Annotated in this window: 49 protein-coding genes (2 of these 49 cut by a window edge); 29 read left to right on the forward strand and 20 right to left on the reverse strand. The window is 66.6% G+C overall.

Going from position 1 to position 57671, the window contains the following annotated elements; all coding sequences use genetic code 11:
• Both CQ039_RS01620 and CQ039_RS01625 read left to right on the forward strand, forming a co-directional pair.
• Positions 1-385, forward strand: partial view of an acyl-CoA dehydrogenase gene (locus tag CQ039_RS01620; RefSeq protein ID WP_105562137.1) — the end only. It extends 1418 nt beyond the left edge of the window; 385 of the gene's 1803 nt are visible here — the last part of the coding sequence; the start codon falls outside the window, past its left edge; it ends in the stop codon at positions 383-385.
• A 115-nt stretch (positions 386-500) separates the two neighbouring features.
• The gene (locus CQ039_RS01625) at positions 501-1514 is read left to right on the forward strand and encodes an alpha/beta hydrolase (RefSeq protein ID WP_105562138.1); all 1014 of its coding nucleotides are present in this window, start codon (positions 501-503) and stop codon (positions 1512-1514) included.
• A gap of 12 nt (positions 1515-1526) precedes the next feature.
• Here CQ039_RS01625 and CQ039_RS01630 read toward each other — a convergent pair whose 3' ends face one another.
• The 4 genes from CQ039_RS01630 to CQ039_RS01645 all read right to left on the reverse strand — a co-directional run bounded on the left by CQ039_RS01630 (position 1527) and on the right by CQ039_RS01645 (position 8444).
• A complete protein-coding gene (locus CQ039_RS01630; protein WP_105562139.1) occupies positions 1527-3152 on the reverse strand; it encodes an AMP-binding protein in 1626 nt (541 codons plus the stop codon).
• A 109-nt stretch (positions 3153-3261) separates the two neighbouring features.
• Positions 3262-6654, reverse strand: coding sequence for a glycosyl hydrolase (locus tag CQ039_RS01635; protein WP_105562140.1), 3393 nt, complete (start codon positions 6652-6654; stop codon positions 3262-3264).
• A gap of 77 nt (positions 6655-6731) precedes the next feature.
• Positions 6732-7058 carry a hypothetical protein gene (locus CQ039_RS01640; RefSeq protein WP_105562141.1) on the reverse strand — a complete coding sequence of 109 codons (327 nt, stop codon included), beginning with the start codon at positions 7056-7058 and terminating at the stop codon, positions 6732-6734.
• 78 nt (positions 7059-7136) lie between these two features.
• Positions 7137-8444, reverse strand: coding sequence for a serine hydrolase (locus CQ039_RS01645; RefSeq protein ID WP_105562142.1), 1308 nt, complete (start codon positions 8442-8444; stop codon positions 7137-7139).
• Positions 8445-8603: 159 nt separating this feature from the next.
• Between CQ039_RS01645 and CQ039_RS01650 the strand changes: the two genes are divergently transcribed.
• The 3 genes from CQ039_RS01650 (at position 8604) to CQ039_RS01655 (ending at position 11549) form a co-directional block, all read left to right on the forward strand.
• On the forward strand, positions 8604-9503 hold the full coding sequence (locus CQ039_RS01650; protein WP_233190105.1) for an enoyl-CoA hydratase-related protein: 900 nt from the start codon (positions 8604-8606) through the stop codon (positions 9501-9503).
• A 194-nt stretch (positions 9504-9697) separates the two neighbouring features.
• A complete protein-coding gene (locus CQ039_RS16880) occupies positions 9698-9826 on the forward strand; it encodes a hypothetical protein (protein WP_255413081.1) in 129 nt (42 codons plus the stop codon).
• 112 nt (positions 9827-9938) lie between these two features.
• Positions 9939-11549: a tannase/feruloyl esterase family alpha/beta hydrolase gene (locus CQ039_RS01655; protein WP_105562144.1), complete on the forward strand. Its 1611-nt coding sequence runs from the start codon at positions 9939-9941 to the stop codon at positions 11547-11549.
• 174 nt (positions 11550-11723) lie between these two features.
• Here CQ039_RS01655 and lldD read toward each other — a convergent pair whose 3' ends face one another.
• Together lldD and CQ039_RS01665 are read right to left on the reverse strand one after the other, a co-directional pair.
• A complete protein-coding gene (gene lldD, locus CQ039_RS01660; RefSeq protein ID WP_105562145.1) occupies positions 11724-12869 on the reverse strand; it encodes an FMN-dependent L-lactate dehydrogenase LldD in 1146 nt (381 codons plus the stop codon).
• A 9-nt stretch (positions 12870-12878) separates the two neighbouring features.
• Complete coding sequence (locus tag CQ039_RS01665; protein ID WP_105562146.1) at positions 12879-13655, reverse strand: SDR family NAD(P)-dependent oxidoreductase; 777 nt, start codon at positions 13653-13655, stop codon at positions 12879-12881.
• Positions 13656-14175: 520 nt separating this feature from the next.
• On the opposite strand from CQ039_RS01665, the gene rhmD reads away from it, so the two are divergent.
• From rhmD to CQ039_RS01710, 9 genes are all read left to right on the forward strand, one after another.
• The gene (rhmD, locus tag CQ039_RS01670) at positions 14176-15369 is read left to right on the forward strand and encodes an L-rhamnonate dehydratase (RefSeq protein WP_105562147.1); all 1194 of its coding nucleotides are present in this window, start codon (positions 14176-14178) and stop codon (positions 15367-15369) included.
• 32 nt (positions 15370-15401) lie between these two features.
• The gene (locus CQ039_RS01675) at positions 15402-16265 is read left to right on the forward strand and encodes a fumarylacetoacetate hydrolase family protein (protein ID WP_105562148.1); all 864 of its coding nucleotides are present in this window, start codon (positions 15402-15404) and stop codon (positions 16263-16265) included.
• A complete protein-coding gene (locus tag CQ039_RS01680; RefSeq protein ID WP_105562149.1) occupies positions 16262-17011 on the forward strand; it encodes an SDR family NAD(P)-dependent oxidoreductase in 750 nt (249 codons plus the stop codon). Before CQ039_RS01675 ends, CQ039_RS01680 begins: the two co-directional genes overlap by 4 nt.
• An 11-nt stretch (positions 17012-17022) precedes the next feature.
• On the forward strand, positions 17023-17940 hold the full coding sequence (locus tag CQ039_RS01685; protein ID WP_105562150.1) for an amidohydrolase: 918 nt from the start codon (positions 17023-17025) through the stop codon (positions 17938-17940).
• A gap of 63 nt (positions 17941-18003) precedes the next feature.
• A complete protein-coding gene (locus CQ039_RS01690; RefSeq protein WP_105562151.1) occupies positions 18004-19272 on the forward strand; it encodes a sugar MFS transporter in 1269 nt (422 codons plus the stop codon).
• A gap of 84 nt (positions 19273-19356) precedes the next feature.
• On the forward strand, positions 19357-20604 hold the full coding sequence (locus CQ039_RS01695) for a sugar MFS transporter (protein ID WP_233190106.1): 1248 nt from the start codon (positions 19357-19359) through the stop codon (positions 20602-20604).
• Positions 20605-20890: 286 nt separating this feature from the next.
• The gene (locus CQ039_RS01700; RefSeq protein ID WP_105562153.1) at positions 20891-22216 is read left to right on the forward strand and encodes a family 1 glycosylhydrolase; all 1326 of its coding nucleotides are present in this window, start codon (positions 20891-20893) and stop codon (positions 22214-22216) included.
• Between the two features lie 175 nt (positions 22217-22391).
• Positions 22392-23660, forward strand: coding sequence for a serine hydrolase (locus CQ039_RS01705; RefSeq protein ID WP_158255971.1), 1269 nt, complete (start codon positions 22392-22394; stop codon positions 23658-23660).
• Between the two features lie 152 nt (positions 23661-23812).
• On the forward strand, positions 23813-24739 hold the full coding sequence (locus CQ039_RS01710; RefSeq protein ID WP_105562155.1) for a hypothetical protein: 927 nt from the start codon (positions 23813-23815) through the stop codon (positions 24737-24739).
• Positions 24740-25443: 704 nt separating this feature from the next.
• On the opposite strand, the gene CQ039_RS16755 is transcribed toward CQ039_RS01710, so the two are convergent.
• Positions 25444-26817, reverse strand: a complete 1374-nt coding sequence (locus CQ039_RS16755; protein ID WP_233190107.1) for an SMP-30/gluconolactonase/LRE family protein — start codon at positions 26815-26817, stop codon at positions 25444-25446.
• Positions 26818-26943: 126 nt separating this feature from the next.
• Here CQ039_RS16755 and CQ039_RS01730 point away from each other — a divergent pair, with 126 nt between their 5' ends.
• The 4 genes from CQ039_RS01730 to CQ039_RS01745 are packed head-to-tail and all read left to right on the forward strand — an operon-like array spanning position 26944 to position 28451.
• Positions 26944-27570 (forward strand): JAB domain-containing protein, encoded by a 627-nt coding sequence (locus CQ039_RS01730; protein ID WP_105562159.1) that lies wholly within the window; start codon positions 26944-26946, stop codon positions 27568-27570.
• Positions 27567-27851 (forward strand): hypothetical protein, encoded by a 285-nt coding sequence (locus tag CQ039_RS01735; RefSeq protein WP_105562160.1) that lies wholly within the window; start codon positions 27567-27569, stop codon positions 27849-27851. Before CQ039_RS01730 ends, CQ039_RS01735 begins: the two co-directional genes overlap by 4 nt.
• Positions 27844-28035, forward strand: a complete 192-nt coding sequence (locus tag CQ039_RS01740; protein ID WP_105562161.1) for a hypothetical protein — start codon at positions 27844-27846, stop codon at positions 28033-28035. Before CQ039_RS01735 ends, CQ039_RS01740 begins: the two co-directional genes overlap by 8 nt.
• Positions 28032-28451 carry an AlpA family transcriptional regulator gene (locus CQ039_RS01745; RefSeq protein WP_105562162.1) on the forward strand — a complete coding sequence of 140 codons (420 nt, stop codon included), beginning with the start codon at positions 28032-28034 and terminating at the stop codon, positions 28449-28451. The genes CQ039_RS01740 and CQ039_RS01745 overlap by 4 nt, the downstream gene beginning before the upstream one ends.
• A gap of 349 nt (positions 28452-28800) precedes the next feature.
• Here CQ039_RS01745 and CQ039_RS01750 read toward each other — a convergent pair whose 3' ends face one another.
• Complete coding sequence (locus tag CQ039_RS01750; RefSeq protein ID WP_105562163.1) at positions 28801-29199, reverse strand: hypothetical protein; 399 nt, start codon at positions 29197-29199, stop codon at positions 28801-28803.
• Positions 29200-29580: 381 nt separating this feature from the next.
• Between CQ039_RS01750 and CQ039_RS01755 the strand changes: the two genes are divergently transcribed.
• On the forward strand, positions 29581-30750 hold the full coding sequence (locus CQ039_RS01755; protein ID WP_105562164.1) for an acetyl-CoA acetyltransferase: 1170 nt from the start codon (positions 29581-29583) through the stop codon (positions 30748-30750).
• Here CQ039_RS01755 and CQ039_RS01760 read toward each other — a convergent pair.
• The gene (locus tag CQ039_RS01760) at positions 30747-31532 is read right to left on the reverse strand and encodes an SDR family NAD(P)-dependent oxidoreductase (RefSeq protein ID WP_199183536.1); all 786 of its coding nucleotides are present in this window, start codon (positions 31530-31532) and stop codon (positions 30747-30749) included. The two genes, CQ039_RS01755 and CQ039_RS01760, sit on opposite strands and share 4 nt — an antisense overlap.
• A 197-nt stretch (positions 31533-31729) precedes the next feature.
• On the opposite strand from CQ039_RS01760, the gene CQ039_RS01765 reads away from it, so the two are divergent.
• From CQ039_RS01765 to CQ039_RS01790, 6 genes are all read left to right on the forward strand, one after another.
• Positions 31730-33133, forward strand: a complete 1404-nt coding sequence (locus CQ039_RS01765; RefSeq protein ID WP_105562166.1) for a GntP family permease — start codon at positions 31730-31732, stop codon at positions 33131-33133.
• A 101-nt stretch (positions 33134-33234) separates the two neighbouring features.
• Positions 33235-33339 (forward strand): CoA-transferase, encoded by a 105-nt coding sequence (locus CQ039_RS16945; protein WP_369831538.1) that lies wholly within the window; start codon positions 33235-33237, stop codon positions 33337-33339.
• Between the two features lie 447 nt (positions 33340-33786).
• The gene (locus CQ039_RS01775) at positions 33787-36447 is read left to right on the forward strand and encodes a TonB-dependent siderophore receptor (protein WP_105562167.1); all 2661 of its coding nucleotides are present in this window, start codon (positions 33787-33789) and stop codon (positions 36445-36447) included.
• 263 nt (positions 36448-36710) lie between these two features.
• Positions 36711-39005 (forward strand): glycoside hydrolase family 3 protein, encoded by a 2295-nt coding sequence (locus tag CQ039_RS01780; protein ID WP_105562168.1) that lies wholly within the window; start codon positions 36711-36713, stop codon positions 39003-39005.
• 22 nt (positions 39006-39027) lie between these two features.
• Positions 39028-40653: a tannase/feruloyl esterase family alpha/beta hydrolase gene (locus tag CQ039_RS01785; RefSeq protein WP_158255972.1), complete on the forward strand. Its 1626-nt coding sequence runs from the start codon at positions 39028-39030 to the stop codon at positions 40651-40653.
• Between the two features lie 182 nt (positions 40654-40835).
• On the forward strand, positions 40836-41768 hold the full coding sequence (locus CQ039_RS01790) for an alpha/beta hydrolase (protein ID WP_105562170.1): 933 nt from the start codon (positions 40836-40838) through the stop codon (positions 41766-41768).
• A 414-nt stretch (positions 41769-42182) separates the two neighbouring features.
• Here CQ039_RS01790 and CQ039_RS01795 read toward each other — a convergent pair whose 3' ends face one another.
• Complete coding sequence (locus tag CQ039_RS01795) at positions 42183-43718, reverse strand: carboxylesterase/lipase family protein (RefSeq protein WP_158255973.1); 1536 nt, start codon at positions 43716-43718, stop codon at positions 42183-42185.
• Between the two features lie 581 nt (positions 43719-44299).
• Between CQ039_RS01795 and CQ039_RS01800 the strand changes: the two genes are divergently transcribed.
• The gene (locus tag CQ039_RS01800; RefSeq protein WP_105562172.1) at positions 44300-45631 is read left to right on the forward strand and encodes a family 1 glycosylhydrolase; all 1332 of its coding nucleotides are present in this window, start codon (positions 44300-44302) and stop codon (positions 45629-45631) included.
• On the opposite strand, the gene CQ039_RS16495 is transcribed toward CQ039_RS01800, so the two are convergent.
• The 4 genes from CQ039_RS16495 to CQ039_RS01815 all read right to left on the reverse strand — a co-directional run bounded on the left by CQ039_RS16495 (position 45526) and on the right by CQ039_RS01815 (position 48794).
• Positions 45526-46146 (reverse strand): hypothetical protein, encoded by a 621-nt coding sequence (locus tag CQ039_RS16495; protein WP_146112121.1) that lies wholly within the window; start codon positions 46144-46146, stop codon positions 45526-45528. The genes CQ039_RS01800 and CQ039_RS16495 overlap by 106 nt on opposite strands.
• A gap of 167 nt (positions 46147-46313) precedes the next feature.
• On the reverse strand, positions 46314-46691 hold the full coding sequence (locus CQ039_RS01805; RefSeq protein WP_105562173.1) for a DUF5615 family PIN-like protein: 378 nt from the start codon (positions 46689-46691) through the stop codon (positions 46314-46316).
• Positions 46688-47317, reverse strand: coding sequence for a DUF433 domain-containing protein (locus CQ039_RS01810; protein ID WP_158255974.1), 630 nt, complete (start codon positions 47315-47317; stop codon positions 46688-46690). The genes CQ039_RS01805 and CQ039_RS01810 overlap by 4 nt, the downstream gene beginning before the upstream one ends.
• Positions 47318-47390: 73 nt before the next feature.
• Positions 47391-48794, reverse strand: a complete 1404-nt coding sequence (locus CQ039_RS01815; protein ID WP_105562175.1) for a site-specific integrase — start codon at positions 48792-48794, stop codon at positions 47391-47393.
• A gap of 376 nt (positions 48795-49170) precedes the next feature.
• Here CQ039_RS01815 and CQ039_RS01820 point away from each other — a divergent pair, with 376 nt between their 5' ends.
• Positions 49171-49782, forward strand: coding sequence for a GntR family transcriptional regulator (locus CQ039_RS01820; RefSeq protein ID WP_199183537.1), 612 nt, complete (start codon positions 49171-49173; stop codon positions 49780-49782).
• 61 nt (positions 49783-49843) lie between these two features.
• On the opposite strand, the gene bioB is transcribed toward CQ039_RS01820, so the two are convergent.
• Positions 49844-50905 carry a biotin synthase BioB gene (gene bioB / locus CQ039_RS01825; RefSeq protein ID WP_369831534.1) on the reverse strand — a complete coding sequence of 354 codons (1062 nt, stop codon included), beginning with the start codon at positions 50903-50905 and terminating at the stop codon, positions 49844-49846.
• Between the two features lie 171 nt (positions 50906-51076).
• Here bioB and CQ039_RS01830 point away from each other — a divergent pair, with 171 nt between their 5' ends.
• On the forward strand, positions 51077-51289 hold the full coding sequence (locus tag CQ039_RS01830) for a hypothetical protein (RefSeq protein ID WP_105562197.1): 213 nt from the start codon (positions 51077-51079) through the stop codon (positions 51287-51289).
• Positions 51290-51332: 43 nt separating this feature from the next.
• Here CQ039_RS01830 and CQ039_RS01835 read toward each other — a convergent pair whose 3' ends face one another.
• From CQ039_RS01835 to CQ039_RS01850, 4 genes are all read right to left on the reverse strand, one after another.
• Positions 51333-52148, reverse strand: a complete 816-nt coding sequence (locus CQ039_RS01835; protein WP_105562177.1) for a hypothetical protein — start codon at positions 52146-52148, stop codon at positions 51333-51335.
• 58 nt (positions 52149-52206) lie between these two features.
• The gene (locus CQ039_RS01840) at positions 52207-54819 is read right to left on the reverse strand and encodes a TonB-dependent receptor (protein ID WP_105562178.1); all 2613 of its coding nucleotides are present in this window, start codon (positions 54817-54819) and stop codon (positions 52207-52209) included.
• Positions 54820-55192: 373 nt separating this feature from the next.
• Entirely contained in the window at positions 55193-55399 is a 207-nt protein-coding gene (locus CQ039_RS01845; protein WP_105562179.1) for a DUF2842 domain-containing protein, read from the reverse strand.
• On the reverse strand, positions 55399-55653 hold the full coding sequence (locus CQ039_RS01850) for a transglycosylase (protein WP_105562180.1): 255 nt from the start codon (positions 55651-55653) through the stop codon (positions 55399-55401). The genes CQ039_RS01845 and CQ039_RS01850 overlap by 1 nt, the downstream gene beginning before the upstream one ends.
• 131 nt (positions 55654-55784) lie before the next feature.
• On the opposite strand from CQ039_RS01850, the gene CQ039_RS01855 reads away from it, so the two are divergent.
• Positions 55785-56852 (forward strand): COX15/CtaA family protein, encoded by a 1068-nt coding sequence (locus CQ039_RS01855; protein ID WP_105562181.1) that lies wholly within the window; start codon positions 55785-55787, stop codon positions 56850-56852.
• On the opposite strand, the gene CQ039_RS01860 is transcribed toward CQ039_RS01855, so the two are convergent.
• Positions 56821-57671, reverse strand: partial view of an alkaline phosphatase PhoX gene (locus CQ039_RS01860; protein WP_105562182.1) — the 3' portion only. Its footprint extends 559 nt past the window's final position; the window shows 851 of its 1410 coding nt (coding positions 560-1410); its start codon lies off the right edge, out of view; its stop codon occupies positions 56821-56823. The two genes, CQ039_RS01855 and CQ039_RS01860, sit on opposite strands and share 32 nt — an antisense overlap.

The raw sequence follows: 57671 nt of genomic DNA on the forward strand, positions 1-57671 counted from the left end.
GGCTGGGCTAAGGCGCCTCCAGCGTCTGATCGACGCGACGGCTCAGGCGGCCGCCGACGGCGAGTTTCACCTCCTCGGCCGCGCCCTTGGCCGGGCAAATGCGCGGCTCGGACAGGCCGCCGCGTCGGCGTGGAAGGCTCGGGACCCCGATCGCGCCCTCGCCAACGCCTCGGCCTATCTGGAGGCGGCGGGCCATGTCGTCATTGCCTGGACCTGGCTCGAGATGGGCCTGGCCTGCGCCGACAAGGTCGGGGACTTCTATGAGGGCAAACGCCAGGCGGCCCGCTACTTCTTCCGGTGGGAATTGCCCAAGGTCGACCTCCTGTTCGATCTCGTCGAAAGCGGCGATGACGCCGCCTTCGCCATGCGCGACGCCTGGTTCTAGTCTGGGCGCATCCCGCATTCATGCACCAGGCTGGATAGGTCGGCGCCGTCGCCGCGATGTCCAGTCGAACCACTTCAAGACAGCGGCTCCCCTGTCATTTGCCAAGGACCAAGTCATGATCGATCCCCTGTTCTCGCCTCGATCCGGATCCCGTCGCGCGCTGCTCGTCAGCGCTGTCGCGGCGGGTCTGGTGCTGGGACCCGTATCGTCTGCCGTCGCATCGGCGAGGCCGGCGGCCGTCGTCGCCCAGAGCGCGGCGCCCGAGAACACGCCGGTCCAGAACGCCGTCACGACAGGCGCGCCAGCGCCCCTCTATCCGAACATGAGGCCCACGACCGCGGAAATCGCTTTCGGCGCGCCCGGCGATGCGCAGATTCGAAACGTCACGGTCCCGACCTTGACGCCGTACCTGCCCGCGCCCGGAACAGCGACCGGCGCGGCCGTCATCGTCGCCCCGGGCGGCGGATTCATGCTGTTGGCCATCGAGAACGAAGGGGAGGCCGTCGCGCGCGCCCTGGCCGCGCGCGGCGTCACCGCCTTCGTGTTGAAGTACCGCACAGACGTGATGTCGGAGGATCGCGCCGCGTTCGCCGCCGAGGCGGTCGCCCGTATCACGGCCTATGTCCGAGCCAAGAAGGTCGATAGCCGCCAGACCCCGTTCCAGTCGCCCTTCAAGGGCCAGGCCTTCGCCGAGGCGGACCAGGCTCAAGCCCTGAAGCTCGTGCGCGAGCGAGCGAACGAGTGGGGCGTGGACCCGAAGCGCGTCGGCATCCTCGGCTTCTCGGCGGGAGCGATCGCCATCACGGATCTCGTCAGCGGTTCGACGGGGGCCCGCCCCGACTTCGTGGGTCTCGTCTACGGCAACTACGACCGCCCGATCCCGACGGGCGCCCCGCCTGCCTTCATCGCCATGGCCGCCGACGATCCCTTGCAGGGCGTTCGCCCGGCCCAGGACACCTACGCGGCCTGGACGGCCGCCGGAGCCCCCGCCGAGCTCCATCTCTATGAGCGCGGGGGGCATGGCTTCGGTATGCGTCAGCAAGGCGCGTCCAGCGACGGCTGGTTCGACGCCTTTATCCGCTGGATGGGCTCTCGCGGTCTGTTGGCCGAACGCACGACCTCCGACTAGCGCACGATCCCCCTAGTCCTCGCGCGATTGCTGGCGCAGCAGAAAGCGTTGGACCTTTCCACTGGGGGTCTTGGGCAGGTCCTGAACGAACGCGATCTCGCGCGGATAGGCGTGGGCGGACAAGCGGGTTTTGACAAGGCTGCGGAGCGTTTCGGCCAGCGCATCGCTGGCGGTCCGGCCGGGCTTCAGGACGATGAAGGCCTTGACGATCTCGGTTCGCTGCGGATCGGGAACGCCGATGACCGCGCAGTCCAGAACGTCCGGATGCTCCGCCAGGGCGCTTTCGACATCGAAGGGGCCGATGCGATATCCGGAGGAGGTGATCACGTCGTCGGACCGGCCGACGAATGTGACGCGGCCTTCTGCGTCCATCTCGACGGTGTCGCCGGTCCGGTAGAAGCCGTTTGAGATCGCTTCTGTCGGGTGATTCCAATAGCCAGGGAAAAACATCAGGGGAGACGCGGCCACGTCCACGGCCAAGTCGCCCGGTGTGTCCGCCGGAGCCGGATTCCCCGTCTCGTCCAGGACCACGACCCGGTAGCCCGGCATGGCGAAACCGGCCGAGCCGGGCCGAACCGGGTGGGCGAGCCCATGATGATTGTTGACCACCATCCCGGTCTCGGTCTGGCCGTAGTGGTCGAAGATGGGGACGTCGAGATGGCGGCCGAACCACTCGATCACGGCGGGCGTCAAAGGCTCGCCCGCGCTGGAGACGACCCTGAGCTGGCCCCGGATGGCAGCGGCGGCGTCTTCGGCCGTCATCATGAGACGGAAGGCCGTAGGAGAACCGGCCAGGTTGGTGACGCCGGTGCGGCGGATGAAGTCATAGGCGCGTTCGGCCGTGAAAGGACCGTCAAGGAAGCGGGTGGCGCATCCGAGAAGCAGGGGTCCCGCGACGGCATAATAGAGTCCATAGGCCCAGCCGGGATCGGCGATGTTCCAGAACCGGTCGTCAGGACGAAGATCGACGGCCTCGCGCATATAGACGTCGAAGGCGGCCAGGGCTCTCAAGGGCACCATCACGGCTTTCGGCAAGCCTGTGGTGCCCGAGGTCGCCATCATCATCAGGCCGTCAGAGCCCCGGCGCAGGACTGGATCGAAAGCATCGGGCTGTCGGGCAAGAGCCTCCTTAAAGTCGAGGTCGCCGTCGGCCGTTTCGGCTTCAGAGCCTCCATTGACAACCACGACAGTCGCGCCTTGGGGCAGGGTCTCGACCTTGGCCCGATTTGTCAGGTCGGTGACCACGACCCGCGCCTGTGACAGATCAAGCCGGTGGGTGATGGCCTTGGGCCCAAAGGCTGTGAACAGCGGTTGATAGACAGCACCGGCGCGCCAGGTTCCCAGAATGGTGACGAGCAGTTCCGGCGCGCGCGGCAACAGTCCGGCCACGACGTCTCCGGGCTTCACCCCGAGATCGACGAGCAGATTGGCGAACCGGGCGGCCGACGCGCGCAGCTCCGCGAACGTCATTGCGCCGCTGGCCCCTTCGGCGTTCTCCCAATGCAGGGCCGGCGCCGCTTGCGGATGCCTGTCGCAGCATTCGACACAGGCGTTGACGCCCTGCTCCAGATCGCCGGCGAAGCGCTGGGCGACCGCCGTGAGTTCGAAGGTCGCGTGAGCGTGACGATAATCAGTCATTGGGTCTCCATTCAGGGGCTTGTTCGAACGCCCGGCGCTTGTCGCCGGCGTTCGAAGGCTGCGCCCGGGACGCCCCGGCGTTCACCCGTGGGCCATGCCGGGCAGCGGATCATGGGCGGGAGGCGCGGATGGGCCCTTTTTCCGAACGCAGGATCTGGACCGGTCCAAGCAGACCGGACGGTCGCAGCGGCGCGGCGGCGTCGTACGTCGGCGCAGTGGTGAAGGCGATTTTTTCGGCCCCGGCCTGGGCGTCGCCGATGAGTCGATTGACCCACAGATTGGCGACCCGGATTTCCAGGCTGTTTTCGCCCGCCCGCACCGCGTCCGACAGCGGGACTCGATAGGGCGGCTTCCAGACGACGCCCAGGTCGCGGCCATTGACGAGGACCTGGGCGACGTCCCCGATGGCGCCAAGGTCGAGACTGAGCGGGGAGGGCGCATCCGTCAGGTTGAATGTCGTCCTGTAGGTGGCGGTCCCGGAAAAATACCGGACGCCTGCGTCCTTCGAGGTCGAGAGGTCGGACAGCCTCTCCATGGCGAGACGATCCGGCGCGCCGCGCCCGGCCTGGAACTGGGCCTCCCACGGCCCCGCGATCGTGAGCAGCGGGGTTGTGACGGGCGCTGGGGCCGCGTCCAGGCGCCTTCGGCTGTCGCGTTCCGCAAAGACGACGAAGACGGCGTCGTCGGCCGCAAGATCGAGCCGTACGACGGTGTGTGCGCCGTCGCGTCGGAAAGGGAGCGGCTGGATTTCGCCCGTGTCCGCTCGCCAGAGGCTGGGACGCCGTCCGGTGACACGGAACCGCGCCTCGACGGATGCGGGTTCAGCGCGCCGATGGGACAGGAAATAGAGGTCGCCGTCTTCCAGGGTGCGGTGCTGATGCAGGATGGCGCCGGGCTCCGCGTCGCAGTCGAAATCCGGTGCGATGCGAAGGGCCGCCAATGCGCCTTCGATGGAGCGGCTGCGAACGACCTTGCCTCGGCCGACCGACGTCACCTCCGGATGCGCCCACAGACGGCGGGCGATGGCCTGATACCGGCCGGCGTCGTCTGCGAGGCTGGGAGAGCCTTCGGGCGGCGGCCCGATAATCACTGCGCCGGCGTCAACGAGGGTCTCCAGCGCCTCAAGCGTCGGCAAGGTCATGCTTCGTGCGCCTTCGCCGAGATAGAGGGCGCGATAGTCCGCGCCCGCGGGCGTGAAGAGTCGTCCTCGAACCACACGGAGTTCGCGGACGATCTCGCCATTGACGAAATCGAACCCGTACCGATCGGGCGCATCGGCGACGGGGCCGTCGCCGAACCGGATGACCAGAGGCGTGTCCTCCCCATGGAAATAGGCGACGTCCGACACAGGCCGTCCCTGCTGGAGCAGGAAGCTGCTGCGCGCCAGATAATCCATCCAGGGCCTGGCCATTTCGGCCCAGGTCTCATGACGGTTGAAATGCTGCCCCACGATCATGAGCGTCAGCCCCGGGGCCCGCTCCAGCGGCTGGTGAACAGAGGTGTGGATCACCGGACGGTTGACGCCCATCGCGAAAGCCAGGTCCATCACCGGCTTCAGGTCCGCCGGCGCGAAGGCCCAGGGGGCGAGCACCGAGGTGAGCGACTCGGCGGCGACCAGGGTCTTGCCATAGACCCGGGCGACCGAGGCGGCGCCCTTGAGATCAGCGAGGAAGTTGGGCTGCGGGCCGCGTTCGCGGTTGTAGACCCACAGGGCGCCCATCGGAATATCCGCGTGGCGACGCATCGCCAGATCGTCCCCCAGCGAGGGACGGCCGTTCTCCAGCGCTTCGCCGTACAGCTTCAGGCCCTTCTCATGGGCGAACCTTGAGACCTCGGCGTAGTGCTGCTCGACGAGCAGGTCGGCGATGGTGCGGCGGTAGTCGTACAGGAAGGCGTCGCTATCGGCGCGTGATCCCACGACGACCCCGGCTGCGGTCAGCATCCAGGGGCGAGGATCATATCCCCTGAGCCGACGGAAGTGGCTGGCGAACTCCGGCGTCCAGTTGGAGGCGCCGGTCTCGATGCTGTCGGTCACCAGCGTCGCCAGGCTGCGGCCGATCGCTTCCGGTCCCAGGGCGTCGGCGTAGAGGGCGACATAGTGCTCCAGATGGCGTCGCACGGCGGCGGCGTCGAGCTTGTCGGCCTCAAGACCCACGCCTTCCGCCGGCGCGGGGTTGTTGATCGCCCCGGTGAGCGACCAGCCGAACCGGATGATGCGCCACTGTCCGGGCGGCGCCGTCCAGTCGAGCCGCCCCTCGGCGTCCAGACGATCGCTGAGGTCGAGGATCGAGGCGATCGGGACGCCGGACGGCGCGTCGTCCCCCGAGGGCGATCCCAGGGCCCCATAATCCCGGGCGAGCGCATAGCCGGCCTTCGCCTCGAACTGGTGGACGCGCGCTTCCGGCGAAAGGGTGAGCTGTCTGAGCTTGATTTCCGGCTTGGGCGCGCCCCGCCCGGCGATGAGGAAGGCCCCGGCCGCGCCGGGCGCGCGGAAATGGTGGGAAGGGCGGCGGTCGCGGATCGGCGGGAAGAGCACGCGGAAATGCGCGGCGGTCACCGGCGCGAAGCTGACCGTGGAGGGGGTGAGGGACAGGACGATGTCGACGATGTCCGTCCAGACCTGGCCGTCTTCGCTCGACTGGAGTTTGGGCGTCACCCAGGAGGGCTCGTAGAGAGTGGCGGCGTCCTCGACGAAGACGGTCGCCGAGCGGACCGTCCGGGGCGTTTTGTACGCGATTAGAACGCCGTTGGGCTGATCGTCCACCAAGGTGGGAAAGACAGCACCGGCGTGGAGGTCGGCGTCCGACAGAAGGGCCGGGTCGATCGGGGTTCCGTTCATAGTCCGGACCGAGGGCGCGTCGGGGGCGGGGGAGGGGGCGTTCGCCGGACAGGCGAGGACCATGACGTCCCGATAGAGTTCCGCGTGGGTCGCCGGGCCGGCGACGCCGTCGTGACGCGCTTGCCGCGTCTGGTAGGGGCCCGTGACCTTGGGCGGCGCCGCGAGCTGAGGCCTGACGGTCCCCCCGTCGACGAAGGTTTCGCTCCAGGCGAGCTTCTTCATGGCGTCGTCAGGCGTGACCCAGGGGCCGCCTGTTTCGCTCCAGCCGGGAGACGAGGCGACGCCGAATTCGAGGCCCAGACGCTGCGACTCGCTGACAGCGTGGTGAAGACTCGTCTTCCACGCTTCGCTCATGAAGGCCTGGGGCTGATCGACGACCTTGGGAACGCCGAGGGACACGTCGAACGCCTGCAGACCCCCGACGCCGATCCGGGCCATCCATTCCAGATCTCGTGTGACGCCGACATCGGTGACGTTGCCGTTCATCCGATGCCACCAGACCCTCGGACGGGCCGCTGGCGGAGGGCTTCGAAATCCCTCCACCAGGCCGGCGACGGGGACAGGCGTCCGTCGTTCGTTCAGGACGGGGCTCGCCAGAACCGATGTCGAGGACATCAGCCATAAGGCGCTGGAGGTGATGGACCGTCGCGTGACCTGAATCATATCCGTGCTCTGCGTCGAGGCGCGAGCGAAACCCGCACGATAGGGCGGCGGCCGCGAAGCGGTCGCCGCCAGCCGGTTCAGTGAGCCGGGAGGGCCTTGATGTCGGTCGCGGCGGCCGCGATCTTCTCCTCGGTGATGAGGCCTCCCGACAGAGGAGCGAGCTGGCCCAGAGTCATGCCCTTGAACTGCTCGAACGCCGGGTGAGCCAGCACCTCCGCGAAATGCTTCTCCATGATCGGCTTGGTCTCGGGATTGGCCACCAGGGTTTCAATCGGCGAGTCGACCGTCGGACGCGCCGTTGTCGCCGCCGGTGCGGGAGCGGCGGGGGCGGGAGCAGTCTGGGCCAGGGCGGCGCCGGCGACGAGGCTCAGGGCGATGGCAGGGGTCAGAATCTTGGTGAACACGAGGCGTCCTCTGGAGTTGAAACGGGAGAGAAAAGGAATGTGACAACGTTTGCAGTAAAGGGCAAGCAAGGCCCCGCGTCAGGCCGTGATGGCGGTCCTGATCGTTTTGGACAGGTCCGCCTTGGCGTTTCGGGAGCCCTGCTGGACCATCAGGCAGGCGGAGATTTCCAGGGCCGGATCCGCCCAGGTCTCGGTGCCATAGGCGCCGCCCCAGCCGAACGCCCCTTTGGAGCGGCCATCGGCCTTGGACTCGTCCTGCACGACGCTGACCGACAGTCCAAATCCCATCCCGGCGGTGATTGGAGGGATCCATTCGGCGAACTTTTGACCGACCTGGTTGGTCGACATCACGGCGACCGTTTCGGCTTTCAGCAGCCGGCGACCATTCCAGGCCCCGCCCTGGGTCAGCATCATCTCGAATTTCAGAAAGTCGAGCGCGGTGCTGAAAAGTCCGCCCGCCCCGCTCAGATAGGTCCGGTGCTCTTCCGGGCCGAGTATGGACGGTTCCTCGACCCAACCGTCGTTCTTTCGGGCGTAGAGTTTCAACAGTCGATGACGCTTCTCGTCGGGAATGTTGAAAGCGGTGTCGCGCATGTCTAGAGGCTCGAACACCCGTTCCCGCAGGAAGACATCGGCTGTCTGACCGGAGACGATCTCGACGATCCGCAGCAGGATGTCGAACCCGGCCAAGGGCGAATAGCGCCATCGTGCGCCCGGCTGGAAGTCGAGAGCCGCGCCGCCGAGGCGCGGCGCATAGGAGGCCAGGGTGTCGCCGGGCCGGCGCTCGATCGGGGTGACGATCTGTCCGGGACCCGGGGCGAGGAAGTCGCCGTAACTCATCAGACCGGAGGTGTGGGTGAGAAGATCGCGGATTCTTATCGGCCGCGCCGCCGGGACGAAGGTCGCCTGCGCCGGGTCGGCCGATCCGGCAGGGAGGCTGACGACCCGCGTATCGACAAACTCCGGAATGAAGCGGCTGACCTCGTCGTCGAGCGACAGCCGGCCTTCCTCGAGCATCATCAGAACCGCCACAGCCGTGACCGGCTTGGTGGAGGACATCATGCGGAAGATGTCGTCCTCGCGCATGGCCGCCTGGGTCTGGACGTCGCGAACGCCCTGGGCTTCCAGCCAGATGAGGCGACCGCGGCGGGCGACCGCCGTGACCGCCCCTGTGATTTCGTTAGCGTCGATATGGCGCTGGAGGGCTGTCCTGATGTCGTTCAGCGCCGCCGAGGACATGCCGACAGCCTCCGGGGGGGATCTGCGCAGGACGGCCTCGGACGTGCGGGGTGATCCCATCGGCGCCAGAGGCGCGCAGGCGGCGGCGGCGAGGCCTGCGCCCATCGAGAGCACTGTGCGCCGAGGCATGGCGAGTCGACTATCCATCCGTCTTCATCCCTAAAGCAAAGCTATCATAGGCGCGGCGGGCCGCGCCTCGAGCTGTGTCGGCGGAGGTCATCCCAAGGAAACTGCGGGGTGTCGAATGAAATCGTTGTCATGATCGGTCTGTCGCCGTTATTGCGCGAGGCTCGCTGAGCCGAAACCGTGGAGGAAGTGATGCTGAAGATTGAGCTGGACGACGGCCTGCTCTGGATCCGTCTGAACCGACCCGACCAGCTCAACGCCTTCGACGAGGCGATGGGCGACGACCTCGAGGCGGCCTTCCGGGCGGCCGACTCGGACGATGAGGTGCGAGCGGTGCTCGTCACGGGGGAGGGGCGAGCCTTCTGCGCCGGCGCGGATCTGACGCGCCCCGGCAACGTCTTCGCCCTGGACGAAACCGCCCGGCCGGACCTGGCCTTGCTCCAGACGAAGTTCGAGGACCCCTATGTCGTCGGCTCGATACGCGACAAGGGCGGGCGCGTCGCGCTCGCGATCGACGAATGTCGCAAACCGGTCGTCGCCGCCATCAACGGCGTTGCGGTCGGCGTCGGCGCCACCATGATCCTGGCCATGGATTTCAGGCTCGCCTCCACAGAGGCCCGCTTCGGCTACGTCTTCTCCAGGCTGGGAGTCGTTCCCGAGGCGTGCTCGACGTGGTTTCTCCCCCGCATCGTGGGGCATCAGAGGGCGCTGGAGTGGTGCCTGACCGGAGAGGTCTTCGGTGCGGATGCGGCGTTGCAGGCAGGACTGGTGCGGTCGGTCCACGCGCCTGACGAACTCTTGGCCGCGGCAGAGGCCTTCGCTCGGAGCCTGTTCGCCGGAAGGTCCCCGGCGGCCGTCGCCTTGACCCGCCAGATGCTGCGGCGCAACGCCGATGGCGGCGGTCCACGCGAGGCGCATCTGATCGAATCCCTCGCCATGTTCGAAATGAGCCTGACAGACGGTCGCGAGGGCGTGGCCGCCTTCCTTGAGAAACGCACGCCCAGGTTCAGTCACAAGGCGTCGGACATCCCGGCGTCCTTGGGCGGGCTGTTTCAGCCGACACGTCTCCCGACGGGCTGAAAGGCCTGCGTCAACAGGGGCGTGGTCAGCCTGGACCCCGGCCGCCCCGGCCTGCGGCGCTCGCTCGCACAAAGGGAGTTGCAGACAACGTTTTCTATACTAGTCTTTCCTTGCTGCGGAGACAGCGAGGGCGCCTCATGGCGCACCTCCGTCAAACATTCGTCGACGAGGATCGGCATCCAGGAGAGACATCCATGAGACGATCCGCACTGAGCCGGTCGCAGCTCTGCTGTGGCGCCGCCGTCATCGCAGTTTTCGCCACGACCGCCGCTCGCGCGCAAACGGCCGCGGCGCGGATGCATGTGGATGTCCTGCTGGCCTGACCTGGAGCGGGCGGCGGACGTCTGAACACGTCCTGGCGCCGCCACTACCGGCTGGCTTCGGCTCAAGACCAACCCCCTGCAACAGGGCCTTCACAGTGCGGAGAGACAATCGATGAAGCTTCACCTGAGGTCCGGCGTCGCCCTGTCGCTCGCCGCCGTTGGCCAGCTGGCCGTCACCGGCTGCGCGCCGCTCGGCCGCGGGCCTGCGCCCACCATCCTCTCGCCAACGGCGATCGGGAGGCTGTCCGCTGCGTCGGCGCCGATCTCAGGGGATCCGGAACGCTGCGCGAACCTGTCCGGGAAAACGATCGGCGGCGCTACGGTCACCTCTGCCGCCTACATGGAGACAGGTCAGCCCATAAAGCCGTTCAACGTGCCGAGCCGGGCGACGTTCTGCCAGGTTTTGCTCACGATCGAACCCGTGGCGGGATCGTCGATCAAGATGGTGGTGTGGCTGCCCACCACTTGGAACGGGAAAATGATGGCCGAGGGCGGCGGAGGCTTCGACGGCGGCCTGCACGGCGCGATTCTCTCACTCAGCGGGCCCGCCGCCAAGGGCTATGCGGCGATCGCGACCAACGCCGGCCATGACGCCAGCGGTCGCGCAGACTGGGCGGCAGGTCAACCGGAGCGGATCGTCGACTGGGGCTATCGCGCCAATCATCTCGCTTCTGTGGTCGGCAGGGCCGTTTCGCAGGAATATTACGCCGCGCCGGTCGTCAACGCTTTCTTCCATGGGTGCTCTACCGGTGGGCGTGACGCGTTGATGATGGCGCAGCGCTATCCCGACGACTACGACGCCATCGTGGTCGGCGCTCCCGCCACGCACTACACCTCGATCATGGCGGGGTTTGCTTCCTACACGCAAACGGTCGGCGGCGCGCCGGACCTCGGCGCCAAATTCTCCGCGATCCGGGAGCGTGTCCTCGCGCGCTGCGACGAGGGCGACGGCGTCAAGGACGGGCTCGTCTCGCGTCCCGCCGAGTGCCGCTTCGACCCCGCCGAAATGGCTTGCGATGGCCAGGTCAGCGCCGAATGCCTCACGGCGGACGAGGTCGCCGCGGTCCGCACGCTTTACCGCGGCGTCTACGCCCCGGATGGCCGCCGGGTCATGGCGGGACTGACGCCTGGAGGCGAATACGAGTGGAAGGCCTGGGTGACAGCGAAGACCGCCCTGTCGGCCGGCATGGCCGCCGATTTCTATCGCAATTTCGTCTACGAGGACAAAGACTGGCCGCTTGACGGCTTCCAGATCCCTCGCGACTACACGGCAGGACAAACCCGGGTCGGCGCGGTGATCGATGCAGACGAGACGGACCTGAGGCCGTTCCTGTCGAAGGGGGGTAAGCTCCTCTTCTATCAAGGATGGGACGACGCGGCGATCCCGCCGGGCGAAACGATCGACTATTTCGGACGGGCCCAGGCGGCCTCCGGTCCGGCGGCGAGAAATGGCATGCGGCTGTTCATGCTGCCCGGCGTGGCCCACTGCAACGGCGGCAAGGGCCCGGACTCGGTCGACTACCTGGGGGCCATCGACGCCTGGCATTCCACAAACGTCGCCCCCGAACGGCTCGTCGCGTCCAAGTTCGACAACCCGGTCGCCCGTTTCACCGGTCAGCCCGCCAATGTCATTCGGACCCGACCCCTCTGCGCCTGGCCGCGCAATGCCGAGTATAAAGGCTCCGGGTCTACGGACGAGGAAGAGAACTTCGTCTGCCGCTGATCCACCTTTCATAATGTGGTTTCGACAGGGAGGCGGCGTTCACTCGAACGCCGCCGCTCGCCGTTTCGGTTGACGGCTCTGGCGGCAGCCCCGGCGGAGCTCGTTTTGAACAGTGGCCATGCCGATCATGAGGGGGCGATTTCGGCGAAGCCGCTGTTTCTCGGTCGTCGAGCGCTACGGGACTTGGGCGGAGGCGCAGATGTCCCTGTCGAGGCCTTTGAGCGACGATGTTCCCGTCAGGGTCATGGCGACGCGCATTTCCTTCTCGAACAGGTCGAGCAGGTTTTCCACGCCTGCCTGTCCGCCCGCCGCCAGGGCATAGACGAAGGCGCGGCCCAGCATCACCGCATCCGCGCCCAGGGCGATGGCGCGGACCACGTCCAGGCCGTTGCGAATACCGGAGTCGACCAGGATCTTCAGATCGCCCTTCACCGCCTCGGCGATAGCAGGCAAGGCGCGAGCCGAAGACATCACCCCGTCCAGCTGACGCCCGCCGTGGTTCGACACCACGATCCCGTCGGCGCCGAAGCTGACGGCGTCACGGGCGTCCTGGGCGTCCAGGATGCCCTTGATGATCATCGGGCCGTCCCAGAAATCGCGGATCCATTGCAGATCCTTCCACGAAATCGACGGGTCGAAGTTGGCGCCCAGCCAGCCGATGTAGTCGGCCAGGCCCGTCGGCTTGCCCAGATAGGCCGAGACATTGCCCAGATCATGCGGCGCGCCCCGCACACCCACGTCCCAGGCCCAGGCCGGATGGGTCATGGCCTGGACCATGCGGCGGATCTCGGCATTGGGACCGCTCATGCCGGAATGGGCGTCGCGATAGCGGGCGCCGGGCGTGGGCATGTCGACGGTGAAGACCAGGGTCTTCACCCCCGCCGCCTTGGCCCGCTCCAGCGCATTCCTCATGAAGCCCCGGTCGCGCAAGACATAGAGCTGGAACCACATGGGCCGGTCGATGGCCGGCGCCACCTCCTCGATCGGACAGACCGAAACGGTGGACAGGGTGAAGGGCAGGCCGCGCGAGGCCGCCGCCTTCGCCGCCTGGACCTCGCCGCGCCGGGCGTACATGCCGGTCAGGCCGACGGGCGCCAGGATGACTGGCAGGCTCAGGGTCTCGTCGAACAGCCGCGTCGTCAGGTCTATCTCGCCGACGCCGCCCAGCACCCGCTGGCGCAGGCCGATGGCCTGCCAGTCCTCGACGTTGCGGCGCAGGGTCTGCTCGGCATAGGCGCCGCCGTCGATGTAGTGGAACAGGAAGGGCGGCAACCTGCGCCGCGCGGCCTCGCGGTAATCGCCTGGCGATGAGATGATCATGCGCCGGTCCTACTGAAAGTTGGCGAAGGCGCCGCCGTCGACCAGCAGCGCCGCGCCGGACATATAGCCGGCCATGTCCGAGGCCAGGAAGGCGACGACGGAGGCGATGTCTTCCGGCCTGCCCAGACGGCCCAACGGGATACGGCCTTCCATGTATTGGCGCTTGGCCGGATCGGCCAGATCGTCCTTGTTGATGTCGGTGGCGATGGTGCCCGGCAGAACCGAGTTGCAGCGGACGCCATGCCGGCCCAGCGCCACGGCGCAGGACTGCATCAGGCTGTGCACCCCCGCCTTGGTCGGGGTGTAGTGGGTCTGCATCTCGCCGCCGACCAGGGCCGAGATCGAACTGATGGCGACGATGGCGCCGCCTCTTCCTTGAGCATCTGGGCCCTGCCTGACCATCTGGTTGGCCGCCGCCTGGGTCATGAAGTAGGCGCCGTGCAGGTTGACCTCCATCGTCCGACGCAGGGTCTCGACCGGCATGTCGAGGAAGGCGTGGAAGGGGCAGACGCCGGCGTTGGAGACGAAGGCGTCCACGCGCCCGAAGGCCTCGACGGCCGCGTGGACGAAGGCGGTCGCACTTTCCGGCAGGGCCACGTCGGCGTCGACCACAATGGCCTTGCGGCCCAGCGCTTCGATCTCGGCCACGACCTCAGCGGCGACAGCGTCGTCGCGGAAGGTGTTGATGGCGACGTTCGCGCCCTGGCGTGCGGCCTCGATCGCCGTCGCCCGTCCGATACCCCGCGATGCGCCGGTGATCAGGACGACCTTGTTTTCAAGCAGCATCTTCTGTTCGGTCCTCGATTGATGTCGGGTTCAAAGCTTGTCCCAAGGCGCGGCTGATCCTTGCGGCGCCGCTCCGAGGGCGTTCCACCGGGGCGGCGGCGGACACGCAGGCCGCCGTGATGACGCGCCCGTCCCGCCGCGTCGCGTACGGGCGGCGCCGCCCTGCGCAAGCGATGACAGGCCGGTCGCGATCGTATCCGGCAAGTCCAGGCCTCGGCACGGCCGTCTGACGGCCCGCAGACAGACCTGCGCGCGGTGAGGTGTATCGGCCGCGATCGGGCGATCTTGTCGCCCGGGGGCCGGGGAGGGGCGCTGGATTGGCGGTTTGCATCCTTGGTCGTCGTTTCGCGGTCGCATTCCTGTCTCATGACGACATCGCCCGCGCTTGACAACGTTTTCTGTGACCGGCTAGGCGTGTGGCGAAGGCCGCGATCCGCTGGGTCCTAAGCGGAAGCGCATCGAACGCGACACGCAAATCCGGGTGTCAGCGACGGCCGTCGAGGCGGGGAGATTAAGACAGATGGGGCAACTCCCTAGGATCAAGCACGTCCGCGCCTTCGTCGTGAAGAACGACGGTACGGGCGGCGGCGCCGACTATCACGACCAGGGCGATGGCCACTGGATCGACGACCACATCGCCACGCCGATGGCCAAGTACCCCGAGTACCGCCAGAGCCGCCGCAGCTTCGGCATCAATGTGCTGGGGACCCTGGTGGTCGAGATCGAGGCCGACAACGGCGTGGTCGGCTTCGCGGTGACGACCGGCGGCGAACCCGCCGCCTATATCGTCGAGAAACATCTGGCCCGCTTCCTGGAAGGGCGCGATCCGTCCGAGGTCGAGAAGATCTGGGACCAGATGTATTTCTCGACCCAGTATTACGGCCGCAAGGGTCTGGTGGTGAACGCCATCTCCGGGGTCGACCTGGCGCTGTGGGATCTGCTGGGCCGCCTGCGTCAGGAGCCGGTCTTCGCCATGCTCGGCGGACCGGTGCGCGACGAGCTGACCTTCTACGCCACCGGCGCACGGCCGGATAAGGCGAAGGAGCTGGGCTTCATCGGCGGCAAGATGCCCCTGCACCACGGCCCGGCCGAAGGTGAAGAAGGCCTACGCAAGAACCTGGCCGAGCTTGAGGCCATGCGGAACGCCTGCGGCGACGACTTCTGGCTGATGTTCGACTGCTGGATGGCGCTGGACCTGAACTACGCCACCCGCCTCGCCCACGAAGCCCACAAGCTGGGCCTCAAGTGGATCGAGGAGGCCCTCAGCCCCGACGACTACTGGGGCTACCAGGCGCTGAAGAAGAACGCGCCCAAGGGGATGCTGGTCACCACCGGCGAGCACGAGGCCACCCGCTGGGGCTTCCGCATGCTGCTGGAAATGGAATGCTGCGACATCATCCAGCCCGACGTGGGCTGGTGCGGCGGCGTGACCGAACTGATCAAGATCTCCGCCCTGGCCGACGCCAAGGGCGTGCTGATGATCCCGCACGGCTCGTCTGTCTATTCCTACCACTTCGTCGTGACGCGCCATAACAGCCCGTTCGCGGAGTTCCTGATGATGGCCCCCGGCGCCGACGAGGTGGCGCCCATGTTCCATCCACAACTGATCGGCGAGCCCGTGCCTGTGAACGGCCGGCTCAAGGTTCCCGACAGCCCCGGCTTCGGCGTCGAGCTGAACCGCGACATCGCCCTGCACCGACCTTACGCGCGCTAGGCGCCTCAACTTCTCCAGAGAGACCTGCCTCGATGAAACTGCTCCGATATGGCCCCAAGGGTCAGGAAAAGCCCGGTCTGCTCGACGCGGGCGGACAAATTCGCGACCTCTCGGGCATCGTCCCGGACCTCACTCCTGCGATCCTGAGCCAGGAGAACCTGGCGCGCCTGGCCGCGATCGATCCTGCGACCCTTCCGGTCGTGGATGGGGATCCGCGGCTGGGCGTGCCTCTTTTTGGCTCAAGGAAATTCATCGCCATCGGCCTGAACTTCGCCGACCACGCCGCCGAGTCCAACCTGCCGATTCCCGAAGAGCCCGTCGTCTTCACCAAGGCCATCTCCTGCCTGAACGGGCCGAACGACGACGTCGTCATTCCGCGCGGATCGCTGAAGACAGACTGGGAAGTCGAACTCGGCGTCGTTATCGGCAAGACCGCCTCCTATGTGACGAAGGACGAGGCGCTCGATCACGTCGCCGGCTACGTTCTGATCAACGACGTGTCCGAGCGCGCCTATCAGACCGAGCGTGGCGGGACCTGGGACAAGGGCAAGGGCTGCGACACCTTCGGCCCCGTGGGCCCCTGGCTGGTCACCTCCGATGAAGTGGGCGACGTCCAGAACCTGGACATGTGGCTCGACGTCAACGGCCAGCGCGTCCAGACCGGCAACACCCGGACCATGATCTTCGGCGTGGCCGAAATCGTCTCCTACCTGTCGGAGTTCATGACGCTGGAGCCGGGCGACCTGATCACCACAGGCACGCCGCCGGGCGTGGGTCTCGGTCAGAAACCGGAGCCCTGGTACCTCAAGGCGGGCGACACCGTCCGCCTTGGCATCGAAAAACTGGGTGAGCAGGGCCAGACCTTCGTGGCCTGGACGCGGAAGGATGCGGCATGAGCGTTTATCCTGGACGTTTCGCGGGTCGCACGGCTGTCCTGACCGGCGGGGCCTCGGGTCTGGCCAAGGCATCGGCCATTCGTATCATGGCCGAAGGCGGCCGGGTCTCCCTATGGGATATGAACCCGGAAACCCTGCAGGCGGCGGCCGAGGAAATCGGAGCCGCCCACTTCGTAGCGCTGGACGTGTCGGACCCGGAGGCTGTCGTCTCGGCCGCGCGGGCCGCGAACGAGGCCTTGGGCAAGATCGACATCCTGGTCGCCTCGGCCGGCATCACCGGCGCGACCGTGCCGGTGCACGAGTTCCCGATCGACAGCTGGAAGCGCGTCGTCGACATCAACCTGAACGGGGTCTTCTACTGCAGTCGGGCCGTGGTGCCTTACATGCTCGCCCAGGGTTATGGCCGCATCGTCAACGTGGCCTCGGTCGCGGGCAAGGAGGGCAATCCCAACGCCTCGGCCTATTCGGCGTCCAAGGCCGGCGTGATCGGCTTCACCAAGTCGCTGGGCAAGGAACTGGCCGGCAAGGGCGTCATCGCCAACAGCCTGACCCCGGCCGTCTTCGAAAGCCCGATTCTGGCCCAGATGCCTCAAAGTCAGGTCGACTTCATGAAGTCGAAGATCCCCATGGGGCGGCTGGGCGTCGTCGACGAAAGCGCCGCCATGGTCTGTTTCATGGCTTCGGAAGAGTGCAGCTTCACCACCGCCTCGACGTTCGATACGTCCGGCGGACGCACCACCTACTAGGGTCACGACAGGTGGGCGGGGACCTTCGCATCGTCGATCCGCACGTCCACCTGTGGGACCTGTCGCGCGCCCGCTACGGCTGGCTGCAGGACCATCCCCTGCCGAACAATCCGGCAGGGGACATGTCCCCGATCGCGCACCGCGACTACCTGCTGAAAGACTATCTGGCCGACACGACGAACTGGCGCGTGGACAAGATCGTCCACGTCGAGGCCGGACAGCCGATCGGCCAACAGTTGGCCGAGACCGACTGGTTGCAGGCCATGGCCGATAGCGGCGCCCAGCCTCATGCGGGTCAGCCCCAGGGCATCGTCGCCGGTGTTGACCTGCAGGATCCTGATCTCGACGCCCACCTGGAGGCGCACGCCGCCCGTCCGAACGTGCGCGGCGTGCGCCAGATCGTCTGCTGGCATGAGGATCCGCTCAAGACCTACACCGACCGCGACCGACTGCGTGATCCGGCCTGGGTGGCGGGGCTGGGCAAGCTGGCCCGGCGCCGCCTGTCGTTCGACCTGCAGCTCTATCCTTCGCAGATGGCGACGGCGGCGATTGTGGCTTCGCGCCTTCCCGACGTGCCGATGATCGTCAACCACGCCGGCCTGCCGACCGACCGGGACGAAGCGGGGATGGCGCGCTGGCGCACCGGCCTGCGCCTGCTTGCGGCCCAGCCCCAGGTCTCGATCAAGATTTCCGGCCTCGGCATCACCGACCGCGCCTGGACGCCGGATAGCCTTCGCCCGATCGTGCTGGAGTGCATCGACGCGTTCGGGATCGACCGCGCCATGTTCGCCTCCGACTTCCCGGTCGAGCGTGTGCACGGAACCTTCGACGCCTTCTACTCCGCCTTCGACGCGATCACCGCCGACTTCTCGGCCGATGAGCGCGACCGTCTGTTCGCCGCCAACGCCGAGGCGATCTACCGCATCTGACCCCATCATTCGCCGAGCCCGCATCAAGACGGCGCCGGCCTCGAGGAAGCCCAAGAGGACGCCATGAGTATCGAAACCGACGCCGCCCACACGCCCGGAGGCCTCGCCATGCCCGCAGGAAACCTGCGCGGCCCTCTGGCCTTCGCCATCGGCTGCTTCCTGATCTGGGGTCTGGCCTATGGTCTGCTGGACGTGCTGAACAAGCATTTCCAGGAGACCCTGAGCATCAGCCAGGCCGACAGCTCCTGGCTGCAGATCGCCTATTTCGGCGCCTATCTGCTGCTCAGCCTGCCCGCCGGCATGTTGCTGAATGCGCGCGGCTACAAGTTCGGCATCGTCTCGGGCCTGGCCCTGACGGCGTTCGGCGCCCTGTTGTTCATTCCGGCGGCTGACGCCGGCAGCTTCCTGCCCTTCGTCGGCTCCATGTTCGTGCTGGCGGCGGGCCTCTGCGTGCTGGAGACCTCGGCGGACACCTATGTCAACGTCCTGGGCGATCCGGCCAAGGCCTCGCAGCGCCTGAACCTGGCCCAGTCGTTCAACGCCCTGGGCGTCTTCATCGGCCCGATGATCGGCGGCGCGGTCTTCTTCAGCCCCTCGACCACCGAAGCCCTGGGCGGCGCCACGCGCTCGATCCAGATCGTCTATGGCCTGATCGCCGTCGCGGTCCTGATCTTCGCCGCCGTCGTCTGGCGCGCCCGCCTGCCGGAAACCGGCCTGTCCGACCACGGCGACGCCGTCGCCGGCGACGCCCCGGCCAAGCCCCTGTCGCAACAGCCCCACTTCATCGCGGGCGTGGTGACACAGGCCCTCTATATCGGCGCCCAGGTCGGCATCGGCGCCTACTTCATCAATCTGGTGACCCACAACTGGGCGGGCCTCAGCTCGCAGCAGGGCGCCTTCATGCTGTCGCTGGCGGCCATCGGCTATCTGGTCGGACGCTTCGCCGCCACGGGCCTGCTGCTCAAGGTCAAGCCGCGCGTCCTGCTGACCACCTATGGCGTCATCAACGTCGCGCTGACCCTGGTGGTCGCGGCCGGCATCGACAAGGTGTCGCCCATCGCCCTGATCGCCGTCTTCTTCTTCATGTCGACCATGTTCGCCACCATCTTCGCCCTGGGTACCACCGGCCTGGGCGCCGGAACCAAGAAGGCGTCGTCCCTCATGGTCATGGCCATCGGCGGCGGCGTCCTGCTGCCCTGGCCCATGGGCAAGCTGGCCGACCTCTACGGCGCCAACGTCGCCTTCCTGCTGCCCGCCGCCTGCTTCGCCGTGGTCGCCTGGTACGGCTGGAAGGGCGCCGGCCTCACCCACACCGGGCTGGCGAGGGGCTAGCCCCGCCGCGCCTAAGCGACCCTCAGTCACACACGGATCCCCGCCATGCCCGCATCATCGTCCCGTCCGTCACAGGGCCACAGGATGGCCTTTGGCTATGTCACCACCCTGTTCTTCGCCTGGGGGTTCGCCACCTCCCTGATCGACCCGCTGATCGCGGCGGTCAGGCGGGTCTTCGATCTCAGCTACACGGAGGCGTTCCTGACGACGTCCGCCTGGTTCATCGCCTATGGCGTCGCATCCTTCCCGGCGGCAGGTCTTGTCGCCCGTCTAGGCTACAGCCGTGCGATCCTCCTGGCTTTGGCGACCATGGTGACGGGCTGTCTCATCGTTCCCGCCGCGACCGCGCTGGATTGGTACCCGGGCATACTGATCGCCCTTTTCGTGATCGCTTCGGGCGTGACGCTGCTGCAGGTGGCGGCCAACCCCCTGGTGGTCGCCCTCGGCTCCAGGGCGAGTTCTCACTTCCGGCTCAACTTCTCCCAGGCGTTCAACGCCCTGGGGACGACGCTGGGGCCTTGGCTGGGATCGCATCTTCTTCTGACCGGCGGCGTTTTCGCCGCAGGAGCCACCGTCACCGTCGCCACGCGGATGGAGTCCCTGCGCGCCATCGATCTCGCATTCCTGGGTCTCGGCGGGGTCTTCGCCCTCGTGGCCGTCGGCCTCTTTTCCGCGCGTCGGACGATCGACGCGGCCGTTCCCCGGCAGGTCGAAGCGGTTCGGGCGCCCATCTGGTCCGCGTTCCGATCGCCCTGGGCGGTGTTCGGCGCCGTCGCCATCTTCTTCTACGTCGGAGCGGAGGTTGCGATCGGGTCCACCCTGACCAACTTCCTGGCCAGCCCGGAAACTCTGGACATCCCGCTGGAGCAGGCGGGCAAGATGGTGGCCCTCTATTGGGGCGGGGCCATGGTCGGGCGGTTTATCGGCAGCGCCATTCTGACGAAGACCCCGGCCGCTCTGGTGCTTGCCGTCTGCACGGTGCTGGCGGCCGGCCTGTGTCTTGTCGTGACCCAGACGTCGGGCGCGACGGCCGGCTATGCGGCGCTCGCGATCGGCCTGTTCAACTCGATCATGTTCCCCACGATCTTCACCCTCACCCTGGAACGCGCCCGCGCGCCGGCTGCGGCCACCTCCGGACTGTTGGTTTTCGGCATTATCGGCGGCGCCATGCTTCCGCTGCTGGCCGGCGCGGTCGCGGACGCGACGGCCGGCAACCTGAACCTGGCCTTCTTCGTCCCGCTGGCGGGCTATGCGATCCTGGCGATATTCGCGATCGCCGCCTTTCGGACGCCGCCGACCGAGGGCGTCGATGCCGTGATCGCGGGGCACTAGGCCGACCGCCCCGACGCCCCATCACGGCGCATCGGGCCCGCGCGACCACCCCGCGTGGAGGCGTCCCCGTGCTCGTTCTCGGCCCTGCCCGAGGGCGGCGGCGCGCCGTGACTGGAGGGGCGGCCGGACGGATTCATCGCGCGGACGCCCGCGGGGAGCCCTTCGCCCACGAAGCGTTGAAATCGTTGTCAGGACATGGTTCGATGCCAATCGCGTGACTTGGGGCCAATCGACGGTCGGTCGCCAGAACACCCGATGCCTGTGCCGCACTTCCGAAGGACTCATCATGATTGACCGTAGAAGCCTCCTTGCTGCAGGCGCCCTGATCCCGACTCTGGGCGGCGCCGGCGCCGCCTTCTCGGCAGGGCGCCAGTCGGGAGCCTTTCCCGATCGCTTCCTGTGGGGGGCGGCGACGGCGGCCTACCAGGTCGAGGGCAATAACGTGAACTCGGACACCTGGGTCTCGGAGAACGTCAAGCCGTCGATCTACCGGGAACGCTCCGGAGACGCCAACAACAGTTTCGAGCTCTGGGCTGAAGACCTCGACATCGTGAAGGCGATGGGTCTGAACACCTACCGGTTCAGTCTGGAGTGGGGCCGGATCGAACCCGATCCCGGTCAGTTTTCGGTCGCCATGCTCGATCACTACAAGCGTATCGTCGAGGGTTGCCGTGAGCGCGGCCTGACCCCGATGGTGACCTTCAACCACTTCACGACCCCGAGGTGGTTCGCCGGCATGGGCGCCTGGACCAATCCGGACTCCGTCGGCCGGTTTGCGACATTCTGCGACCGGGCGGCGCGACATCTGGCGGCGGACATCGGATACGCCACGACCCTCAACGAGCCCAATCTGATCCGTGTCCTGCAGAACGCCGTTCCCGCGGCCCAGCTCGAACAGGTCACAGGCTATATCAAGCTGATGAACGCCGCCGCCGCACGGGCGATCGGCAGTGACCAGTTCGTCGCCGGCAACACGATCGCCGTCGACGACGTGGAGGCGATGACCACCAACATGATCGCTGCGCACCAGCAGGGCAGGGCGGCCATCAAGGCTGTCCGATCCGATCTTCCCGTCGGCCTGAGCCTGGCCATCGTCGATGATCAGCCTGCCGGACCTGGCAGCATCTATATGGCCAAGCGCGAGGAGCAGAGCGGTCGGTGGCTCGAAGCGGTCAAAGGCGATGATTTTCTCGGCGTGCAAAACTACGAGCAGGCGAGGTGGGACGCCTCGGGCAAGGTCGAGCTTCAGGGCGAGGGCGACCGGAACGCCAGCAACCTCCTGATCGTACCGGAGTCCGTGGCCAATGTCGTGCGTTACGCCCACGAGAAGACCGGTCTTCCGATCATGGTGACCGAGCACGGCTTCAACACCCATGAGGATGCGGTGAGGGCTCGCAATATTCCGCTGGCTCTGGCCGAGCTCAGGAAGACTTTGGACGAGGGCGTTCCCCTGATCGGCTACGTCCACTGGACCCTGCTCGACAATTTCGAGTGGATCTACGGCTACACCCACCAGTATGGCCTGGTGGCGGTCGATCGGGAGACCTTCGTTCGAACACCCAAGCCGAGTGCGAGCGTCTTCGGCGCAATCGCACGCAGAAACGCCGTTTGAAACGGACGGTCGCCTAGCAAGATCGCGGGGGTCGGTGGCGATCTGTCGACACAGGAACAACCGCAAGCGACCGACAGTCCCGTGCAAGGAGACCCTGGCGGTCCTGAAGGCGTCGCGGCCCTCAAGGATCAGCGGACGCCAGGTCGTTAACAAGCCAGATCCCTTTGGAGACGACGTGATTAATCTTGATCGACGCGCCCTGTTGGCGGGCCTGGGGGCGGCAGCCCTGTCTCAACCCGCATGGGCGACCCCGCGTCCGGGCCTCGCTGTGCCGGGCGTTCCTGCCGCACCCGCCGAGCATGTCGGCATGTCGGCCGCTCGGCTGAAGGCCATTGACGCCATGATGAACGACTTCATCGCGCGAAAGAAAATCCCGGGGGCGGTCACCGCCATTGCTCGTCACAACCGGCTGGTGCAGTTCCAGGCCTACGGCCAGTCGGATCCCTCGGCGGGCGTCGCCATGCGACTGGATTCGACGTTTCCGATGATGTCGTCCACCAAGCCGGTCACCGCCGTGGCCTTGCTCCAGCAGATCGATGCGGGACGCGTCCGGTTGGACGATCCCATCTCGAAGTTCATCCCGGAATTGAAAACCTTCCGGGGGGTGGTCAAGGCAGGCGTCGCGCCCCCGGCCTGGGGCTCGGACTATACCGACGATCAGCTCGAACCGCAGATGCGCGAGATCACCATCAAGGACCTCGCTACCCACACCTCCGGCCTTAACGCCTTCCCGCGCCGTGAACCCGGAGAGACGCTTGGCGAGGCGGTCCCCAGGTTTTCAGATTTGGTGCTGGCTTTCCAACCAGGGTCCCGGTGGGGATATTCCCCGCTCACCGGCGCGGACGTGCTGGCCCGCGTGGTCGAGATCACCTCAGGCCAGTCCTATGATCTCTACCTGCAGGACCACATCTTCGATCCTGTCGGCATGACCGACACCACCTATGTTCCCATGGACGAGCAGCGGTCTCGCCAGGCGAAGCTGTTCAAGCCGGGTGGCGAAGGATGGGTCCCGATGGGGTTCGCGGGATTCAACGGAGAGCCTTCGCCGTACAAGCCTGGAGGCTTCGGTCTCATCAGCACGGCCCGGGACTATCTGCTCTTTCAGACCATGCTGCTCAACGAGGGCGCGATCCACGGGCGGCGCATCCTGAGCCGTGAGGCCGTCGCGCTGATGCACTCGAACCTGATCGGTAACCTCTATTCCGGTTTCGACGGCGACGAACAGGGGCTGGGTTTCGGCGTCCTGGTGCAAATCGTGCTGGACTCCGCCAAGGCGGTCAAACTGCCTCGGGCCAACGGAGCCTATGGTTGGCAGGGCGCCTTCGGAACCATGACCTGGACCGACCCGGCGCTGGATGTTGCGGCGACGCTCATGATGAGTTTTCCCGATGCGGACGTTCAACGCGAGTTCCAGCTCGCCGTCCGCAGCGCTGTTGTCGATTGAAGCCGCTGCTGATCAGCAGGGATCAAAGGCGATCGGGGCCAGCCCGTGCTCAGGCCAGGGCCGGGCGCGCCTAATGGTCAGCGATAATGGCGTAGACGCCCCTGCGCGCCGGACATTCCCGCCAATCCGGCGCTCCGCTCAAGGATGATGTGATGTTGAAACCCCTGATTGCGACCCTGGCGTCCTTTGTCTTGCTGGGTTGCGCTGCGTCGCGGCCCGCCCCGGCTTATGAGACCAAGGGGCCGATAGAAGCGAAATACCAGGCCGAGGGCCCCTGGACCGTGGTTCACGCCGTGTCGGACGCGCCTTGTGACCGGGAAAACAATCTGTGTGACCTCTGGTACCCCGCTGAACTTGGAAGAAACCCCATCACCGGCCTCCAGAGCGGGTTCCGCCACCCCGCGATCAGCTGGGCCAACGGATCCGGGCAGCAGCCGGAAGTCTACGCCTCCTATCTGAAGCATCTCGCGTCATGGGGTTTTGTCATCATCGCCGCGCGCGACAGCAGCACGAAAGACGGCGCCACGACAGCGGACGCCGCCCGCTATCTGATCGCCCAGTCCCAAACCCCTTCCAGCGTCTTCCACGACAGGATCGATTCCTCGCGCTTTGCCGCTGTCGGCCATTCCCAGGGTGGATCCGCGATCACCAGCCTCCATGTGCACCGTAGCCCCCTGTTCACAACCTACATGGGGTTCCACACGGCGCCCGGCTGGTTCGCCAACTGGTGTTGCGACGTTCACCCGAACGCCTACGCCGGAACGACGGTGACCGCGCCCATCTTCCAGTGGACCAGTGTCCCGGATTCCGGCAAGCCCGACTGGTACGACCCGGTGCCGGACTCGGCGCCCAAGGCCTTTGCCTTGCTCACCCATGCCCGACACGCCGACATTGCGGGCGTCCCTGAATGCCGGGACCAACCCTGCGCCCAGGGAATCTATCCCTATCTCGGCTATTCGACGGCGTGGCTGATGTGGCAGATGCAGGGCGCTGAGGACGGCCATGCGGCCTTTAGGCCCTCTGGCGAGTTCTTCCTTCCCGACAGCAACTGGTCGATGAGCCTGTCGAACATCCCATGAGGGGTTCGGTGGGCAGCCCGGGGTCGTGCGGAGACTAGGCCGACGGCGCCTTTACCGTCGGGTCCGCAAGCCCTTCCGCGCCCTGCGTCTGGATCGTCACAACGCCCCTCTCCGCGACGAGCGCGTCGCCGAGAGGGGCGTGGTGGACCACGCCACGACCTATCTCGCGACCGTGATCGACTTCAATCTGGCGCTTGCCGCGGATCTCAAATCCTCGCAACGGGGCGGCAGACAAGGGTTTCAATACTGGAGGGCTGTGGGAGGTTCAGGCGCTGGCCTGACGGCTTCATCGAGCCGGATCTGGAAACGGGCCGCTGGTTGCGAACCCTATCCCCCTCGGGGGGAGGCGGCCCTGCAATCCGAGAACGGCATGCCGGGGATCGGCCCTTATCCCTGGCCTGTTCTCGCGAGACGCCCGCTCGAAGGCCTTCACCCTGGCCGGGGTGGCAGACGGCGCCATCGTCGAAGAAGTCCAGCCGCGTCCTGAGACCAGTTTCGAAATCGGCCTCTAGAACCATTGGCGGGCTCGAAGCGAGGCCAGTCGCAACGGAGGCGGTCCCGAGAGCTCTGATCCCCGACGCCGGATTTCATTTCCAGACTGGACCAGCGACGCGCGTCGTCCAGCGATATGGGTAAACGCTCGCCGACGTGATCAGGCGCGCCGGGCAGGCGGAGAAAGCCATCCTCCCGGCCAGGATGGTTCGCTAGAGGCGGATCAAGGATTGAGGGAGCCCGGGCGTCTTGACCCGGACGGCGTACAGCCCGCCGAGCGAGGGCTGGGCCGAGCGGACGGCGGCGTCCTGACCCAGCCAGGCCGTGGTGCAATAGAGGGTGCGCAGGTCGTCGCCGCCGAAGACGGCTTTCGTCACCGTTCTGACCGGCAAGGGGATCGTGGCCAGGCGAGCGCCGTCCGGCGAAAATCTCGCGACGCCGGATCCGTTGAACAGTCCGACGTGAACCACGCCGTCGCTGTCGACGGAAGGGCCGTCGGGATAGGCCTCCGTGAGTTCGGCGAAGAGGCGCCGGTTCGACAATCCGCCCGCGTCTTGATCGAAGGCGTAGATGCGGCGTCCCAGGGTGTCGTTGAAATACAGTGTCCGGCCGTCTGGGCTCATAGCCGGCCCGTTGGTGACCCGGTATCCGTCGTCATGGCGCGTCAGCGCGCCGCGATCCCAGACATAGAGGGCGCCGCTGTCCTCTCGTTCGCTGTCGTCCATGGATCCGAACCACAGACGACCGTCCGGGCCGACAAATCCGTCATTGAGCCTGTTCTGCGGTCTCTCGGGCTCGATCGTCTGCAGGAATGAAAAGCGGCCTGTGGCGGGGTCAAAGCGGTGCAAACCCTGGCGCAGGCCGCAGATCAGGGAGCCGTCCTCGGCCGGGAGGGCGAACCCGATCTGGTCCGGCGCTCTCCACGAGGTCTTCGACCCGTCGTCCACGCCGTAGCGGTGCAGGGCCTTGCCCTTGATGTCGACGAACCAGACCGCGCGGTCGCTTTCAATCCAGACGGGACCTTCGGCGAGCTGAGCGCGGAGATCCCAGATCAATGTCGGCTCTCGGGACTGAAACATGAGGGTCTCGCGGAAGAGGGCGGCTCTGGCTCGGGCGCGGCCGTGCCCGCCCGGAGGGCGGAACGGGCGGGCGCCGGCCTGTGGCTGGAAAGAGCGCCATGGCGGAAGGCCGTGGCGCCGACGGATTCTGAACGCTGATGGGGCTTTCGTCCATGCAAACGCACCACTGCCGTAAGGATAGTGCGCCTGCAGCGGGTCGCCAACGCGCCGCCTCTGGCCGGCCGGCGCACGCTCTTTGAAGATCTGCACACCGCAGGCGTCGGACATCAACTGGTCTCCGCCGACCTGATCGGCGCAGGCCATCACCGCGGCCGCCTTGGCTTTCATCCGCCGTTCGTTCCAGGTCGCGGCGTCGGCAGTGCGACCGAAGCACAGCCCGTCGCCCTTGCCCGCATCGCTCCGGAGAAAACCGCCGCTGGCGCGTGAAGGCAGGGCGTTTTCGCAGGGGTCAGCCCGGCCTCGGAGCGGTGAGCAAACAGTGGGGAGAAAGCCGGTGGTGATCAGCATCCCGAAAATGGACGGAGCGCGGCCCGATCCCGCAAGGCGGCCAGGCCAGCACGACACAGATGGGGAAAGGAAGGGGGGAGGCGGGCGCCTTTCCGGATGAGGCGTGAAGCGACCTAGGAGTTTGCCATGCGATCTGTGTCGAGCCATGAACCTGACCACCCCGGCCGTCGCCGTACGGCTGCCGATCACCCGCCGCTCGAAGAACTGGCTGAGCGGGATCTGCTTGCCCTGATGCTCAGTCGGGGCACGTCTCTTCGGGATCCCTGGCTCGCCGCCGGCAACCTGCTCGATCGGTTCGGCGCCCTGGCCGCCGTGGTCGCAGCGGACGCGCCGGAACTGGCCCGTACGCCAGGTCTGGACGGCGACGCCGTCGCCAACCTCAAACTGCTTCGACAGATATGCGTCCAGCTGGTCCGGTCCGAAGTGGGCGCCAGGCCCCTGATCTCTTCCTGGAAAGCGTTGCTGGCCTATGTTCGCGTCGCCCTGGCTCACGAACCCCGTGAGCAGTTTCGGGTTCTCTTTCTGGACAAGCGAAACGGTCTGCTGCTCGACGAGTTCGTGGCCCATGGAACCGTAGACCACGCACCTGTCTATAACGCAGGCCCAGGCCGTGTCGCCCGCCTGGGTCGCGTGCCCGACATCGCCGAGACCCGCGACTATGTGGCCACGGTCGTGGACTGCTACCTCGCGCTCAGCGCGGGGCGGCGGCTGACCAGTTCGCGCCAATGCGCCTCCAGGGAGACGGGGCGATGATCCCGGATCGCGATATTGAAGGGGAAGCGCCTTCGACGGATGGGGACGAGGATCTGCTGACCCGCGCGGAGGCCTCGGCCTTCCTGGCGCTGCTGGGAGTCCGGCTCAAGCCCGCCACCCTCGCGCGTCTCTGGTCGACCGCGTCCAACGGCCCGCCGTGCCGACATATACGCTCGAGGCCCTATTACCCGCGCGGATTGCTGCGGGTCTGGGCGAAGGCCCAGATCACCGAGGTGAGGACCGGCGCGCCCCCGGCGGCCAGGAGCCGCGGCCGTGCGTGAGAATGGCGTTCTCCATCGCCCGACGCTGGACGGGCTGCTCGCGGATCCCACGACGCGCTTCGCCCTGAAGTCCGTGATCAAGGCCTGGGCCGGACGGGATGGCCTCGATGCCGAGCATGACGCCCGTCTCCTGCATGCAGCCCTCGTCACGACCGTCGACCGTCGACTGGGTCTGGCGCCATGAGTTTCCGGGTGGATGGTGAAGCCGTCGATGCTGGCGGACCTGAGGATCGGCTGCTGCCATGGGGGCGCGTCCGGGACATAGCGGGCATCAGCCGGACCACGGCGTGGCGGATGCAGCGGAGCGGTGATTTTCCGACCCCGGTGCCGGTGTCGCCGGGCCGGGTCGGTTGGTGGGAGAGCGAGCTCACGGCCTGGAAAGGGACGCGGGGCGCGGCCAAGCCGCTGGCCCCGCCTTCAAGTCCGCGGCTGCCCGGCATCCCGCGGCGGGCGCCAGGGCGTTCCATGACGGCGCCATCGGATGGGGGCAGGGCACGTGAGAGCGCGGCGGAAAGTCCGATGAAACAGCCCGAGAGGCGGCCGGAACGTAAGCAGCGCGCACGCCCGGTCCATGTCGACCAGATCGACTTCGGCTTCTAGATGATCAAGCTTTGCCTTAAGAAGGGGGCGTGGGGGCGACCGACCTCGCCTTCACAGACAGTTCGGACCGTCTCTCGCCGAGCGGGGCGAACTGTCGCCAGGTCGCGCGACGGCTGGCTCCGATGGCCCGTTTCCTCGCCTCATGAGATAGGCCAGACTGGTGTTGCGGAATCACGCAACGGGCGCGCGCAGAAATGGCAGATTCCATGACAGGCCAGTCGGGCTTTGAAGTTTATCGCGGCAAGGGCCGCCACGCCCGCAGGATCGGCGCGGCCTCAGGCGGCCTGTTTTTCAACCTCTTCATGGCATGGATGCGCGGGAGGGGTTGAAGCGGGTTGATGGCCGACTTCTAGGTCGGATCCGGATCAAGTTCTCCGAATTCGCGTCCGACTTGTCTCCCGCGGACGGTCTTCATCAGGTCGGCATTCAGGCGCGGACGATCCCAGGCGGTCGTGGCGGTGCGTACCCCCGCCAGTTCTTCGGGGAAGTTCAGATAGGTGAAGACTCGATCCACGACCTCGATCATCAGGGTCCTCATCTCGTCATCGGAAATCCGGCTGACTTTCGTCCAGGGAATGTCTCCGTAGGGCGTTACGACTGTCACGTCCGTGTAGTCGCCGGCGGCGGAGCGGGGGAACGTCCCGGCGTGCAACGTCTCTAGGCCGGTGTTGCGCACGCATGTTTCCACGATGGCCAGCGCGAGGCGCTCCGTGCTGCGTTGCTCCCCCGCAGTCGTCTCTTCGGTCAACGGCCTGCCTCCATGTCAAACCTCTTGTGGGCGGAGCTCATTGACGCCCGGTTGGGGTGCAGCGCCGTCGCCCCGAGGCGTGGCAGAGAGTTTGACTTCTATCATAGACCGTCCGCCGGCTGACGTTGGCCCAGGTTAGGCGTTGCTATCCCAAACGCAAACATGGGCCTCCCTTCTGGCCGCTGCCGCCAAATCCAGCTTCCGGGGTTTCAGACAACGTTTTCGATGTTATGGCTTCTCGTCCGCGCAGAGCCTGTCTCGTTCGAGGCGTTTCGCCGGAGTCGAGTGTCGCCGAGATTTTGGCGGCGAGGCCATTGAATGCCGAGCATCCGCGCTGCGGGTGCAACGGCCTGGGCGTTCGCCCAGACGCAGGAGCGGGTGATGACGGACGTCGCAATCGTTGGCTGGGCGCATTCGCCCTTCGGCAAACTTGAGGCCGCAGATCTCGAAAGCCTTATCGAGCAGGTCGCGCACGGGGCCATCGTCGACGCAGGGCTGGATGATCACGACATCGACGGCGTGTTCGTGGGCGTCTTCAACTCCGGCTTCAGCCGGCAGAGCTTCGCGTCCTCCCTCCCGATGAACAGCGCGCCGGGTTTGCGTTTCAAGCCGGCGGTGGGGATCGAGAACGCCTGCGCCACCGGCTCGGCGGCCATCCATGCGGCCAAGGATTTCATCGCCGCCGGACGCGGTCGGTTCGCCCTGGTCGTCGGCGCCGAGAAGATGACCCATGTCACCAGCGGTCAGGCGGGAGACTTCCTTCTGGGCGCCAGCTATCAGCGCGAGGAAGGCGATCTTCCGGGCGGGTTCGCCGGCGTCTTTGGCCGGATGGCGGAAACCTATTTTCAGCGCCACGGCGATCAGTCGGACGCGTTGGCGGCGATCGCGGCCAAGAACCACAGAAACGGGGTGGACAATCCCTACGCGCAGATGCGGAGGGACTTCGGGTTCGAGTTTTGCCGCCACCCCAGCGAGAAGAATCCGTTCGTCGCGGGCCCGTTGAAGCGAACGGACTGCTCGCTGATTTCCGACGGCGCCGCCGCCCTGGTCCTGGCCGACGCCGATACCGCCGCCAGCCTGCGCCGGGCGGTGCGGATCAAGGCGGCGATCCAGGTCAATGACTTCCTGCCCCTTTCCAGGCGGGACGCCATAACCTTCGAGGCCGGCGCGCTCGCCTGGTCGAAGGCCTTCGAGGCGTCAGGCCGGTCTCTGGGCGACCTGTCCTTCGTCGAGACCCACGACTGTTTCACCATCGCCGAGCTCATCGAATATGAGGCGATGGGGCTGACCGAAGCCGGGCAGGGCGCGCGGGCCGTGCTGGAGGGCTGGACCCAAGCCGACGGCCGACTTCCGGTGAACCGCTCCGGAGGGCTGAAGGCCAAGGGTCATCCCATCGGGGCGACCGGGGTGTCGATGCACGTCCTGTCGGCCATGCAACTGTGCGGCGAAGCGGGCGCCATGCAGCTCCCCCGCGCCGATGTCGCGGGGGTGTTCAACATGGGCGGCACGGCGGTCGCCAACTATGTGTCGGTGCTGGAGCGCCTCGACTAGGCGGGCGTCGGATACCGGCTGCTGTCGAGGCCGCGGATCGTAAAGCCGCCATCCACGACGAGGACGTGGCCGGTGACGAAACTGGACTCGTCGGACGCCAGGAACAGGGCGGCGGCGGCGACCTCTTCGGGCGTTCCGAAGCGGCCCAGGGGCATGCGGTCGATCCACTCCTTCTTCACCTGGGGATCGTACATGCCGATGGTGAGCGGCGTGCCGACGGGGCCAGGGGCGACGACATTGACGCGGATGCCGAACGCCGACAGCTCCACCGCCATGATTTTCGACAGAGTGATCAGGGCGCCCTTGGATGTCCCGTAAGCGCTACGCTGACCATTCCCCAGCATTCCCGAGACGCTGCCGATATTGACGATCGAGCCCCCGCCGGCGTCGCGCATGGCTCGCGCAGCGCACTGGCCGACGATGAAGGCGCCCCGCGCGTTGACGGCCATGATGTGGTCGAAAGTCGTCACGGGCGTTTCCAAAAAAGGAATCAACTTGGCGACGCCGGCGCTGTGGACGACCACATCCAGCCGGCCGTGATCGAAAACCACCCTGTCGACGGCGGTCTGGACCGAAGCCTCTTCGGCCACGTCGAGCGGCATCGCGACGACCCTGTCGGCTTCGACCCGGGTTTCCGCCACGTTGAGATCGCCGATGACCACCACTGCGCCTTCGGCCCTGAGGCGTTCCGCGACCGCCGCGCCGATGCCTGAGCCGCCTCCCGTGACAAGGGCGGTCTTTCCGGCCATTCGGCCTGCAAGCGAAGTCATATCGGCAGTCATGCGAGGGTCCTGAACGGTTGTCGGCATAAGGTGACAACGTTTGCAGGGATTGACAACGCGGCGCCGCCCGACCGATGAGGGGGGCAAGGATCCAGTGAAGGTCCGCGTGAGGCGCGTGCGGCCGATCACGCTGGCCCGGGCGTCCACGCCTGGTGACCAGATGCGATCAAGGGCCCACGTCAGGGGGCTTGGAGACTATGGACATCCTGATCTGTCTGGCCGCTCTGGCCGCCTTGATCGTGCTCGCCTATCGCGGGTTCAGCGTCATTCTGGCGGCGCCCCTGGTCGCCATGGCGGCGGTGCTGCTCGTCGACCCGTCGGCGGCGCCCGCAGCCTTCAGCGGCCTCTACATGGACAAGCTCGCGGTCTTCGTGAAGACCTATCTGCCGCTGTTCCTCCTTGGCGCTCTGTTCGGCAAGCTGATCGAACTGTCGGGCGCGGCGCGCGCCATCGTCAGCGCGATCACCCGACGGTTCGGGCCGCAGCACGCCATTCTCGCCATCGCCATCGTCGGCATGGTGCTGACCTATGGCGGGGTGTCGGTCTTCGTCGTGGTTTTCGCGACCTATCCGTTCGCCGCCGAGATGTTCCGGCAGGCTGACATTCCCAAACGGCTGATCCCGGCCACGATCGCACTGTCCGCCTTCACGGTGACCATGGACGCCCTTCCGGGCACGCCCCAGATCCAGAATATCATCCCGACGACCGTCTTCGGCACGACCGCCTACGCCGCGCCTGTCCTGGGCGTCGTGGCCAGCATCTTCACCGCGGGCCTGTCCTTCGCCTACCTCGTCTGGCGCCAGCGCCGCGCCGCCGCCGCCGGTGAAGGCTACGGCGATCACACAATCAACGAGCCCGAGGCCCGCGACGACAGCGGACGACCGAGCATGCCGCTGGCCCTGGCGCTTCTTCCGCTCGTCTGTGTGGGGGTCGGTAATCGCGTGCTGCTGACGGTCTTGGAGCGCAGCTTCGGCGAATCCGCCTCGGCCGTGCTGAACCCCGCCATGGCCGCCGCGCCGATCGTCATGCCCCTCAAGGCGAATGCGGCCGTCTGGGCGGTCGAAGGCGCTCTGATCCTGGGCATCCTCGTCACCCTGATCATCGGCTGGAAGGCTATTCGCGAGGGCTTCGCCGCCGCCTCCCAGGCCGCGGTCGCCGGCTCGCTCCTGGCCGCCTTGAACACGGCCTCCGAATACGGGTTCGGGGCCGTGATCGCCGCTCTGCCGGGCTTTCTCAAGATCGCAGACAGCCTGTCGAAGATCAGCAATCCGCTGCTGAACGAAGCGGTGACCATCAACATCCTCTGCGGCATCACAGGATCGGCGTCCGGAGGCCTGAGCCTGACCCTGGCCGCGTTCGGGGACCGGTTCATCGCGGCGGCTCAGGCCCAGGGGATCCCCATGGAGGTCATGCATCGGGTCGCGTCCCTCGCGTCCGGCGGCATGGACACCCTGCCGCACAACGGCGCGATCATCACCCTTCTGGCGGTGACGGGGCTGACCCATCGCCAGGCCTACAAGGACATCTTCGCCATCACCCTGATCAAGACCGCAGCGACCTTCGTCGCGATCGGGGTCTTCTACGCCACCGGCCTGGTCTGATCCGGCCGGCCTTCCGAGTCCTCTGGAGACCCTGGAGCGGCAGTATCTCGAGGGGGCTGATCGAGATCGAGTTCTGCCCGCAGGGCGCCCTGGCGGAGCGCCTGCGGGCCGGAGGGGCCGGCATTCCGGGCTTCTACACACGGACCGGCTTCGGCGCCCCGGCCGCCGAGGGCAAGGAGACCCGCGAGTTCGAGGGCGAGACCTAGATCCTCGAACGGGGCGTTCGCACGGAGCTCGCGATCATCAAGGGCTGGAAGGCCGACACGACGGGCAATGTGGTCTTTCGCGGGGCAACCTGAACGCCGGCAACAGCCTGTTGTCGTCCCGTCCTGACCCAAAAGTCGCGTTTTTCGACCGAACAGAACGCAAAGTTCTTGTAGACAACGTTTTCTGCGTTAAGGTTTCTTGGCTGCGTAAGACAGCGAGGGAGGTTATGTCGGTTGAATGCGGCGGGACGCCCCGGCGCGATGTGGGCCTGTTTCGGCTCCAGCAGCGAATCGGACGCTGTGCAGTTTTCTGAGCATTTCATCGCCGCGTAACCGGGGCCGCGCCATTGGCGCGCCGCCTGCAATCCGCGCGCATTTTGCGAACCCGCCAAAGCGCGTTCGCCGACCAATCATAGCCGGCAAATCGGCAGATCCAGAGGGGACACCATGAAGAGGCCAGTTCAGTTTCGCACCCATCTTTCCTGCGGCGCAGCCGTCGTAGCGATCACGCTTGCGGCCGGCTCGGCGACGGCGCAGACCGCGCCGGCCCAGGCGCCTGCCCAGACTCCGGCCCCGGGTGAAGCCACCGAAGTGGGGGATGTGGTGGTGACCGGCACCTCGCTGCGCGGCGTGGCGCCGAGCGGCACCAATGTCGTGGTGGTGACCCGCGAGGAGATCGTCGCCACCGGCGTCAGCAACGCCAACGACCTGCTGGCGCGCGTTCCCCAGATCACCAACCAGTTCAATACCGTGCCGGTCGCCGTCGGCGGCAACGGCAACTCGACGGTCGGCCCGAACATTCGCAATCTGGGTTTCGGCAGCTCGACGCTTGTGCTGTTCAATGGCGAACGCGTCGTGGGGACCGGCATCACGAGCACCGGGGTCGATCCTTCGGTGTTCCCGCCTCAGGTCCTGCAAGGCGTCGAGGTGGTTCCTGACAGCGGATCCTCCGTCTACGGCTCGGACGCCGTCGGGGGTGTCATCAACTTCATTACGCGCAAGCGCTATGACGGCCTGGAGGTGGTCGCAAAGGCCGGTCTGGGCGACGGCTATGAGACCCGTGAAGTCGGCCTCCTTGGCGGCCGGGACTGGGGTTCGGGGTCCGCCGTCCTGGCCTACAACTACGCCAGTCACAGCAATCTCTTCGGAGCAGACCGGGACTATTTCACTGCCGATCAGGTTCCGAACGGCGGCACCGAGCAGCGCACGCTGAGCTGCACGCCCGGAAACATCACGATTGGCGCGGTCAACTACCGCATGGACACGCGGGCTCCGGGCTTCAGCTACTGCGATCTGCCCAAGTCGCTTGACCTGTATCCTGCCGAGGAGCGGCACAGCTTCTACGGGGCCTTCACCCAGGCCTTGGCGCCTAACGTCGATTTCGACGTGGTCAGCTTCTACTCGGACCGCAAGATCGACAGGATCGGCGAAGGCCTGGGCGGAAATATCGCCGGCAGCGGGACGATCACCGCCGCAAACCCCTATTTCCGCCCGATCGGCGCGGAGGCGAGCCAGAACGTTTCGTTCGACTATTCGAGCATTACCGGCGGGCAGCGCCACGCCACGGTGGATATGACGGCGTTCGGGATCATCCCCAGCCTTACGGTGCGACTGGGTGACAACTGGCAGGTCCGCGGCGTCCTGAACTATGGACGCAGCACCACCGAGACGCTGTCCCCCACCGTCAACACCGCCGCCCAGGCCGCAGCCCTGGTCGGCTCCACGACGGCGACCGCGCTCAACCCGTACAATCTCGCGGCCACCAATCCGGCTGTTCTGGCCAACATTCTCAACTACGCCAGCTATGGAGATACAGTTCAGGACCTCGTGTCCGCCCGCGTCGTGGCCGACGGGGTCGCCTTCACCAACTGGGCCGGCGACGTGCGGCTGGCCGTCGGCGCGGAATATCGCAACAACGGCATCGACACCGAGACCGGCGAGGGCGTCATCGGCGGCGCCCCGACCTTCCAGGGCAAGGATGACCGGACCCTCAGGTCCGTCTTCGCCGAGACCTTCGTTCCCCTTCTCAGCGACGCCAGCCCGATCGGCTCGGCCGACATCAATGTGTCCATTCGCCATGACGACTATGACGTGATCGGCGGGACGACCAACACCAAGGTCGGCGTCAACTGGCGCCCCTCTGACCAGCTGCGTTTCCGCGGCACCTGGGGCACGTCGTTCATCGCGCCGGGCCTGTCGGCGTCCAGCAAGGCCGCCGACCAGGCCATCCAGGTCGTTCCGGTCAGTCCCTACCGGGCTGCGGGCTCGGCGCCGTTCGACATCCTGCGTCCCACGATCATCATCGCAGGCTCCAATCCCGACCTCAAACCCGAGGAGGGCGAAAGCTACACCCTCGGCGCCGACTGGACGCCGTCGGGTTCCCTCGAGGGATTCAAGGCCAGCGTCACCTATTATAATATCCAGTTCACCAACGCGATCTCGATCCCCAACATCCTGCTGGGCCCCGCCTTCTATTCGAACCCGTCCTATGCACCCTATTTCACCCTGAGCCCGACCCAGGCCCAGGTGGAGGCCGCGGTGGCCGGAAAACGCCTGGGCGGCGCCAGCAGCATCGCCTCGCTCTACGGCGGCCCGTTCCCGCCCTATGTGCTGCTCGACCTGCGGTCCCAGAATCTTGGCACGGTGAACGTGTCCGGTCTCGACTTTGAAGCCAGCTACCGGCACGACCTGTTCGGCGGCAAGGGCTCCGCCACACTCGGCGGGACCTACAACCTCGAGCGAGAGACGCGGATCACCGACAACGATCCGTTCCAGGATCGCCTGGCCGACAGCACGCCGGAGTATCTGCTCGCGGCCAGCCTGGGTTGGTCGCGTGGTCCGATTGTGACCAGTCTGATGGTCCAGCACACCGATGGCTTCAAGGTGGTCGCTGTGCCGAACCAGACCTCGGTCGACAGCTTCACCACGGTCAACGCCTTCGTCGCCTATACGCTGCCCGACCAGGGGTGGTCGAAGGGCTCGCAGCTCACCTTGAACATCGACAATGTGTTCGACGAGGATCCGCCCTACTTCAACTCGCCCACCGGCTACGCCAACGGGCAGACCCTCGGCCGGGTCTTCACGCTCGGGATTCGAAAAGCCTTCTGATCTGAAAAGCTCCTGAAGCCTGGACGGGCCGGCGATCCTTCGCCGGCCCTTTTTTTGGGTCCGTTCGACCAGGAGGGGCTGTCGGGCTCAAAGGCGCGGCGACCGTCCCGGGCGGAGCGACTCTTGCCGACCATGCCTCAGAGCGTGCGAAGACGCGCGGATGACGCGCGTTTAACTTGACAACGTTTTCAAAACGTCTGACCCCAAGAACCCTCGGTGGGAGAAGACGGCGACACGCCGTACCGCGCCGGAAGGAGGATCCGATGACCTTGCTGCGCGTGCTCATGACCGCGACCGCCCTGGCGACCGTGGTGTCGCCGGCCCTGGCCCAGACCGCGGTCGCGCCGGCGCCGGTTGAAGCGCCCGCACGCCCCTGGATGGACACCCGTCTCTCGCCCGACGAACGGGCCCGCCTGCTCGTGGCCGCCATGACCCTGGAGGAGCAGGCCCACCTCATGCTGGGTCGGACCGGATATGACGTCTCGGTCCTTGCACCCAATCTGCCCGAGGTGATCCTGGAGAGCGTTCGAACCCTTCGCGCCCTGGGCTTCCTCGGCACGGCCGGGTTCGTTCCAGGCGAACCGCGGCTGGGTATTCCCTCCCTTCACCTGGCGGACGCCACGCTCGGGGTCGCAAACACGGGCGACATGCTGAGGGCAGGGGACCAGTCCACCGCCTTCCCCTCGACCCTGGCCCTGGCGTCTTCATTCGATCCGGCGCTGGCGCGCCGGGCGGGGCAAGCCCTCGGCTTGGAAGCCTTCGCGCATGGCTTCAATGTTCAGCTCGCCGGCGGCGTCAATCTGACGCGCGAGGTTAGAAACGGCCGCAATTTCGAATATGTGGGCGAAGACCCGCTGTTGGCCGGCCTGATCATGGGCGAGCACATCGCCGGGGTGCAGGACGAGCACGTCGTCTCCACCGTCAAACACTATGCGGTGAACCTGCAGGAGACCGGCCGCATGGTGCACGACGTCCAGATCAGCGAGGCGGCCATGCGCGAGTCCGACCTTCTGGCGTTCGAGATCGCCATCGCACGGGGCAGACCCGGCTCAGTGATGTGCGCCTATAACAAGGTCAACGGCCAATACGCCTGCGAGAACCCATTCCTGCTGACCGAGGTGCTGCGCCGTGACTGGGGCTATCCGGGCTGGGTGATGTCGGACTGGAACGCCACCCATTCTCTCGCGCCGGCGGTGCTGGCGGGGCTCGACCAGGAGTCCCCGCAGTTCCCACGGCATTTCAGCGGCATGAAGGCGGCTGTGGACAGCGGGGCCCTCCCGGCGTCTCGCGTCGCCGAATCCGCCCAGCGCATCTTGCGCAGCCTGTTCGCGGTCGGCGTCATGGATCATCCCGCCGCGCCCGGGGGGCCTGTCGACCAGGCCGCCAGCGCCGCTATCGCCGAAGAGATCGCACTGTCAGGCATCGTCCTGCTGAAGAACGACGGCGTCCTCCCGATCGCGGCTGAGGCTAAACGGATCCTGGTCGTCGGCGGCTTCGCCGACAAGGGCGTTCTGTCAGGCGGCGGCTCCTCGCAGGTCATGCCCTACGGCGGACATTACGCGGACACGCGTGGCCTTGAGGGGCTCGAGACCCGCACCGCGCCTGTCTATATCCTGTCGTCGCCGCTCGAGGCGCTTCGGACCCTTCGTCCGGACGCCGAGATTGTGTTCGACGACGGATCGGATCCCGCAAGAGCGGCCGCTGCGGCGCGGACGGCCGACCTGGCCCTGGTCTTCGTCAGCCGTCCCGAGACCGAGGGCAAGGACAGTCCGGACCTGTCTCTGCCCCATGGCCAGGACGCCCTGATCGAGGCCGTGGCGAGCGCCAATCCAAAAACCGTAGCGGTGCTGGAGACGGGCAATCCGATCGCCATGCCCTGGCTTTCCCGCACGGCGGGCGTGCTGCAGGCCTGGTATCCCGGGCAGAGAGGCGGTCAGGCCATCGCCCGGATCCTGACCGGAGAGACCTCGCCGTCCGGCCGTCTGCCGATGAGTTTCCCCGTTTCGGCCGAACAGACGCCTCGACCTGAGCTGCTGGCGGGCGAGAATGTCGTTGGAACCGACGCCTCGTCGATCGATCATCCGTTCGACCTGCCGATAAACGAGGGTTCGGACGTCGGCTACAGGTGGTTCGAGCGATCCGGACAGACCCCGATGTTCGCCTTCGGACACGGCCTGACCTACACCACCTTCGACTACGGCTCGCCGGCCTTCACCGGGGGCGACGGGCTGTCGGTCCAGGTCGAGATCACCAACACCGGTTCGCGCGACGGCGTCGAGGTTGCGCAGCTCTATGCCGCACCGCCGGGCCGGACCCATCGTCTCGTGGGTTGGGCGCGTGTCCCCCTGAAAGCCGGCGAACGCCGGGCCGTCACGATCGCGGCGGATCCCCGGCTGCTCGCTTCCTGGACCGAAGGCGGCCAGGGTTGGGTGCGCACGGGCGGGGTCTACGACGTCTTCGTCGGCCGGTCCGCCGGCGCGCCTGAAAGCGCCGGCGAGGTCACCCTGAACCGCTCCAGCGATGTGCCCCGGCGCATCGCAGGCGACCCTGCCTCCTGACCCGCCCTCGAAAGGACCTTCCGTGAAAATATCCCCGACCCTGGGCGTCTTGATGTCGCTGGCCGCCGTGGGCTCGCTCGCCCTGACGGGCTGCGCGACCCCGGCGACCTCCTCGTCCGCCTCCGTCCAGCCGTCGCAGGCGTCGGCCCGACCGGCCAAGGCCGCCGCCGTTGAGGCCGCTACGGGCGATCCGCAGCGATGCGCGGCTCTGGCGGGCCGTCAGATCGCAGGAACCGCCGTATCCGAGGCCCGGTATTATTCGGTGGGCGAGCCCATGAAGCCGCTAAACCTGCCCAACCGGGTGGACTTTTGCATGGTGACCTTCGTCGCCAAGCCGACCGCCGCCTCCGCGATCAAGATCGAGGTCTGGCTGCCGAACGCCTGGAACCGCAAATTCGTGGGCGTGGGCGGCGGCGGCTTCAGCGGCAGCTACGCAGTTTCGTCCATAGCCCTGACCCCGGCGGTGAGCCAGGGCTATGCGGCGGTCGTCACCGACGCGGGCCATGACGCTTCGGACGATGCGGCCTGGGCGCTCGGCCAGCCCGACAAGATCGCCGACTACGGCTACCGGTCCAACCATATCGCAGCCGAGCTCGGCAAGGCGGTGTCGCAAGCCTACTACGGCGCCGGGGTCGAGAGGGCCTATTTCAAGGGTTGTTCCAACGGCGGTCGCGACGCCCTGATGTTGGCGCAGCGTTATCCTGCGGACTACGACGCCATCGTGGTGGGGGCGCCGGCCCACCGCTTTACCGACCTGATGTCATCGTTCGCGCAATACGGCCAGATGGTCGAGGCGCTGCCCGCAATCGACGCGCTCGCGCCGAAGCTCGCCATGCTCCGGGAGGCCGTGCTGGTCCGCTGCGACGACCGCGACGGTCTGAAGGACGGCCTGATCGCCGAACCTGACAAATGCGCCTTCGATCCGGGCGAGGTCGCCTGCGCCGACGGCCAGACCGAAAACTGCCTCACCGCCCAGGAGCTGGCGCTGGTCAGGACGATTTATCGCGGGGTTTCCACGCCGGACGGCCGCCAGGTCATGCCCGGCCTGTCGCCGGGCAGCGAGTACGAGTGGACGAACTGGGTGGCAGGCGCCAAGGCTGGCGGCCCGGGCATGGGGCGGGAATTCTTCCGCAACATGGTCTACAGCGATCCCTCGTGGAGCTTCGGGCGCTTCGACGTCGCGCGCGACAGCGCCGCCGCACAGGCCCGGGCCGGATCGGATGTGGACGCCGTCGACACCGATCTACGGCCCTTCCTGCGTCGAGGCGGAAAAATCCTCTTCCACCACGGCTGGGACGACGCGGCCATCCCGCCGGCGAGCACCATCGGCTACTTCGAGGCGGCAAGTCGCTCGGCCGGGGGTCTGGCCGACACCTCGATGCGCCTGTTCATGATGCCCGGCGTCGCCCATTGCTCGGACGGGAAGGGGCCGGACTACGTCGACTTCCTGGGGGCGCTGGACACCTGGGTCGAGACCGGCCAGGCGCCGGATCGCCTCGTCGCGGCCAAGCACCAGAACCGTCTGTCGATCTACACGGGCCAGACGCCGACCGTCGTCCGGACCCGCCCCTTGTGCGCCTGGCCGCGGTCGGCGTCCTATTCGGGCTCGGGTTCGGGGGACGACGCAGCCAACTTCGTCTGTCGTTAGGGGGAGAGACCGTTGCCCGTCCCGCCCGAGCCCGGTCCGGCGCCGACGACCCGCTTCGGCCGGGATTTTCGTCGGCCGTCCAGCCGGCGGCTTGGTATCGGTTCACGGACAGGGCGGCGAGCGCGCTCCAATCGACGATCAGACACGCCTGAACCCTCCCCAACAGCGCGGAGAATAGCCCCATGAAACCGTTCACCGCCGGGCCTTTCGGATGGATGCTGGGGCTCATCCTGCTGGCGGCCGTCGGATGCGCCAAGAAGCCGCCGGAGCTCCCCGGGGTCGCCGACGACCCCGCCTGGGAGGTCGTCCGGATCTGGAGCGGCGCCCCGATAGGCGACATGCCGGTGCCGCTGCCCGAGGCCCGTGTGCTTCAGGACGTCGGCTGGCGGAAGATCACCCTGTTGCGGGATGTGTCCACACCTTCGGTGACGATCATACGGCCGCGCGAGGGCACGGCGACGGGCGCGGCTATGGTGATCCTTCCCGGAGGCGGGTTCGGCGGACTGGCGTGGGACGTCGAAGGCACAGAGGTCGGCGAGTACCTGGCGGAGCGGGGCGTCACGGCCTTTGTCGTGCGATACCGGGTCCGCACGCCGCCGAGCTCCGCCTGGCTTTCCCTGGCCACCAAAGGCATCAACGGCGCTCTGGAGCCAGGTCGCATCGCGGCGTCCCAGGACGCCATGCAGGCCGTGCGGTTGATTCGGCAAAACGCCGACCGCTACGGTGTCGATCCGGACCGCGTCGGGATGATGGGGTTCTCTGCAGGCGCGATCACGCTGTTGCGCGTCCTCCAGGACGCCGACGAGGCCTCTCGCCCGAATGTCGCCGCCTCCGTCTACGGTCTGCTGTTCGACGACGCCGTCAGACCCGAGCAGACCCCGATGTTCGTCGCCGTGGCGCAGGACGACCTGGTCAAGGACGCCCGCAAGATCGAAGCGATCTGGACCGCCGCGGGCGCACCCCTGGAAATGCATGTCTACGAATCGGGAGGGCATGGCTTCGGCCTGGGACGCCCGGGGACCGGCTCCATGGCCTTCCGGGCGGACTTTGAGACCTGGCTCCGCGGCGAGGGCTATCTTGCGCCGCGCGCGGCTGCGGGTACGGCGACGCCCTGACTTCGCGGGCCGGGTGTATCACCGGGCCCGGCTTGGCGCGCCAGGCGCAGCCCCGCCTCGTGTCGAAGGCGGGAGGCCGCCGCTCTCGCTCCGCCAACCACGCCTCTACGGGCCGGGCGTTCGGTCCCAACGCCGCGGACGCCACGGTTCATCGCCACGGCCTGGAGCATCAGACCGGCGAGGGCGCCACAGGTCAGATCCTGCCTGCGCCCTGGCGAGGGTGACGCCTTCGACCTGATGCGCCGATGTCGCGGTTTTCCACCGGAAGTCGGCGGGGACGTTGCGCGATGTCGTCGTCGCCGCGACGCCTTCGGCGTGCGTGAGGACGGGGCTCGATGCGGCCACGAGATCGCGGCGGCTCAGTGTCGGCATGGCTTGGGCGTCCACCTGTGGGGAGAGGGCGCCGCCAGGCCCTCACAAGGGGTTGTACTGGGCGCCGGAACCGATCGCCTCACGCAGCATCGCCCGCGGGGCCGCCTGTGGATCGGGGCCGCTGCTGCTCACCTGATCGAAGACCATCATCTCCTGGTCGGCGGGCCGATAGGGCCGCCAGCGGGGCATGCCTGGATGGTTGGGATCGCCTTTTCGCGCGAACGCCGCCCAGGCGCCGGAAATCTGTTTCGTCAGCGTGTCGGCGTCCGGCCGCGGGCTAAGCCCGATGGTGAGCGGCAGTTCGGCGGTGTGCATCGCGCGCAAGCCCGGCGGCAGCCGTGTGTCCAGGTCCATGCGATAGAAGTAGACCGGCGGGCTTTGGTCGCTCTTCAGATCGGCGAGCGTGACCATGGCGCGCCCGAAGCTGGCGTCCGAACTGATGCGGAAATAGCTGTCGGACGGCGTGTCGGAAGGAAACGCTGTCCGATAGGCGTCGACGACCCCGGGCGCGGCTTCGGGCGGAAGGCCCAGCTTGGCGGCGGCGAGGCGGGACGGCACGTCCGGCCATTTCAGGTCGAAGAGACCCGGCTGGCCCAGGGCGAACAGGGTGAGTTCATCCTTGCAATATCCCAGCAGGAGCGGAACGTTCGCCGCCGTGGCGGGCGCCTGGGCCCACGGCTGCGCCGTCAAGGTCCGGCCGTCCGCGACGGGCAGGTTGCCGGGGGCGCCTGCGCCCGTGAACCTGTCGAACGGAAGGCGCTGCAACGCCGCCACGTCGCTGGCGCCGACCCGCGCCATGAAGTCGCGGGTCTGCTCCGCAGCGACCTGTGGGGCGATGGGGTCAGGATAGAGGCCGCTCTGGATGATGGCGCGTCGAAAAAGACCCTGCGCCTGGGGCATGGCGAGCAGCAGGCTGACCTTGATGCCGCCGCCGGACTCGCCGAAGAGGGTGACATTGGTCGGATCGCCGCCGAAGGCGCCGATATTGTCCCGGACCCAGCGCAGGGCGGCGACAAGATCGAGCATGCCGGGATTGCCGTCCGCAAAGTCCGGGGAAGCGCCTCCCATGTACATATAGCCCAATGCGCCCAACCGGTGGTTCACCGTCACGAGCACGACATCCTCTGCGACCGTGAACCGGTCGCCCAGGGTGCCGACCAGGCCCGTCCCGCTGGTGAAGCCGCCGCCGTGGATATAGACGAGCACCGGCCGCCGGGCGCGATCAACGGCCGGCGTCACGACGTTGAGGACGAGACAATCCTCCCCCAGGGTTTCCGGCATGGCAGCGATTTCCGCTGAGCGGTTGCCGGTGAAATAGTCGGCGAAAGGCCCGGTCATCGGTCCGGTTCCCGCCTGGGGCGCCCGCTGGCCCGGCCGGGTGGCGTCCCGAACGCCCTGCCAAGGAACGGGCGGCGCGGGAGGGCGGAAACGACGGGCGCCACCGGTATCCGCACCGTAGGGCAGGCCAAGGAAGATGGAGGCCCCGTTCCGAACGAACCCCTTTGCCCGGCCCTGCCGGGTCCTGGCGATCGGATCTCCCGTCGCCGCGAAGCTGCGCGCCGGGATCATCGCGGACATCCCGGCGATCAACAGGTGAGATGTGACGGTCCGGCGATCGGGTCCTGTCATCGCGACTTCCTCCAGCGGCTGAATTCGGGTTGAACCGACGCCGTTTGGTACACTTACGAGCAAGGTTGATTGCAAAGATTAATCCCGAAAACGTTGTCTGCAAGGTGTTTCTGAATTCCTTTCTCAGGGCTTGAAACGCTGTCTGAACTTCCGCCTCGGCCCTCAACACAGCCGTCGCCGCATAGCGGGAAACGGAGACCGAATAGACGCCTGCACAGACAGCCCATCCCATGGTTTTCTCTGCCAGTTCGAAAGCCGACCATGACGGCTTCCGGTCGGCCGATCGGCCGGTGTCGATCGCGCGCTCGAAGGCGAGGCGGTCGCTCTCGAGCGTGGCGCTGTCCTCGATCGTCACGTTGTGGTGGATAGCCCGGAAAGCGAAACCCGGCACAGGGTCCTGATCCAAGTTGAAAACGTTGTCGAGACATGGTTCGATTGTCGACTTACCCAGGGGCCGTTGGCCTGCCCAATAGCGCGGCGCTGGAAAGAACAGCCCGCCGCCTCACCGACGACCTGAAAGGATCAGAACCATGATCGACCGCAGAACCCTTCTCGCCGCCGGAACCCTGGCGACCGCCCTGACTGGGGCAGGGGCGGCCCAGGCACGGCCGCGGGAGCTTCAGTTTCCCGCCAACTTCCTCTGGGGCGCGGCCACGGCGGGTCACCAGATCGAGGGCAACAACATCAACGCGGACATCTGGGTCGCCGAGAATGCGAAGCCCACCATCTACGCCGAGCGGTCAGGCGATGCGAACAACAGCTTCGAACTCTGGACGCAGGATCTGGACATCGTGAAGGCGATGGGACTGAACACCTATCGATTCAGTCTGGAGTGGAGCCGCATCGAGCCCAATCCTGGCCAGTTCTCCACCGCTATGCTCGATCACTATCTGCGGATCATCGAGGGCTGCCGGGCGCGGGGGATCAAGCCGATTGTCAGCTTCAACCATTACACCACTCCGGTCTGGTTCGCGGCGCGGGGCGGATGGACCCAAACGGACGCGCCAGCCCTTTTTGCCAACTTTTGCGACAAGGCTGCCCGTCACCTGGCCGCCGACATTGAATATGCAACGACCTTGAACGAGCCGAACCTGATCCGGGTCATCCAGGCGGGCCTGGCGCCCGCGCAGTTGAGCCAGTTCAAAACCTACATTGAGGCTATGAGCGCAGCCGCCGCGCGCTCTGTCGGAAGTGAACGGTTCGTCAGCGGCAACACCATCAATGTGCCCGATCTCGAGGCCTTCACGTCGAATTTGATTGCTGGCCACCAGCAAGGGCGTGCGGCCATCAAGGCGGTGCGGTCAAGCCTGCCGGTCGGGGTCACCCTCGCAATTGTCGATGATCAACCTGCTGGGGAAAACAGCCTTCGCGACGCCAAGCGCGAGTTCCAGTACGGCCGCTGGCTGGAGGCCGTACGCGGAGACGATTTCCTCGGCGTCCAGAACTACGAACAGGCGCGTTGGAGCGCGACAGGCAAGGTCGAACTGGAAGGGGAGGGCGACCGCGGCTCGGCCAACCTCCTGATCGTTCCTGCGTCCGTGGCCAATGTCGTTCGTTACGCGTACGAGAAAACCGCCTTGCCGATCATGGTGACGGAACACGGCTTCAACGCCAGCGATGACGCCGTCCGAGCGCGCAACATTCCGCTCTGCCTTGCAGAGCTGCACAAGACCCTTGGTGAGGGTATTCCGCTCCTAGGATATGTCCATTGGACGCTGCTGGACAACTTCGAATGGATATTCGGCTACGCCCACCACTACGGGCTTGTAGCCGTCGACCGGACGACGTTCGCGCGCACCCCCAAGCCAAGCGCCGCAGTCCTGGGACGGATAGCTCGGCGGAACGCCCTTCGGACATCCTGAGCGCCGTCGGGGCTGCGACCCGGTCTGACGCGCCAGCCTGTCCGGGAACAGGGTCGAGGTCGCCGAATCTCGACGGCATCGACCCTTAGCTGATGAGAACCAGCTTTCCGGGACCGGCAGCGCCGTTTCAACCCCATCGCCGCCGCCACGCGTTCGTCTGTTTCGCCATGCAGCACGGCAGAATAGGAGCGGCTGGATTGCGGGAGCCCGCCGATAAAGACGATGCCCACGCCTTGGGCGGCGAGACGCGCGAACCGGTCGAGATCGGCCAAGGCGATCATTCGCGCGTCCAGCCGGCGATGATCTTCAATCAGTCGCTCGACAATCCCGGGGCGAACGTGTCGCCAGAACGCGTCTGCGGCCGTAACGACCCGAGGGGCCTTCCAGATATCGGCGGAGATGAAACCGGTCGTCTGGAGATAGGCGATGGCGGAGGCCTTGGACTTCAGGCCGATCCAGAAGGCTTCGAGCCTGCGTCGTTTTGCTTCCGCCAGGAACCGCTGAACCTGGCGCATCCTGATGCTCTTTCGCCTGGTCCAGCATCCATTGCCAACCTCCCTGGGACTTCGATGAGGATCGCAGGTTCCTTCGGGACGGCGAGCGGAGAATATTCAGGGGGGGGCAGATCGTTGCGGGGCGCCTCCGTCCGGGAGGGCAAGCGCAGAGCGTCACAAGCACGCCATCAAGCCGGGAGGTCATAGGTTCGGACTGTGATGGCGTCGTCCTCGAAGTCGAGCTCGAGCGCCTGATTGACCAGCGGGTCCGGGGTTTCGGCGAGGGTTTCTATCGCCGCCTCGAGAAGCTCGCGTTGCTGATCGGGACGACACTGGGGGATGAAGATTACGAGACCGGCGTGAAGGGGCTGGTTGCGATAGAGCCGCCGAAAGTCCTGGGCGTTGTTGGTGACGAAGGTGAAGTCTCCGTCGATGATGCAGGGCATCAGATCCCAGTCGGTCGTTCCGCTTAGCCCCAGCCAATTCACGTGACTGCCCTGGTGCCCCAAAGCGTTCGCGACCTCTACGAGAGAGGTGTGCAGGCACTCGTCGAACAGGAAGTTCACCGCTCCGTCGTCGCCGGCGTCTTGCGGCTCAGACGCCGCACCGCCGTGGGGGCGAGACCCGAGGCCTCAAGCCGACGGGGACGGCCCCGGCGGGGATGAGCGGCGACCCAGACCTTCGCCAGGCCGATGAGCCGGGCGTCGAGCTTGGGATATCCCGTCAGGAGCTCGGCTTCGCTCGCCCCTGCGTCCAACATGGCGACGACCCCATGGACGGGGATACGAGTGCCCTTGAACACAGGTTCGCCCGCCATCACCGCCTTGTCGGTCGCGATCGCGGCCTCGGCTTCGGTCAGGGTCTTGATCCGGGCGCTGACGTCGCGGCGCGCGGCGGCCACATCGACCATCAGAAACTCACCCGCCGACAGACGTCGGGCCTTGGGCGTCGCCGAAAGCCTTTGGAACAGGTCGATTCGGCGCTCGATGGGCAGCTTGCCCGCCAGGCCGTGCTCCAGACGCAGTCGGACCAAATCCTCGCCCGTCAGAACCCGGGGCTTCAGACGCCCGGTCCTCGGCGCGGCGGCCACCGTCACGAGCCCGCGGTCGATCGAGTTGTTGACCGCCTTGAGCGCGAGACCGCTTACCGCGGCAGCCTCAGAGACAGTGTAGAGTCGGTCGGTCGCGGACATAATTGTTCTCTCCTGAGAGATCATTTAATCCTCGCCTGCTGAGGTTTCAAGATCGGTCGGTCCGCCATGGCCTCTAAGCCGGTTCATGGAAGAGCAGTCGCGCCGGCGCCGGCAAGGCGTGAGGAGGGGGCTCCTCAAGCTCGGTTCCCGGGCGCACTGCGGCGAGGATCAGCCGCTCCAGGCATTCTATCGCTTCGCGCTTTTCCTCCAGATAGTCGTGCTGGACGTAGACCGACATCGTGATCGAAGAGCCGCCGCCCAGCTCATTGGCATGGTTGAGCAGCTTGGACAGGATGAAGGGACTGACCCGCGCCTTGGCGAGCCGGGTCGCGCCGCTGCGACGCAGGTCGTGAACCGTGATGTCGGGGATGTCGATCGCCGCCCGGATGTCGCGCATGGCGTGGCTGATCGCCGAAGGATGGATCGCTCCGGGCGTCTCGCCGCGGCCGACAAACACGAAAGGCGAGGGCTTCTCGCCGTCGGGAGGCTTTGGCCGCAGCGCCAGGGCTTCTCTGATCAGCAAGATCGAGAACTCACCGAGCGGGACGACGGTCGTACGGCCGGCCTTGGTGCGACCCGCCGGGATCGTCCAGGTCCGCTCGGCGAAGTCCAGTTCGGCGACCCTCATCTCGGCGACCTCGGCGCGGCGCTGCAGCAGGAGCGCCGCCAGCTGGATCGCGATCCGGATCGGCCGGCCGACCATGAGGGCTTCGTCGCGGCCCTTCGGAAGCGGGCGTCGATAGCCCGAAGTGTCCTCAAGGGCCCGCCAAAGCGCCCGCAGTTCCGTATCGTTCAGGACTCGGGTGCGCGGGGTTTCCTCGGCGAGATCGTCCAACTGCTGGGCGGGGTTCTTGAGAACCCGGTCCTCGGTGATGCCCCAGGCGAAGATCTGGCTGATGAGACTGCGAGCGCGGTTCGAGGTGACGCCCTTGCCCTCCTGAAGGATGTCCCGGAGACGCTTGCGCACGACGGACTTGGTGACCGCCTCGATTCGGAGAGAGGCGAGGGGGCGCAGGTGGTTCTTGTAGAGGTTCCGCTCTGAGAGGATCGTGGGGGGGCGTTTGCGCTTCTTGCTCGGACGGTACTCTCCGCTCTCCGTCGCCTGGAAGTAGCCCTCCGCCATGTCGTCGAAGGTCCGGAGCAGCTGTTCCTTGGCCTCGGCCTTGACGGCCTGAATCTCGACCGCCGGATCACGACCGTCATCGACATCCGTCTGAAGCTTCCTCGCCTTGGCGCGCGCGCCGGCCACGGTGAGGGCTTGCTTGTCTCCGGCAGCTTGGTCCGGCGATACATACCGACCCAGGCGGACGCGGGGCTGGGTCCCGTCAGGGCGGCGGTAGCGATAGCCCCAGACTTTAGAGTGCCCGGAAACGCGCAGGTATAGACCTTTCAGGTCGGTGTCCCAGAGTTCGAGTCGCTCGCCCTCAGCAGTCTTGAGCGCGGCCACGCTCCGGTCTGTCAGTCTTGTCGCAGCCATCGAATTCCTCGTCCGCAGTTCCCAAAATTTTGGGGAGCAAATGGGGAGCAAAATGCAGGAACTCGTAGAATAGCGTTGAACCGTGGTGTGTCAAAAATTATCGAATAAACAATGGACTAGAACAGTCCTGAACAGTCCTGAACAGGCTCTTTAGGCCGCTGGGGGTCAAGGGGTCGCAGGTTCGAATCCTGTCGCTCCGACCATTTCCTCAGGGAAATCGGTTGGTTAAAGGGGTCGCTTTCGGGCGGCCCCTTTTGCAATTGGGCGCCTGTGGATGTCCTGCGCGCCAGGCGCGGGCAGGGCGCGAATGAGCGCCTATTCGTTTGACGAACCATCATTCAGAAATCATAGATAATTCAACATTTCTGGAGGTCGCGTGGCGGGTTCAAGGCCTGGTTTTTCCTCGGACGGCATCGCCGACACGCTGGCCGTTCGCATCGTGCGGGGTGAACTGGCGCCGGACGCCAAGCTGCGCCAGGAGCATGTCGCCGACGAGTTCAGCGTCAGCCATGTGCCGGTGCGCGAGGCCTTCCTGCGGCTTGTGGCCAAAGGCTTGGCTGTTAGCCGGCCGAACATCGGGGTGCGGGTCGCGCCTCTGGACCAGGCCGCGCACCGTGAGGTGAAGCTGATGCGCGCTGCGCTGGAGCCGCTGGCTCTGCTGCATTCGGCGCCCAATCTGACGCAGGACGACATTGGGCGGCTGGAGGCCTTGAGGTTGGCCTGCGATCAGGCGGACAACATCTATGACTGGGAGGCGGCCAATCGCGCCTTCCATCTGGGGACCATGGCCGCCTGCGGCATGCCGCGCCTGCTCGAGGAAGTCGGTAATCTGCAATTGCACGGCTCGCGCCATATGCTGGCGCAATACAAGGATCGGTGGAAGCCTCGGCCGGACGCCGATCATCGCGCCCTGATGGCGGCCATCCGCACGCGAGACGTGGTGGCGGCGGTCGCGACGTTCGAGCGCCATCTGGCGAGGGCGGTCTAGCCCGGCCTCGTATCCGCAAACGCTCGCGCGGCCGGGGTGTCCCGGCCGCGCAAGCGGGCGATCAGCCGGCCTGTTCCTGGGTGCGCTCAGGAACGATCTCCCGGCACGCGGCTGCGGCTTCGACGACCTCGGCGCGCTTCAGGTTCAGCTTGTTGAAGAGCAGGGTGTCCTTGTCCTCGCCGGGGTTGTCGGCGGTCAGCAGGGTGTCGCCGACGAAGATGGAATTGGCGCCGGCGAAGAAGCACATGGCCTGCAACTCGTCGCTCATCTCCGAGCGACCAGCCGACAGACGGACATAGGCCTGCGGCATCAGGATGCGGGCCGTGGCGATGGTGCGGACCATTTCGATCGGGTCCAGCGGCGCCATGTCGGCCATCGGCGTGCCCTTCATCGGCATCAGCATGTTGATCGGCACGGATTCTGGCGGCTCTTCCAACTCGGCCAGGGTTCGGAGCATGTCGATGCGGTCATCCGCCGTCTCGCCCATGCCGACGATGCCGCCCGAGCAGACATTGATCCCCGCCGCGCGAACGCGGTCCAGGGTGTTCAGTCGGTCGGCGAAGGTGCGGCTGGTGATGACCTCGGAATAGTAGCGTTCCGAGGTGTCGATGTTGTGGTTGTAGTAGTCGAGGCCGGCGTCCCGCAACTGGGCCGCCTGGTCGTCGGTCAGCATGCCCAGGGTCATGCAGGTCTCCAGGCCCATGTCCTTGACGCCCCTGACCATGGCCAGGACGCCGGGCATGTCGCGCGCCTTGGGCGAGCGCCAGGCCGCCCCCATGCAGTAACGCGTGGCGCCGGCCGCCTTGGCCTTGCGCGCCTCGTCCAGCACGCGCTGGACCTCCATCATCTTGGATGCTGACAGTTCAGAGTCGTAGCGCGACGACTGCGAGCAGTAGGAGCAGTCCTCCGGGCAGCCGCCGGTCTTGATGGATAGCAGCTTAGAGCACTGGATCGTGCTGGGTTCAAAATGGGCGCGATGCACTGTGTGAGCGCGATGGAGGAGGTCCATGAACGGCATGGCGTATATCGCGTGCGCGTCAGGTTTCGAATTATCTATCATTCTGTCTATCTGCATGAAGATTCTGCGTGTCTCAGATTGATCATAGATAACAAGATCGAGCATTCTGGTATGGTGAATATATTATATATAATAATAGACATCGAAACGTCGCTGGCGTGCCGTGGCGCGCGACTTTGCGGCGACGCCTTGGAGTTTCGTGGCAGACAGGACGGCGCTCCGATGCACAAGGCGGCCTGTGACGGCTGGTTCGTCTCAACAAAGTGGAGACGGCCCATGCCGCAGGTCAACGACACCGTTCATATCCGTCTCTCGATCCGCGGCGTGTCCGGACCCTTCTGGCAGACCAACGCGACCGTGGCCTCTGTCAGCGGAGCGTCTCTCCTGCTCGACGGCTTTGATCGGCAGGTGCCGGCGGTGAGGTCGGAGTTGAAGGCGGCAGGTCCGGGGCGCTGGACGTTGGACTGGGAGGTCAAGCGCCGGCCGTGATGGGACGAGAACGCGGCGATCCGACCGCCTCCAAATTCAAGCGTCAGGGAATTTCGATTGGCGCCTTCATCGCGAGAATTTCGCGTGTGCGGCGGGTGATGCCGTAGAGCGTGCCAGGCGCGCTTTCGTCCCAGTCGACAGCCTGACCCTCGGCCTCCATGCCCAGGGTCTCCACGTGATCCAGCACCCCGCCGCCGTCAGGGAAGGCGACCACATAGAGCTCTGGGTGGTCGTGGCCGCTGAGATAGAGCCGACCGTCCGGACCCCAGCCGCCGCCGGAAATGCTCATCGGTGCGATTCGCTCGAGGATGGAAGCGGGCAGGGCCCAGCTCTCGGTACGCCGCCACTGGTCGTCGAAGCGGACCAGGGTGGTGTGGCGGTGGTCGCGGGGGGCCTCGCCGCCGCGTCCGTCATAGTTGGCGAACATCCCCCACCAGGCCCCGTCGTGGCGCTCGATCCAGGTCAGGGAGCCGGTCCCCAGTCCCAGGGCGACGCTGCGGACATGATGCAGGTCCTGCGCGTCGAAGATCTCGACCGTGCTGACGTGCGGCGTGCCGGGGAAGTTGGAGCTGGCGCAGACCAGCTCGGCGTTGATGAGGGTGCAGGAGTTGATGTGTGGGAAGCGCTTGGGATCCCCCGACCACTGGGCCTTCTTCTCGCCGGTCGCCTTGTCGTAGCGGGTCAGGGACCAGTTGGAGACGGCGTAGACGTCCTTGGAGCCGACGGCGACGCCCTGTCGCGCGTCGGACGGATAGCGGCGGACGGTTTGCAGTTGTCCCGCGAGGACGGGGGCGGGCAGCTGGGGCGTGGCCTGCTCGGAGGCGGCCAGGGCGAAAGCGACGAGGGTGGTGATCAGCATGGGCGGTCTCTGGAAGAGGAAGGCCGCCCTCCGGTCGGGAAGGGCGGCCTGAAGGGGATCAGAAGCTGGCGGACAGGCCGACCCAGAAGGTGCGGCCGTATTCAGCGGACTCCTGCAGATAGCCCTGGTTCGGGCCGGTCACTTCGCGGCGGCCCGCGTCGTTCAGGTTCTGGCCCTCGACGAAGACCGTCATGCCGTTGTCGAAGCGCCAACTGATCGAGGCGTCATAGAGGTGACGGCCTTTCCAGTACTGATCGGCGTTGGGAATGGTGTCGTTGATCGTCTCGAGGAAGCCGCCGACGTAGTTGTGCGAGATGCGCGCCTCCAGCGGACCGCGCTGGTAGTAGATCGAGGCGTTGGTGGTGGTGTCTGGCTGCTGAAACAGGCCGGTGTGGCGCTCGCCCGCCGAGGTCAGGAAGGTGAACTCGGTGTCCAGGAAGGTGGCGTTGGCGCTGACGCCGAACCCGTCGAAGGGCGCCGGCAGCATGGTCAGGGCCTGCTGGAAGCCCAGTTCGATGCCGCGGATTTCCGCCGACTGGGCGTTCATCGGGGTCGAGGCCAAAACGTCCTCCAGACCCCGACCTACGTCCATGCGCTGGACCGAACTGAGGCTGAAGATCTCATTGTCGATCGACTTGCTGAAGACCGCGACCGAGACCAGGCCGTCCGTCGGGTAGTATTCGAACGACAGGTCGAAGCCCTCGCTCTCGCGCGGCTCCAGATTGGGGTTGCCCCGCGACAAGGTCGGCTGGGAGCCGTCGAAGCTGACGCTCTCGGTCGCCGCCAGGGAGCCGAAGTCCGGGCGGCCGATGGTGTTGGTCCAGGCGGCGCGCACCACCATGTCTTCGCGCACGTCCCAGCGCAGGTGGACGCTGGGCAGCCAGTTCTCATAGCCGCCCTGGTTGTGGGCCGGGCTCAGGACGCCGCCCGTGTTGCGCACGGCCTGGGATTCCACCTCGGTCTTCTCGTAGCGGAGCCCGCCCAGCAGGGTGACGTCGCCGATGCGGTAGCTGGCCTGGCCATAGGCGGCGTAGACGTCCTCGGTCACGTCATAGTCGCCGGTCGGCAGGGCGGTCGTGGCGATGAAGCGGTCGCGGTTGGCGGCGAAGAAGCTCTCGGCCAGACCGGCGTCGATGCGGGCACCCAGGTCATAGCGGCCCTGGATCAGTTCGCTGGGGCCGGCCACGTCCACCTCGTCGAAGGTGAAGGCGAAGCCGGGCGCGGTCTTGTAGTCGGTGCGGCTGCTGGCGAAGGTGCGCTCGCTGGAGCGCAGCAGGCCGCCGAACTTGACCTTCAGATTGCGGTCGAAGCCGCCGTCGTCGAAGGCGGCGTTGAAGCGGGCCTGCACCGTGTCCTCGTCGCTGGTGGTCAGGGACACCCGGCGTTGCTGCAGGTTGTAGAGCTTGGCGTCGCGGAAGGCGGTCGGGTTGGTTGGCGTGAAGACGGGGAAGAAGTCCGAGGTGTCGTAGCTGAAGCCGAAGTTGGAATTGGCCGCCGTGCGGAACTCATAGGACGTGTTCGGCGTCTCCAGCGCGGCGGTCGAGTAGGACAGGTCGCCGTCCAGGGTCCACAGCGGCGCGGCGTTCCACTCGAAGCCCGTGCGCAGCAGGCCGATCTCGCGCTTGGTAATCGGCTGGTTCAGGCCGACGATGTTGCGGCCCGCCGCGAAAGTCCCCGAGGTCTGGGTCTGGTTGGAGACATTGCCGTTCGGCTCGGTGCGGAACTCGATCCGTTCCTCATCGTCCTCCATGCTGGCCCACAGGGCCGAGGCCTCCCAGCGGAAGTCGTCGCTCGGGCGCCACTCCAGCTTGCCGTTCAGGCCTGAGCGCTGCTTGGTGTTGTTGTACCAGAACAGGCGGTGTTGGGTCGGCACCTGAATGCCGTTGCCGGTGGCGGAGCCCGAGTCCACCGGCTTGCCGTCGGCGTCGTACTCGCGCACCGAAGGGGCGGCGACTTCGACCTGCGGGATGTCGTAGTCCAACTGTTCGTGCGAGGCGCCGACCACCACGCCCCATTCGTCATTGGCGCCGAAACGGCGGCCGGTGGCGAAGCTGAGGCGATAGGACGGGTCGTCGTTGCGAACGTCGCCGTGGCGCTCATAGACGCCATACGAGGCCATGCCGTCGAAGAAGGGACCCTTGCGGTCAAAGGCGCTGCGGGTGCGCACATTGATGACGCCGCCGATGGCGTTGGCGTCGTTCTCGGGCGTCACCGTCTTGATGACCTCCAGGCGGCCGGCCATGACCGAGGGGACGATGTCCATCGGCACGGTGCGGGCGCTCTCGTCGACCGAGCCGACGAAGGCGCCGTCGATGGTGGTGCGGTTATAGGTCGAGGCCAGACCGCGCAGGATCGGCCAGCGCGGCTCGCCCTGGTCCTCCATGATCGAGACGCCGGGGATGCGGCGCAGGGCGGCTGCGGTGTTGTGGTCCGGCAGCTTGCCGATGTCGTCCGACGAAACGGCGTCCATGACTTCGAACTGACGGCGCTTGACAGCGATGGCGGCGCGCTGGGCCTCGCGCTGGCCGGTGACGACGATCTCATCGACTTCGGACGTCGCCTCCGTCTGAGCGTCCTGAGCGGAGGCCGAACAGGGCAGAGCCAGGATGGGCGCGCAAAGCGCGGTGCTCGCCAGCAGCCAGGCTGCGGCGCGGTGAGAGGCGATGGTCATGAAGGAATCCCCGGAAGCGTTACCTGGGGGCGGGGGCTAGGCCGTGCCAGCGACGGGTTCGCTTCAGGCGGGCTATTGTTCCGTCATGTTTTGGCGATGCCGGAGTGACGTTCTATCCGGAACCGTGGTTGCTATATGCTTGGGCGAAGGCGACGACGGCGCGGCGTAAAGAAATGCCTCGTGACGAACGGAACCTTCGCGCAGGCTTTCGGGTTGATTGGTTGATCATCGGGTGAAAACCGGATGATTGAGGTCAGAAACATCGTTCAGCAATGAACGAAGCTCGGCCCCCAATGAAAGCCCGACGCGCACCCCGAGAGGGGCAACTCCGGGCTTTCGCTGTATCTGGCCCCCTGATTGGACACGCTCGGCCCTATTTGGCGCCGGGTTCGCGTTCGGCCCAGCGCAGCAGCGGGATCAGTGGCAAGCCCCAGCCGACGCCGGCGACCGTGAAGAAGATCAGGTCCAGCCACCAGATGTTCGGTAGGCGATCGTTGATCGTCACCGCGCCCCAGACCCAGAAGGCCAGGAAGAACAGGACGCCGATCGTGGCGACGAATCGGCGGGCCCGCGGCGGCATCAGCGCTTACTCCGGAACAGGAAGAAGGCGACCAGGCAGATCACGGCGGCGAGCATCGACCAGACCACCCAGAGCCAGTCGCCCAGCGTCGCCACGGCGAAGACGCGGATAGCCAGGAAGGCCCCGCAGCCGGCGCCGACGGCGGCGACCAGAATGGTCCCGCCCAGGCCACGACGGCCCGTCAGCAGGTCGGCGATCCAGGCCAGGGCCAGAGCGCCGACGACGGCGATGGCGATATCCGTATATGGCGCCACGGGCGCTCCTTCAGAATGGTGCGACGCTCTGGCGTCGAAAGCGACTCGATCTTGCCGCGCTTGAGGGGCATACCGCCCCGGTCGCCCGGTGGGTTTGGCGACAGTGTATCGGGGCGAACGGCAGGCGTCGAATGAACCGTTTTGTAAATCAGGATCAAAGCCGCGCGGTGGCGTTGTGGCTGTTCTTCAGCGCGGCCATGGTTTTCGCCATGGTGGTCATCGGCGGCGTCACTCGCCTGACGGGCTCGGGCCTGTCGATCACCGAGTGGAAACCCATCATGGGCGCCATCCCGCCGCTGAACGACGCCCAGTGGGCCGAGGCCTTCGACAAGTACAAGGCCATCCCTCAGTACGCCCAGGTCAACGCCGGCATGAGCCTGGGCGAGTTCCAGGGCATCTTTTGGTGGGAGTGGCTGCACCGCCTGGTCGGGCGTCTGATCGGCGTGGTCTTTGCGGTTCCTTTCCTGGTCTTCCTATTGCTGCGACGGATGCCGAAGCGGTTGATCGTGCGCTGCCTGGTGCTGCTGGGCCTGGGCGGGCTGCAGGGCCTGATCGGCTGGTGGATGGTGTCCAGCGGCCTGTCGGAGCGCGTCGATGTGGCGCCCGAGCGGCTGGCGACCCACCTGGGTCTGGCCTTCCTGATTTTCGCCGGTCTGATCTGGACGGGACTGGAGGCCTGGAGCGGGTCGGACCATTCGCGCTCGCCTCGTGGCTGGACCTGGGGCGCCGGGCTGCTGCTGGCTGCGGTCTTTGTTCAGTGCCTGTTGGGAGGGCTGGTGGCCGGGGCCAAGGCGGGCTTCATCTATACCGACTGGCCGATGATGAACGGCGCGGTCTTCCCGCCGGTCGAGTGGGGCAAGGGCGCCGTCGCCTTCCTGCACGATCAGGGGCTGGTGCAGTTCAATCACCGCATCGGAGCCTATCTGCTGCTGGCGGCGGGGACGGCCTACGCCATTCACGCCTGGCGCTGGCGGCTGGCCGAGGGTCTGGGCGTTGCGGCCTTTGTTCTGGCAGGGGCGCTGTGGCTGCAGGCTGGGCTGGGCGTCGTGACGCTGATGCACGCCGTGCCGAACACTCTGGGTGCGCTGCACCAGGCGGTGGCGGCCCTGGTGCTGGGCGCGGCGACGGTCAACCTGTGGCTGGTTCGCCGCTCGCGCCCGCGCCTGTTCATGAGCGGACCGCGTTCCACGGGCCTCTGATCGCCAAGGTCAGGCCGGGGTACATGATGTTCACGAACAGGACGCTGCCGTCCGGCGAGAACACGGCCCCGGCAAACTCCGAGTTCCCGGTGAAGACGTTGCGGGCGATGGTGTAGAGGCGACCGTCGGGGGTCACGCCCTTGATGTGGTTGCGCACCTCGTCGGAATAGTTGTCCTCGCAGACGATCAGGTGGCCCCAGGGCGCGATGCACAGGTTGTCGCCCATGTTCATGGTGCGCAGGTCTGTGCTTTCCACGAACAACTGGATGCGGCCCGGCGAGCGGGCCTCGTCCGCGCCGCCTTCGTCGGGCGAGGGGACGTAGCGCATGATCTGGCCCCGGCGCAGCGGCCCGCCCGAGGTGGCGGTCAGGTAGAGCTCGTTCTCGCCCCAGAAGATCCCTTCGCCGCGCGCCACCTTGACCGCGCCCGCCGCATGGCCGCGGTGGCGCAGGTCGTCCTTGGGCGATTCCACGTCCTCCATGTCGATCCACTCGACCTCGCGCCAGTCGTTGACGGACCAGACACGGGCATCGTGGTTGGAACTGTCGGCGGCCGGCTGGCCCTTGAAGGCCATGGCTTGCAGCCGACCGCCGCGCGCCAGCTGACCCGGAACGGTCGGGATAAAGCGATAGAAGAGGCCGTCGCCCTGATCTTCGGTCAGGTAGGCGATGCCGGTGCGCGGGTCGATGCAGACGGCCTCGTGGTCGAAACGGCCCATGGCCTTCAGCGGCACGGGATCGACCAGGCCGGTCGCGTCGGCGGGCACCTCGAACACCCAGCCGTGGGCCTTGCTCACGTCAGCGTCGGCGGGGGTCTCGA

This window comes from Brevundimonas sp. MYb52 (genome assembly GCF_002979535.1).
Lineage (GTDB): Bacteria > Pseudomonadota > Alphaproteobacteria > Caulobacterales > Caulobacteraceae > Brevundimonas.

Excerpts from the sequence above, each read along its gene's own strand:
- CQ039_RS01625 (WP_105562138.1), top strand. The coding sequence starts at position 501 with ATGATCGATCCCCTGTTCTCGCCTCGATCCGGATCCCGTCGCGCGCTG.
- CQ039_RS01630 (WP_105562139.1), bottom strand. The coding sequence starts at position 3,152 with ATGACTGATTATCGTCACGCTCACGCGACCTTCGAACTCACGGCGGTC.
- CQ039_RS01635 (WP_105562140.1), bottom strand. The coding sequence starts at position 6,654 with ATGATTCAGGTCACGCGACGGTCCATCACCTCCAGCGCCTTATGGCTG.
- CQ039_RS01645 (WP_105562142.1), bottom strand. The coding sequence starts at position 8,444 with ATGGATAGTCGACTCGCCATGCCTCGGCGCACAGTGCTCTCGATGGGC.
- CQ039_RS16880 (WP_255413081.1), top strand. The coding sequence starts at position 9,698 with ATGAGACGATCCGCACTGAGCCGGTCGCAGCTCTGCTGTGGCGCCGCC.
- CQ039_RS01655 (WP_105562144.1), top strand. The coding sequence starts at position 9,939 with ATGAAGCTTCACCTGAGGTCCGGCGTCGCCCTGTCGCTCGCCGCCGTT.
- lldD (WP_105562145.1), bottom strand. The coding sequence starts at position 12,869 with ATGATCATCTCATCGCCAGGCGATTACCGCGAGGCCGCGCGGCGCAGG.
- CQ039_RS01665 (WP_105562146.1), bottom strand. The coding sequence starts at position 13,655 with ATGCTGCTTGAAAACAAGGTCGTCCTGATCACCGGCGCATCGCGGGGT.
- rhmD (WP_105562147.1), top strand. The coding sequence starts at position 14,176 with ATGGGGCAACTCCCTAGGATCAAGCACGTCCGCGCCTTCGTCGTGAAG.
- CQ039_RS01675 (WP_105562148.1), top strand. The coding sequence starts at position 15,402 with ATGAAACTGCTCCGATATGGCCCCAAGGGTCAGGAAAAGCCCGGTCTG.
- CQ039_RS01680 (WP_105562149.1), top strand. The coding sequence starts at position 16,262 with ATGAGCGTTTATCCTGGACGTTTCGCGGGTCGCACGGCTGTCCTGACC.
- CQ039_RS01690 (WP_105562151.1), top strand. The coding sequence starts at position 18,004 with ATGAGTATCGAAACCGACGCCGCCCACACGCCCGGAGGCCTCGCCATG.
- CQ039_RS01695 (WP_233190106.1), top strand. The coding sequence starts at position 19,357 with ATGGCCTTTGGCTATGTCACCACCCTGTTCTTCGCCTGGGGGTTCGCC.
- CQ039_RS01700 (WP_105562153.1), top strand. The coding sequence starts at position 20,891 with ATGATTGACCGTAGAAGCCTCCTTGCTGCAGGCGCCCTGATCCCGACT.
- CQ039_RS01710 (WP_105562155.1), top strand. The coding sequence starts at position 23,813 with ATGTTGAAACCCCTGATTGCGACCCTGGCGTCCTTTGTCTTGCTGGGT.
- CQ039_RS16755 (WP_233190107.1), bottom strand. The coding sequence starts at position 26,817 with ATGCTGATCACCACCGGCTTTCTCCCCACTGTTTGCTCACCGCTCCGA.
- CQ039_RS01730 (WP_105562159.1), top strand. The coding sequence starts at position 26,944 with ATGCGATCTGTGTCGAGCCATGAACCTGACCACCCCGGCCGTCGCCGT.
- CQ039_RS01735 (WP_105562160.1), top strand. The coding sequence starts at position 27,567 with ATGATCCCGGATCGCGATATTGAAGGGGAAGCGCCTTCGACGGATGGG.
- CQ039_RS01745 (WP_105562162.1), top strand. The coding sequence starts at position 28,032 with ATGAGTTTCCGGGTGGATGGTGAAGCCGTCGATGCTGGCGGACCTGAG.
- CQ039_RS01755 (WP_105562164.1), top strand. The coding sequence starts at position 29,581 with ATGACGGACGTCGCAATCGTTGGCTGGGCGCATTCGCCCTTCGGCAAA.
- CQ039_RS01760 (WP_199183536.1), bottom strand. The coding sequence starts at position 31,532 with ATGACTGCCGATATGACTTCGCTTGCAGGCCGAATGGCCGGAAAGACC.
- CQ039_RS01765 (WP_105562166.1), top strand. The coding sequence starts at position 31,730 with ATGGACATCCTGATCTGTCTGGCCGCTCTGGCCGCCTTGATCGTGCTC.
- CQ039_RS01775 (WP_105562167.1), top strand. The coding sequence starts at position 33,787 with ATGAAGAGGCCAGTTCAGTTTCGCACCCATCTTTCCTGCGGCGCAGCC.
- CQ039_RS01780 (WP_105562168.1), top strand. The coding sequence starts at position 36,711 with ATGACCTTGCTGCGCGTGCTCATGACCGCGACCGCCCTGGCGACCGTG.
- CQ039_RS01790 (WP_105562170.1), top strand. The coding sequence starts at position 40,836 with ATGAAACCGTTCACCGCCGGGCCTTTCGGATGGATGCTGGGGCTCATC.
- CQ039_RS01795 (WP_158255973.1), bottom strand. The coding sequence starts at position 43,718 with ATGTCCGCGATGATCCCGGCGCGCAGCTTCGCGGCGACGGGAGATCCG.
- CQ039_RS01800 (WP_105562172.1), top strand. The coding sequence starts at position 44,300 with ATGATCGACCGCAGAACCCTTCTCGCCGCCGGAACCCTGGCGACCGCC.
- CQ039_RS16495 (WP_146112121.1), bottom strand. The coding sequence starts at position 46,146 with ATGCGCCAGGTTCAGCGGTTCCTGGCGGAAGCAAAACGACGCAGGCTC.
- CQ039_RS01810 (WP_158255974.1), bottom strand. The coding sequence starts at position 47,317 with ATGTCCGCGACCGACCGACTCTACACTGTCTCTGAGGCTGCCGCGGTA.
- CQ039_RS01815 (WP_105562175.1), bottom strand. The coding sequence starts at position 48,794 with ATGGCTGCGACAAGACTGACAGACCGGAGCGTGGCCGCGCTCAAGACT.
- bioB (WP_369831534.1), bottom strand. The coding sequence starts at position 50,905 with ATGCTCGATCTTGTTATCTATGATCAATCTGAGACACGCAGAATCTTC.
- CQ039_RS01830 (WP_105562197.1), top strand. The coding sequence starts at position 51,077 with ATGCCGCAGGTCAACGACACCGTTCATATCCGTCTCTCGATCCGCGGC.
- CQ039_RS01835 (WP_105562177.1), bottom strand. The coding sequence starts at position 52,148 with ATGCTGATCACCACCCTCGTCGCTTTCGCCCTGGCCGCCTCCGAGCAG.
- CQ039_RS01840 (WP_105562178.1), bottom strand. The coding sequence starts at position 54,819 with ATGACCATCGCCTCTCACCGCGCCGCAGCCTGGCTGCTGGCGAGCACC.
- CQ039_RS01845 (WP_105562179.1), bottom strand. The coding sequence starts at position 55,399 with ATGCCGCCGCGGGCCCGCCGATTCGTCGCCACGATCGGCGTCCTGTTC.
- CQ039_RS01855 (WP_105562181.1), top strand. The coding sequence starts at position 55,785 with ATGAACCGTTTTGTAAATCAGGATCAAAGCCGCGCGGTGGCGTTGTGG.